At 67.1% G+C, this 47,852-nt stretch carries 45 protein-coding genes; 19 read left to right on the top strand and 26 right to left on the bottom strand.

Features of this window, described 5'->3' with window-relative positions; translation table 11 throughout:
- Nucleotides 1-564: 564 nt before the first annotated feature.
- Together QM693_RS34600 and QM693_RS34595 are read left to right on the top strand one after the other, a co-directional pair.
- Entirely contained in the window at nt 565-813 is a 249-nt protein-coding gene (locus tag QM693_RS34600) for an alpha/beta fold hydrolase (protein ID WP_283354567.1), read from the top strand.
- Nucleotides 814-1,377: 564 nt separating this feature from the next.
- On the top strand, nt 1,378-1,758 hold the full coding sequence (locus QM693_RS34595) for a hemophore-related protein (protein WP_283354566.1): 381 nt from the start codon (nt 1,378-1,380) through the stop codon (nt 1,756-1,758).
- A 6-nt stretch (nt 1,759-1,764) separates the two neighbouring features.
- Here QM693_RS34595 and QM693_RS34590 read toward each other — a convergent pair whose 3' ends face one another.
- From QM693_RS34590 to QM693_RS34555, 8 genes are all read right to left on the bottom strand, one after another.
- The gene (locus QM693_RS34590; RefSeq protein ID WP_283354565.1) at nt 1,765-2,745 is read right to left on the bottom strand and encodes a 2-hydroxyacid dehydrogenase; all 981 of its coding nucleotides are present in this window, start codon (nt 2,743-2,745) and stop codon (nt 1,765-1,767) included.
- Nucleotides 2,745-4,085 (bottom strand): glucarate dehydratase, encoded by a 1,341-nt coding sequence (gene gudD / locus QM693_RS34585; protein WP_016884543.1) that lies wholly within the window; start codon nt 4,083-4,085, stop codon nt 2,745-2,747. Before gudD ends, QM693_RS34590 begins: the two co-directional genes overlap by 1 nt.
- 121 nt (nt 4,086-4,206) lie before the next feature.
- Entirely contained in the window at nt 4,207-4,923 is a 717-nt protein-coding gene (locus tag QM693_RS34580; RefSeq protein WP_283354564.1) for a sulfite exporter TauE/SafE family protein, read from the bottom strand.
- Complete coding sequence (locus tag QM693_RS34575) at nt 4,920-5,930, bottom strand: ABC transporter ATP-binding protein (RefSeq protein ID WP_005256534.1); 1,011 nt, start codon at nt 5,928-5,930, stop codon at nt 4,920-4,922. Before QM693_RS34575 ends, QM693_RS34580 begins: the two co-directional genes overlap by 4 nt.
- Nucleotides 5,923-6,951, bottom strand: coding sequence for an ABC transporter ATP-binding protein (locus tag QM693_RS34570; RefSeq protein WP_283354563.1), 1,029 nt, complete (start codon nt 6,949-6,951; stop codon nt 5,923-5,925). The genes QM693_RS34575 and QM693_RS34570 overlap by 8 nt, the downstream gene beginning before the upstream one ends.
- On the bottom strand, nt 6,948-7,964 hold the full coding sequence (locus QM693_RS34565) for an ABC transporter permease (RefSeq protein WP_283354562.1): 1,017 nt from the start codon (nt 7,962-7,964) through the stop codon (nt 6,948-6,950). The genes QM693_RS34570 and QM693_RS34565 overlap by 4 nt, the downstream gene beginning before the upstream one ends.
- 12 nt (nt 7,965-7,976) lie before the next feature.
- Nucleotides 7,977-8,903, bottom strand: coding sequence for an ABC transporter permease (locus QM693_RS34560; protein WP_005256530.1), 927 nt, complete (start codon nt 8,901-8,903; stop codon nt 7,977-7,979).
- A gap of 67 nt (nt 8,904-8,970) precedes the next feature.
- Nucleotides 8,971-10,554 (bottom strand): ABC transporter substrate-binding protein, encoded by a 1,584-nt coding sequence (locus QM693_RS34555; RefSeq protein ID WP_283354561.1) that lies wholly within the window; start codon nt 10,552-10,554, stop codon nt 8,971-8,973.
- 353 nt (nt 10,555-10,907) lie between these two features.
- Here QM693_RS34555 and QM693_RS34550 point away from each other — a divergent pair, with 353 nt between their 5' ends.
- The 5 genes from QM693_RS34550 (at nt 10,908) to QM693_RS34530 (ending at nt 14,846) form a co-directional block, all read left to right on the top strand.
- On the top strand, nt 10,908-11,912 hold the full coding sequence (locus tag QM693_RS34550; protein WP_283354560.1) for a 2-hydroxyacid dehydrogenase: 1,005 nt from the start codon (nt 10,908-10,910) through the stop codon (nt 11,910-11,912).
- Nucleotides 11,909-12,304: a universal stress protein gene (locus QM693_RS34545; RefSeq protein ID WP_011596465.1), complete on the top strand. Its 396-nt coding sequence runs from the start codon at nt 11,909-11,911 to the stop codon at nt 12,302-12,304. Before QM693_RS34550 ends, QM693_RS34545 begins: the two co-directional genes overlap by 4 nt.
- Nucleotides 12,305-12,377: 73 nt before the next feature.
- Nucleotides 12,378-12,833, top strand: coding sequence for a hypothetical protein (locus QM693_RS34540; protein WP_283336499.1), 456 nt, complete (start codon nt 12,378-12,380; stop codon nt 12,831-12,833).
- Nucleotides 12,834-12,994: 161 nt separating this feature from the next.
- Nucleotides 12,995-14,068, top strand: coding sequence for an alkene reductase (locus QM693_RS34535; RefSeq protein ID WP_283354559.1), 1,074 nt, complete (start codon nt 12,995-12,997; stop codon nt 14,066-14,068).
- Nucleotides 14,069-14,456: 388 nt separating this feature from the next.
- Nucleotides 14,457-14,846, top strand: coding sequence for a hypothetical protein (locus QM693_RS34530; protein WP_280784792.1), 390 nt, complete (start codon nt 14,457-14,459; stop codon nt 14,844-14,846).
- A 28-nt stretch (nt 14,847-14,874) separates the two neighbouring features.
- On the opposite strand, the gene QM693_RS34525 is transcribed toward QM693_RS34530, so the two are convergent.
- Entirely contained in the window at nt 14,875-15,252 is a 378-nt protein-coding gene (locus QM693_RS34525) for a hypothetical protein (RefSeq protein ID WP_280784793.1), read from the bottom strand.
- A gap of 180 nt (nt 15,253-15,432) precedes the next feature.
- Nucleotides 15,433-16,410 carry an XdhC family protein gene (locus QM693_RS34520; RefSeq protein ID WP_283354558.1) on the bottom strand — a complete coding sequence of 326 codons (978 nt, stop codon included), beginning with the start codon at nt 16,408-16,410 and terminating at the stop codon, nt 15,433-15,435.
- 183 nt (nt 16,411-16,593) lie between these two features.
- On the opposite strand from QM693_RS34520, the gene QM693_RS34515 reads away from it, so the two are divergent.
- The 5 genes from QM693_RS34515 to QM693_RS34495 all read left to right on the top strand — a co-directional run bounded on the left by QM693_RS34515 (nt 16,594) and on the right by QM693_RS34495 (nt 21,647).
- Nucleotides 16,594-17,142, top strand: a complete 549-nt coding sequence (locus tag QM693_RS34515) for a MarR family winged helix-turn-helix transcriptional regulator (RefSeq protein ID WP_283336495.1) — start codon at nt 16,594-16,596, stop codon at nt 17,140-17,142.
- A gap of 311 nt (nt 17,143-17,453) precedes the next feature.
- Entirely contained in the window at nt 17,454-17,840 is a 387-nt protein-coding gene (locus tag QM693_RS34510; RefSeq protein WP_283336494.1) for a hypothetical protein, read from the top strand.
- Nucleotides 17,840-18,709, top strand: a complete 870-nt coding sequence (locus tag QM693_RS34505) for an FAD binding domain-containing protein (RefSeq protein WP_009477007.1) — start codon at nt 17,840-17,842, stop codon at nt 18,707-18,709. The genes QM693_RS34510 and QM693_RS34505 overlap by 1 nt, the downstream gene beginning before the upstream one ends.
- The gene (locus tag QM693_RS34500; protein ID WP_280784797.1) at nt 18,706-19,251 is read left to right on the top strand and encodes a (2Fe-2S)-binding protein; all 546 of its coding nucleotides are present in this window, start codon (nt 18,706-18,708) and stop codon (nt 19,249-19,251) included. The genes QM693_RS34505 and QM693_RS34500 overlap by 4 nt, the downstream gene beginning before the upstream one ends.
- The gene (locus QM693_RS34495; protein ID WP_009477005.1) at nt 19,248-21,647 is read left to right on the top strand and encodes a xanthine dehydrogenase family protein molybdopterin-binding subunit; all 2,400 of its coding nucleotides are present in this window, start codon (nt 19,248-19,250) and stop codon (nt 21,645-21,647) included. Before QM693_RS34500 ends, QM693_RS34495 begins: the two co-directional genes overlap by 4 nt.
- Here QM693_RS34495 and QM693_RS37980 read toward each other — a convergent pair.
- From QM693_RS37980 to QM693_RS34485, 3 genes are all read right to left on the bottom strand, one after another.
- A complete protein-coding gene (locus QM693_RS37980; protein WP_477953805.1) occupies nt 21,603-21,962 on the bottom strand; it encodes a transposase in 360 nt (119 codons plus the stop codon). The two genes, QM693_RS34495 and QM693_RS37980, sit on opposite strands and share 45 nt — an antisense overlap.
- Nucleotides 21,963-22,439: 477 nt before the next feature.
- A complete protein-coding gene (locus QM693_RS34490; protein WP_283354557.1) occupies nt 22,440-23,453 on the bottom strand; it encodes an Lrp/AsnC family transcriptional regulator in 1,014 nt (337 codons plus the stop codon).
- A 141-nt stretch (nt 23,454-23,594) separates the two neighbouring features.
- Nucleotides 23,595-24,125 (bottom strand): transposase, encoded by a 531-nt coding sequence (locus QM693_RS34485; RefSeq protein WP_283354556.1) that lies wholly within the window; start codon nt 24,123-24,125, stop codon nt 23,595-23,597.
- A gap of 447 nt (nt 24,126-24,572) precedes the next feature.
- Here QM693_RS34485 and QM693_RS34480 point away from each other — a divergent pair, with 447 nt between their 5' ends.
- Together QM693_RS34480 and QM693_RS34475 are read left to right on the top strand one after the other, a co-directional pair.
- Nucleotides 24,573-25,928, top strand: a complete 1,356-nt coding sequence (locus QM693_RS34480; protein WP_283336489.1) for an MFS transporter — start codon at nt 24,573-24,575, stop codon at nt 25,926-25,928.
- 203 nt (nt 25,929-26,131) lie between these two features.
- Nucleotides 26,132-26,986, top strand: coding sequence for a TauD/TfdA dioxygenase family protein (locus QM693_RS34475; protein ID WP_280784801.1), 855 nt, complete (start codon nt 26,132-26,134; stop codon nt 26,984-26,986).
- Between the two features lie 156 nt (nt 26,987-27,142).
- On the opposite strand, the gene QM693_RS34470 is transcribed toward QM693_RS34475, so the two are convergent.
- Complete coding sequence (locus tag QM693_RS34470) at nt 27,143-30,400, bottom strand: protein kinase domain-containing protein (RefSeq protein WP_283354555.1); 3,258 nt, start codon at nt 30,398-30,400, stop codon at nt 27,143-27,145.
- A gap of 238 nt (nt 30,401-30,638) precedes the next feature.
- Nucleotides 30,639-31,256 carry a TetR/AcrR family transcriptional regulator gene (locus QM693_RS34465; protein ID WP_283354554.1) on the bottom strand — a complete coding sequence of 206 codons (618 nt, stop codon included), beginning with the start codon at nt 31,254-31,256 and terminating at the stop codon, nt 30,639-30,641.
- A 126-nt stretch (nt 31,257-31,382) separates the two neighbouring features.
- On the opposite strand from QM693_RS34465, the gene QM693_RS34460 reads away from it, so the two are divergent.
- The 3 genes from QM693_RS34460 to QM693_RS34450 all read left to right on the top strand — a co-directional run bounded on the left by QM693_RS34460 (nt 31,383) and on the right by QM693_RS34450 (nt 34,909).
- Complete coding sequence (locus QM693_RS34460) at nt 31,383-32,888, top strand: APC family permease (RefSeq protein ID WP_283336486.1); 1,506 nt, start codon at nt 31,383-31,385, stop codon at nt 32,886-32,888.
- Between the two features lie 4 nt (nt 32,889-32,892).
- The gene (locus QM693_RS34455; protein ID WP_283354553.1) at nt 32,893-33,792 is read left to right on the top strand and encodes a carbon-nitrogen hydrolase family protein; all 900 of its coding nucleotides are present in this window, start codon (nt 32,893-32,895) and stop codon (nt 33,790-33,792) included.
- A 70-nt stretch (nt 33,793-33,862) separates the two neighbouring features.
- On the top strand, nt 33,863-34,909 hold the full coding sequence (locus QM693_RS34450) for a GGDEF domain-containing protein (protein ID WP_283354552.1): 1,047 nt from the start codon (nt 33,863-33,865) through the stop codon (nt 34,907-34,909).
- 28 nt (nt 34,910-34,937) lie between these two features.
- Here the strand turns inward: QM693_RS34450 and QM693_RS34445 are convergent, their stop codons facing one another.
- Complete coding sequence (locus QM693_RS34445; RefSeq protein WP_283354551.1) at nt 34,938-35,894, bottom strand: DMT family transporter; 957 nt, start codon at nt 35,892-35,894, stop codon at nt 34,938-34,940.
- Between the two features lie 74 nt (nt 35,895-35,968).
- Here QM693_RS34445 and QM693_RS34440 point away from each other — a divergent pair, with 74 nt between their 5' ends.
- Both QM693_RS34440 and QM693_RS34435 read left to right on the top strand, forming a co-directional pair.
- The gene (locus QM693_RS34440) at nt 35,969-36,871 is read left to right on the top strand and encodes a LysR family transcriptional regulator (RefSeq protein WP_105423218.1); all 903 of its coding nucleotides are present in this window, start codon (nt 35,969-35,971) and stop codon (nt 36,869-36,871) included.
- A 138-nt stretch (nt 36,872-37,009) separates the two neighbouring features.
- Nucleotides 37,010-37,615, top strand: coding sequence for an Rv1733c family protein (locus QM693_RS34435; RefSeq protein ID WP_283354550.1), 606 nt, complete (start codon nt 37,010-37,012; stop codon nt 37,613-37,615).
- A 26-nt stretch (nt 37,616-37,641) separates the two neighbouring features.
- Here QM693_RS34435 and QM693_RS34430 read toward each other — a convergent pair whose 3' ends face one another.
- The 10 genes from QM693_RS34430 to QM693_RS34385 all read right to left on the bottom strand — a co-directional run bounded on the left by QM693_RS34430 (nt 37,642) and on the right by QM693_RS34385 (nt 47,676).
- A complete protein-coding gene (locus QM693_RS34430; protein WP_283354549.1) occupies nt 37,642-38,580 on the bottom strand; it encodes a dioxygenase family protein in 939 nt (312 codons plus the stop codon).
- 142 nt (nt 38,581-38,722) lie between these two features.
- The gene (locus QM693_RS34425; protein ID WP_105423212.1) at nt 38,723-38,923 is read right to left on the bottom strand and encodes a hypothetical protein; all 201 of its coding nucleotides are present in this window, start codon (nt 38,921-38,923) and stop codon (nt 38,723-38,725) included.
- A 148-nt stretch (nt 38,924-39,071) separates the two neighbouring features.
- Nucleotides 39,072-39,656 (bottom strand): Rv1733c family protein, encoded by a 585-nt coding sequence (locus tag QM693_RS34420; RefSeq protein ID WP_349307532.1) that lies wholly within the window; start codon nt 39,654-39,656, stop codon nt 39,072-39,074.
- A 159-nt stretch (nt 39,657-39,815) separates the two neighbouring features.
- Nucleotides 39,816-40,949 carry a DUF3500 domain-containing protein gene (locus tag QM693_RS34415; RefSeq protein WP_283354547.1) on the bottom strand — a complete coding sequence of 378 codons (1,134 nt, stop codon included), beginning with the start codon at nt 40,947-40,949 and terminating at the stop codon, nt 39,816-39,818.
- 54 nt (nt 40,950-41,003) lie between these two features.
- Nucleotides 41,004-42,638: an FAD-dependent oxidoreductase gene (locus QM693_RS34410; protein ID WP_283354546.1), complete on the bottom strand. Its 1,635-nt coding sequence runs from the start codon at nt 42,636-42,638 to the stop codon at nt 41,004-41,006.
- On the bottom strand, nt 42,635-43,480 hold the full coding sequence (locus QM693_RS34405; RefSeq protein ID WP_283336478.1) for a fumarylacetoacetate hydrolase family protein: 846 nt from the start codon (nt 43,478-43,480) through the stop codon (nt 42,635-42,637). The genes QM693_RS34410 and QM693_RS34405 overlap by 4 nt, the downstream gene beginning before the upstream one ends.
- 41 nt (nt 43,481-43,521) lie before the next feature.
- A complete protein-coding gene (locus QM693_RS34400) occupies nt 43,522-44,799 on the bottom strand; it encodes an MFS transporter (RefSeq protein ID WP_283336477.1) in 1,278 nt (425 codons plus the stop codon).
- 136 nt (nt 44,800-44,935) lie between these two features.
- Nucleotides 44,936-45,613 (bottom strand): FadR/GntR family transcriptional regulator, encoded by a 678-nt coding sequence (locus QM693_RS34395; protein ID WP_005237792.1) that lies wholly within the window; start codon nt 45,611-45,613, stop codon nt 44,936-44,938.
- 51 nt (nt 45,614-45,664) lie between these two features.
- On the bottom strand, nt 45,665-46,735 hold the full coding sequence (locus QM693_RS34390; protein ID WP_283354545.1) for a quercetin 2,3-dioxygenase: 1,071 nt from the start codon (nt 46,733-46,735) through the stop codon (nt 45,665-45,667).
- Nucleotides 46,732-47,676: an alpha/beta hydrolase gene (locus tag QM693_RS34385; RefSeq protein ID WP_283354544.1), complete on the bottom strand. Its 945-nt coding sequence runs from the start codon at nt 47,674-47,676 to the stop codon at nt 46,732-46,734. Before QM693_RS34385 ends, QM693_RS34390 begins: the two co-directional genes overlap by 4 nt.
- Nucleotides 47,677-47,852 lie beyond the last annotated feature (176 nt).

Genomic DNA, 47,852 nt, shown 5'->3' with positions numbered 1-47,852 from the left:
CATTCATCGACACACTGTTGAGTTCTCAAAGAACACGCACACACCATCACTTCTGGCACACTCGCCAGCCGCTCCGGGGCAACTTTTCCAGCTTATCTCATCGGACTGACCGGCGCAAACCGGCACCCGCTGAAGACATTCCGGGGTTGAAGCACAACCATACACGATGGTGAACTTCGGATTGGTCAGGCACTTCGTACAACCTCGTTGCATCACCAGGTGGTGAATGTCGGTGTCCGTGTCGCTCTGACCTGGAATAAGTTACGCGCACCGCACGCGATATTCCAAATCGCCTGGTCGCGGGGATTCGCACGCTGAACTCCGCCGGATCTGCCATTCGTGCCGGCGTGCACCGTCAGACCAGAAGCGTGCACGCTGAGCCGGTTTAGCAGGTCCGAAAGCTCGACGGTGGGACCGTCGCTCCCACTACCACTCACTCTTCATCGGGGAGTCCTCATCGAGAAGTACGGCATACCGGCAGTCACCACTCTCGGCGGCACCGAGATCCCCTACAAGGACCGGGGTGCCGGCCGCCCGTAGTCCTGAGCCACGGGTGGCCGCTCAATGCGGACAGCTGGGAAGCGCAGGACCGACCTCGCGGCGCTACTCGAGCACCTCGACCTTCACGACACCACGCTGGTCGGTCTCTCGACCGGCGGTGGTGAGGTGAGTAGATCCGCCGGACGGCACGGGACCGGCCGGGTCGCCCAGATCGTGCTCGCCTCGGCGGTGCCGCCGTTCATGCTGCAGACCGCCGACAACCCCGACGGCATCCCGGTCGAAGCCTTCGATTCTTCGGCGCAACCGACCTGACAGTCACCCGTCCCAGGGTGTACGCGACTCGTTCTGGTCGCAGGCAAATCAGGGGGGTCACCACAACGCCTACGAAGGCATCGCCGCGTTCTCGGCGACGGACTTCCGAGCTGACCTCGACAAGGTCGACGTCCCCACCCTCGTCATTCACGTGACGACGACCAGACAGTGCCGTTCGATGTCGGCGGCAAGAAAGTCATCCGCGCGGATCGACGGCGCCGTGCTCGCGGTCTACCTACACCTCGTGGCATCCCCTTACCCGAGACAAAAGGATCACAGTCATGAAAGGTCACACCGCAGCGCCCGACACCCTCGACCTCGTCCACGGGCTGTGGATGACCCCACACGGCTGGAATGGCGCCTGACTGACCCGGAGTTCGATCTGCTCCACGAACCTGTCGAACGCCGAACGCCGATCGGTGGGCTGCTGACGTGCGGCCTTCGCGTTGCGCACCATCTTCGGAGTCCAGTTCGCCGCACCAATTCTCAGACGGTCCTCAGGAAAGTCACAATTCGGGCCCCTATCGTTTCCCCGGCAAACCAACCGACATGGGAGGACTCGTCATGAATGTTTCACGAGCACGTCTGCAATTCGGTATCGCCGCCGTCGGCGCGATCTCCGCCGCCCTCGTGATCCCGGGCATCGCCTCCGCGGATCCGGCCGACTCCGACTCTTCCCGCCTCGTGAACTCCACGTGCAGCTTCGCGCAGATCGATGCGGCGATGCACGACGTGACTCCGCAGCTCGCCGCACGCCTCGACCAGGCACCCGAGCGCAAGGCTCAGCTGGCGGACTTCTTCTCTAAGTCCCCGGCCGACCGCCAGGCCGTCCTCGACGCCCACCCGCAGCTGAAGAGCCGACTGGACACCGTGCCTACCGAGGGCCCGGCCGTCGAGTGGCGCGCGAAAGCGCTGGCGATCGCCGAGACCTGCGGTAACTACTGACGCACGCTAGCCGGGGCGGACGGTGCGCAGGACCGTCTGCCCCGTGTCCAGCCTGCGGATGTTGTCGGTGATGTCGCCGACCCGGCCGACGAACGTGTGGTCGGTGACGCCGGACGAGTGCGGGGTCATCAGGACGTTCGGCAGGTCGCGGAACGGCAGCGCGCTCGGGGCGCCGTGACCGCCGGCGTCGGGGTAGGAGTACCAGACGTCGATCGCCGCGGCCGCGATCCGGTGCGACGCCAGCGCGTCGTACAGCGGTTGTTCCTGGATGAGGGGGCCGCGCCCGACGTTGATCAGGATGCCGTCGGGGCCGAGCGCGTCGAGTTCCGCGTCGCCGATCATGTCGCGGGTGTGATCGTTCAGGGGCGCGGACACCACCACGACGTCGGACTTCGTCAGGAGCCGCAGCAGCGACGTGTTGCCCCCTGCCCAGGCCAGGCCTTCCTCGGCGGCGTCGAGATTGCCCCGCCCGGTCACGGCGCAGCCCTCGGACCCGAACGCGCGCAGCACGTTCCACGACCGCCGGCCGATGTGACCGAAGCCGACGAATCCGACCCGCGCGCCCCGCATCGACCGGGACTGCCCGATCGCGTCGTCGTACACCGAGGTGGCCCACACGTCGCCGCGGAGGGCGCGATCGTGCCGGAGGAATCCGCGTCGCAGCATCAGCGCCGCCGACACGATGTACTCGGCGATCGAGTCCTGGTGGTGGAAGGTGTTGGCCACCAGGGTGTCCGCGGGCAGCGCGGCGAACGCCACGTTGTCGGTGCCCGCGCCGGCGACGTGCAGCAGGCGCAACTTCGGCGCAGCGGCGGCCATCGCGGCGGTGAACCGGCCGCCCACATAGACGTCGGCGTCGGCGAGGTCGGCGACGATGGCCGACTCGTCGAATGCCCGATGCCACGACACCGTCGCACCGGACGGCAGCCCCGACTCGAACAGCTCGCGATGCGGCAGCAGGTTCCGGTCGCCGACGACGACCTTCATCAGGCGCGCACCAACGCCGGGCGCTTGCTGTCGAACGTCCAGCCGGGCACCAGGAACTGCATGCCGATCGAGTCGTCGCGCGCGCCGAGCCCCTTCTGCCGGTACAGCTCGTGGGCGGCTTCGACGCGGTCCATGTCGAGTTCGACACCGAGGCCGGGGGTCGACGGCACGGTGAGGTAGCCGTCTTCGATCTCGAACGGGTCCTTGGTGATCCGCTGACCGTCCTGCCAGATCCAGTGGGTGTCGATGGCGGTGATGTCGCCCGGAGCCGCGGCCGCGACGTGGGTGAACATCGCGAGCGACACGTCGAAGTGGTTGTTGGAATGCGAACCCCACGTGAGGCCCCACGCGTCGCAGAGCTGGGCGACGCGGACGGATCCGTTCATGGTCCAGAAGTGCGGGTCGGCGAGCGGGATGTCGACGGCGCCGGAGCGGATGGTGTGCCCCATCTCGCGCCAGTCGGTGGCGATCATGTTGGTGGCGGTCGGCAGTCCGGTGGCGCGCTTGAATTCGCTCATCACCTCGCGACCGGAGAAGCTGCCCTCGGGGCCGACCGGGTCCTCGGCATACGCGAGAACGTCTTTCAGCCCGCGGCACGTCTCGATCGCCTCCGACAGCAGCCAACCGCCGTTGGGGTCGAGGGTGATCCGGGCGTCGGGGAATCGCTCGGCCAGCGCCGTCACGGCCGCCGCCTCCTCGCGGGGTGCCAGGACGCCGCCCTTGAGCTTGAAGTCGGCGAAGCCGTATCGCGCCTGAGCCGCCTCGGCCAGTCGCACGACCGCGTCCGGTGTCAGCGCCTCCTCGTGCCGCAGGCGCAGCCAGTCGTCGGACTCCGCCGCACCCGACTGGTACTCGAGGTCGGTCTTGTTGCGGTCGCCGACGAAGAAGAGGTAGCCGAGCGCCTGCACCTTCTCGCGCTGCTGCCCCTCGCCGAGCAGGGCCGCGACGGGAACACCGAGGTGCTGCCCGAGCACGTCGAGGAGTGCCGACTCGACGGCGGTGACGGCGTGGATCGCAACTCGGAGGTCGAACGTCTGGTTGCCGCGGCCCGCCGCGTCCCGGTCGGCGAACGTGCGTCGCAGATCGGCGAGAACGCCGTTGTACTCGCCGATGCTGCGCCCGGTCACGATCGCGCGGGCGTCTTCGAGGGTACGGCGGATCGGTTCACCGCCGGGCACCTCGCCGACACCGGTGTTGCCGTCGGAATCGGTGAGGATCACCAGGTTCCGGGTGAAGTACGGGGCATGCGCGCCGGACAGGTTCAGGAGCATGCTGTCGTGTCCCGCGATCGGGACCACTCGCATGTCGGTGACGACCGGGGTGGTGCTCGTTGTACTCATCTCCGAAAACCTTCCTTCACAGCGCAGCGCCGCCCGTGAGGCGCCTCACAACCAAAACTCTAAGTGGCCCGATCGATACATGTCCAAGACTTGTTGAGCATCGAACGATGCAGACACTGCATCAGAGAAGCTGCTGTCCGATCAGCATCAACGCACCCACACAGGACACCGTGATCGACGCCCGGCGCAGGCGTGCAGCGTCCAGGTGGCGATTCACGAACCGCGACGCCACGTAGCCGAGCACCGTCGCCGGGATCAGCAGCAGGAACATCACCGCCGACTCGCGCTGCACCGACCCCGTCGCGGCGAGAACGGCCACCGACAGCGTGGAGCCCACCAGGAAGAACGCGCTCATGTTGCCACGCAGCTGCGCCCCCTTCGACCCCTGCATCACCAGTGCCATCGGCGGCCCGCCGATCGACGTGGCCGTGCCGAGCAGACCCGACGCGGCGCCGGCGACGGCGAGGTTCCGGCGTCGCGGCGGCGGTGCCCAGCCCAGCGTCGCGAAGACGACCCCGGCCAGCACCACGGCCGCGAGCAGCAGCGACAGCCCCCGTTCCGGCAGCACCACCAGCAGGACCGCGCCCGCGATCGTGCCCGGCACCCGGCCGGCCAGCGCCCACCCGGTGCCCGACAGATCGAGGGCGTCGCGTTCCCGCCACACCACCATCACCGTGACGACCGTCGCCGTCATGATCAGCGTCCCGGGCAGCAGGCCCGGGTCGACGAGCGCGACGACGGGTGCCGCGAGCATGCCCATCCCGAATCCGATCGACGCCTGCATGCACGAGGCGAGGAAGACTGCGAACGCGATGATCGCGAACCCTGCCCCGCTCACCCGACCGCGACGGGAACGCCGAGTTCGATCGGACGCCGGGGGTGGTGGCATTCGGCGACGTGGCCGCTCTCCCGCTCGTCGACGGCGGCGGGCGGCACGGTGCTCGCGCAGATGTCGGTGGCGTGGGCGCAGCGGGTGCGGAACCGGCAGCCCGACGGCGGGTTCAGCGGCGACGGCACTTCACCGTCGAGGATGATCCGCTTGCCCCGGGATTCGGCGTCCAGCTTCGGTGCCGCCGACATCAGGGCCTCGGTGTACGGATGGGCGGGACGGTCGAAGACGGCGTCCGTCGCACCCGTCTCCACGATCCGCCCGAGGTACATCACGGCGACGCGGTCGGCGACGTGCCGGACCACCGACAGGTCGTGCGAGATGAACACGTACGAGATGCCGAGCTGCTTCTGCAGGTCGTTCAGCAGGTTGAGCACCTGCGCCTGCACCGACAGGTCGAGAGCCGACACGGGTTCGTCGCAGATGACGACGCTCGGGTTCAACGCCAGGGCACGGGCGATCCCGAGTCGCTGCCGCTGACCGCCGGAGAACTCCTGCGGGTACCGGTGCTCGTCGCTCGGCCGCAGACCCACGAGGTGCAGCAGTTCCCGCACCCGTGCCGCCCGGTCGCGGCTCGTCTTGTACATCGTCTTGTGGGTGCGCCACGGCTCGGCGATGATGTCGGCCGCCGACATCCGGGAGTTCAGCGACGCGTACGGGTCCTGGAACACCATCTGCACCCGGCGGCGCAGCGCCAGCAGGTCCTTGCCCTTCAGCGAGAACGGGTCGACGCCGTCCCAGGTCACCGAACCGGAGTCGGGGCGCTCGAGCATCATCAGCGTGCGGGCGAGAGTGGACTTTCCACAACCCGATTCGCCGACGAGCCCGAGCGTTTCGCCGCGGGCGAGGTCGAGGTCGATGCCGTCGAGCGCGCGCAACTGATTCTTGCCCGCCGCGTTGGCAGGCACCTTGAACGTCTTGGTGAGGCCCCGCACCTTCAGAATCGACTCAGACATGTGAGATCTCCTCGGGGAAGTGGCACGCCGAGCGGCGACCAGGTGTGGCGACGTCGGCGAGCGGTGGGCGGGTGGTGCGGCACAGGTCGCGGGCCAGCGGGCAGCGCGCCTGGTAGACGCAGCCGGACGGAATGGAGTGCAGGTCGGGCGGGGTGCCGCCGATGGATTTCAGGTCCTCGCCGCGGACCGCGTGCACGGGAACCGAATCGAGCAGCCCCTTGGTGTACGGGTGCTGCGGCGACGAGAACACCTCGGCGACCGGGCCCGTCTCGACGACGTTGCCCGCGTACATGATCGCGACGCGGTCGGCCTCCTCGGCGACGAGCGCGAGGTCGTGGGTGATCAGGATGACGGCCATGTCGTGCTCGGTGCGCAGATCCCGCAGCAGCGACATGATCTGTGCCTGCACCGTGACGTCGAGCGCCGTCGTCGGTTCGTCGGCGAGCAGGACCGTCGGGCTCAATGCGACGGCCATCGCGATCAGCAGGCGCTGCCGCATGCCGCCGGAGAACTGGTGCGGGTAGGAGTCGACGCGCGATTCGGGCTCGGGAATCCCGACCCGCTGCATCAGCGAGATCGCCTCCTGCCGTGCCTCTTTCGCGGACAGCCCGCGATGGATCCGGAATGGTTCGGCCAACTGCTTGCCGACCGTGTACACCGGGTTGAGTGCGGTCAGCGCATCCTGGAACACGATGGCCAATTCGGTGGCGGCGAGGGTGCGGCGCGTCTTGGCCTTCGCCGTCACCAGATCGACGTCACCGAGACGGACGGAGCCGTCGGTGATGTCGGCGATCGGTTCGAGCAGGCCGACGAGCGCCTGCGCGGTCATCGACTTGCCGCACCCCGACTCACCGAGCAGCGCGAGCGTCTCGCCGCGTCGCGCGGTGAACGACACGTGGTCGACGGCCCGGACCGTGCCCGAGGGGGTACGAAGGTCGACGGTCAGATCCGCGACTTCGAGGGCGACGCGGTCGGTGTCTGCGACGTCGAGCGATTCGACAGCCGGTGCGGATGCACTCATGAGACGACCTTTCGGGTGGGGAACAGCCGGGAGCGACGCGACCGCGGGACGGTCAGACGCCAGCGCTGGGCGGGGTCGGTGGCGATCCGCGCCCATGCCGCGAGCACGGTCGCCGACACGGTGGTGATCACGATGGCGAGACCGGGGAAGAACGACAGCCACCACGCCGTCTGCAGATACGTCCGGCCCTGGGACACCATCAGGCCCCAGCTGATGTCCGGCGGCTGGATGCCGATGCCGAGGAAGCTCAGCGACGACTCGGCGAGCATCACGTAGCAGAAGTCGAGGGTGGCGACGGTGAGCAGCGTCGGCAGCAGGATGGGGAACACGTGCCGGCGGATGACGGCCCCGCTGCGGGCGCCGAACGTGCGCGCGGCGTCCACGAACAACCGGCTCTGCAGTTCCGCCGACTCCGCGCGGGCGGTGCGGAGGTAGATCGGGATGCGGGTGATGGCCAGGACCAGGACGATGTTCGCGGCGCTGGGCGAGAACACGTACAGGACGACGACGGCCATCAGCAGCGACGGGAAGCTCATGATGACGTCGGCGACGCGCATCGCCGTCGTCTCCCGCCAGCCGCGGTGGTAGCCCGCCCACATGCCGACGAGGGACCCGATGATGCAGGACAGCGCGACCGCGGGCAGCGCCACCAGGAGGGTGGTGCGGCACGCGACGATCAGCCGGGCCAGCATGCTGCGTCCGAGCGGGTCGGTGCCGAGGATGTTCATCCACCCGTTCGCCACGTGGAACGGTGCGAGGTTGGACTGGTCGAGGTTCTGATCCGTCGCGGCGTCGCCGACGAGCCACGGGCCGAAGACGGCGACGAGGAACACGAACACCAGGATCGCCGCCGCGACCGTGGCCATCCGGTCCCGCAGGAGCAGTCGCCACAACGGCGCCTTGCTCCGGGACGGTTTCGGTGCCGGAACGGTTTCTCCGACGGCAGGCGTCTCGTCGGGGCCCGGGTAGAGGTCGCCGGCGCCGTCCAGGCGGGGTGCGTTGTCTATGGACATCTCGGCGGCCTCCTAGACCTTGGACTTCTCACGGACACGCGCGTCGAGAAGTGCGTAGCCCGCGTCGATCAGGATGTTGAGGACGAAGATGCTGACCGCGGTCAGCAGCACCGCCGCCTGCAGTACTGCGAAATCGCGCTGCAGGATCGCGTCGATCATCAGCTTGCCGATGCCGGGCCATCCGAAGATCGCCTCGACGACGACGGCGCCGTTGACCAGGCCGACGGTGAGGTCGCCGGCCACCGTCAGCGCCGGAGCCGCGGCGTTGCGGAGCGCGTGATGGGTGACGACGCGCAGATCGCCCGCGCCCTTGCTCCGGGCAAGTCGTACGTATGGTGCGGACAGCGCCGACACCATCGCACCGCGGACCACCTGGGTGAGCACGCCGAGCGGCCGGATCAGCAGGGTGGCGATCGGCAGGATCCACGACAGCGCGCTTCCGGTACCCGACGTGGGCAGCACCCCCAGCACCACCGCGAAGATCCACACACCGGTGATGGCGAACCAGAAGTCGGGGATGCTGGCCGCGGTCATCGACAGCAGGCTCGAGATCCGGTCGGCGAGCGAATTCGGCCGGTACGCCGCCCAGCAGCCGATCACGATGGCGCCGATGATCGCGAGCAGCATCGTGAAGAACGCCAGCTGCAGCGTGGCCGGGAACGCCCGCAACGCCATGGTCGCGGCGGATTCACCGGTGCGCAGCGATTCGCCGAAGTCGAGGTGGGCAACCCCGGACAGGTAGTCGACCATCTGGCTCAGGACCGGCTTGTCGAGGCCGTTCTCGGCCGCGAACTCGGCGCGCTGATCCGGTGTCGCGGAGACCGGGAGGTACAGGTTGGTCGGGTCGCCGGTGAGGCGGGCGAGCAGGAACACACCGAAGAGGACGACGAGGAGGGGTACGAGGCTGGTGTAGACGCGTCGGCGCAGGAAGGCGAACATGACTCACCGCCTTCGGATCGGGTTCGGTTGGGACATCTCAGTTCCTCCGGGGGGCTGGGAAGAGGGGTTAGCCGTTCGCGGATGTGTCCGCGTGGGTCATCTCGCTCAGGCGCATCTCGTCGCCGGTCGCGGAGTTGGGCGCGTACTGCACGGTCGGGGACTTGGCGAGCACCGCGTTCATGTGGGCGATGTACGCGAACTGCCGGATCTCCTTCGGCTCGTTGGCCAGTACCGAGGCGAACGCGTCCTGCCGGGCGTCGCCGACGAGTTGCTCGGCGGCGTCGATCTGCGCGTCGTATCCGGGCGAGCCGAAGTAGCTCTGGTAGCCGTCGCTGCGCATGTACTGGTCGACGGTGAACTGCGCGTCACCCGCCTGGTTGCCGTGCTGGATCATCAGCAGAATCGGTCCGGTGCCCTGCGGGAACGGCCGGATCTGGTACTGCATCTGCCCGGCCGTGTCCATCATCTCGATCTTCACGTTCAGGCCGGCCTTGCTCAGCGAGTTCTGGATGACCTCGATGGTCTCGTTGATCTTCGGGAACTGGCCCGTGCGCCCGATCAGGCGGATCTGGTTGTCCACGGGAACGCCGTCGGCCTTCGCCTCCGCCACCAGTTGCGCGGCGCGATCGGAGTCGTAGGGGGTCGGCTGCAGGTCGGGGTCGAACCCGACGATGCTGCTGCCGACGAGTTGCCCGGCCGGCTCGCCGAGGCCCTGGAACAGTGCCTTGACGATCCCCTCCCGGTTGACGGAGAGGTCGATGGCCTCGCGGACGCGGTAATCGTCGAGCGGAGGTTCGGTGGCCATCATGCGCAGCGCCGTCGTCTCGTTGTTGGGGTAGGCGACACCGAGGTCGCCCGCGCCGTCCTCCGGACCGAGGTACGTGGCGAGTTCGGCCTCGTCGTTGGTGACCATCGCGGCCCGGACGCTGCCCTCGGTCCGCCACTGGTAGATCGCCCGCGTGTACTCGGGCGCCGGGCCCCAGTACGTGTCGTTGCGGACCAGCGCGAGTCGCTGCCCGTGATCCCAGTAGTCGATCTTGTAGGGGCCGGTGCCGATGGGATCGCGCACCTTGTCCTGGGCGTCGGTGGTGGAGGGCACCATCTCCACGAACGAGATCCGCAGCGGAAGGATCGGGTCGGCGACGGGAGTCTGCACCGTCACGGTCGACGGGTCGATCGCGTTCACCTCGAGTTCGTCGTCGCCGAAGACGTACCCGTCGACGTCGCAGCCGATGGTGGAGTTGACGGTGCGATCGATCGAGAAGGCGGCGTCCTCGGCGTCGAAGACGCTGCCGTCGCTGAACGTGACGCCCGGACGGATCCGGAACGTCCAGACCGTGTCCGACGTCTGCTCCCACGAGTCGGCGAGCTTCGGTTCGAGATCGCCGGTATCGGCGTTGCGTTCCACCAGCGGCTCGGTGATGTTGGAGCGGACGACGACTCCGGTTGAGGTCAGTGACGCGTCGCAGGGTTCGAGCGTGGGCGGCTCCTGGGGGAGCACGATCCGCAACGTGTCGGGGCTGGCGGCGTCGCTGTGGCTCGAATTGGCCACCGAGCAACCTGTGACCAGAGCCGGCACCGTCAGTGCGGCGGTGGCCACGACGACGGCGCGGTAACGGGTTCCCTGCTGCAGCGAACGTGCAGGGCTCATGGTGTCCTCCGTAGGGATGTGTCGCGTACTCGACGCGAGTGAAGAGGGCCCGCCTGTGACGGTAGACACACGCTATGAGCGGCGCGGAGGAGCCGTCAACAGGGGGAAACGGCGCGAAACGGCTCGTGAGGGCGGTCACACGCCTGATTGATGGAGACTGCGATCACCCCGGCAGGCCCCTGACCGGCGCATACAGGGGGTTACGGCATCTGCGCACGTCAACGCGCCGCCAACCAATGCCGTTTGAGTATCGATCCATGTTATTTACGTGTTGGACAGGTATTCCGGGCGCCGCTTAACGTACGGGTAACCGGTGACGCGGAGAGTCGCGTCACCACTCGTCAGGAGGCACGATGGTGACCGCTGAGTCGTCCGTGAAAGAAGCTGCTGTACAGACTGTTTCGGGAGGACGCGTCCTGAAGGTCGGGCCGCTGAAGCCGTCCCTCACCGCGACGCTCGCCGAGAAGTACGACGCACTCGACCTCCCGCTGGGCGACGACCGCACCAGCTTCCTCGCCGAACACGGCGAGTCCGTCACCGCGGTCGTGACGTCCGGCCGCACCGGAGTCGACGCCGCACTGATGACGGAACTGCCGAACCTCGGCGCGATCGTGCACTTCGGAGTCGGTTACGACACAACCGATGTCGTGCTCGCCGAGGAACTCGGAATCGGTGTGAGCAACACCCCCGACGTCCTCACCGACTGCGTCGCCGACACCGCCGTCGGATTGCTGATCGACACGCTCCGCGGCTTCTCCGCCGCCGACCGCTTCGTGCGTGACGGCCGCTGGCCCGCCGAGGGCAACTTCCCCCTCACCCGGCAGGTGAGCGGCACGCGGGTCGGCATCGTCGGGCTGGGACGTATCGGCTCCGCCATCGCCACCCGCCTCACCGGCTTCGGTTGCACGATCTCGTACCATAATCGGCGCGAGGTTCCCGGCTCCCCGTTCGCGTACGTCGGCTCGGCCGCCGCACTCGCCGCCGGGGTGGATGTGCTGATCGTCGCCGCAGCGGGCGGCAAGGGCACCGAAAAGCTCGTGGACCGCCAGGTTCTCGAGGCCCTCGGACCCGACGGCTACCTGATCAACGTGGCACGCGGAAGCGTCGTCGACGAGGACGCGCTCGTCGAACTGCTCACCGAACGCAAACTTGCCGGTGCCGGACTGGACGTATTCGCCCGCGAACCGCACGTTCCCGAAGCGCTCCTCGCGCTCGACACCGTCGTTCTCCTCCCCCACGTCGCGAGCGGCACGACCGAGACCCGGGCCGCGATGGAGGCTCTCACCCTGCAGAACCTCGACGAATACCTCGCCCAGGGCACCCTGACCACCCCCGTACTCGAGCCGAGGTCACGATGAGCGTCATTCTCAGCTACGTCCCGACAGTCGAAGGTCGAGGCGCCCTGGCGTTCGGATTCGCTGAAGCCCGCATGCGCGCAACCGATCTCGTGGTGATCGCCGACGGCGACAGCGCCTCGAATCCCGGCTTCGGGGCCGAACTGCACTCCGCAAGGGAGGAAGCGGACGCGGCCGGCGTCGACTACCGCATCGCGCGGAACGAACCCGACCGCTCCCACGCCGACAACCTCATCGACGCGTCCTACGACTCCGCCGCCGAACTCCTCGTCCTCGGCATGCGGCGACGCTCCCCCGTCGGCAAACTCCTCATGGGCAGCGTTGCCCAGCGTGTGCTCCTCGAAGCGCAGTGCCCCGTCGTCGGAGTCAAGCCGCCCGTCGCAGCAGAGGTCTGAGCGGCACGGACGAGGTTGATTCCCCGGCCCATCCATAACGCTCACGGCGCCGAATACCAGCCGTGGGACAGCCATGATCGATGGGCCTCAGCGCGCTGACGGCGCGGAACTGGGCGGTCGCCTCCTGACCTTGGTCGGCGACCGCGACTTCCAGGCGCTCGCACCCGAGATCTCCCAGATCGCGTGCGACCACGGCAGCGACCGGTCGGCGTTCACGGCGGTCGTGGCGTGGATCGTCACGACCATCGCCGACCTCATCGCGGATCCGGCCTCGAGCGTCACCGACGCCGTCGACAGCTTCATCAGCGTCGTACCCGTCGTGCACGACACCGCCGAGCTGAACGAGGAATTGCCCGCGCCCGCCGAGTGGCTGTTCACCGCCGTCGTGAGACACCTGCAGAGCAGGCATCGGGAGGGATCCGATCCCCCGCCGCCCGTGCCTGCCGACACCGCACTCATTCGCATGCAGGCCCTCGTCGAAGCCTTGCTGTGGCTCGACGCCCTGCTCGAATGCGACCACAGCCTGTAGGCGAGCACAATTCCCTGACTCGGGGACGGTGCCCTCACAGTGACGGCCGTCTCTAGTCGGAATAGCCCGGCCCGTAGGCCCGTTCCCCCAGTGGATCCCGATCCTGCGCGGCGGCACCGAGAACGGCGCTGCCGAACACGCCTACGGAAAGACCGATATCTGTGAATCTCTTCTCCCCCTTGACACTCGGCGAACTCGAACTGCCCAATCGGGTCGTGATGGCACCCCTGACCCGCGTCCGCTCCGGGCGTGACGGTGTGCCCGGACCGCTGGTGGTCGAGCACTACCGTCAGCGGGCCTCTCTCGGTCTGATCGTCGGCGAAGGCACCTACCCCAGCCACGCCGGCCAGGGCTTCCCCGGCCAGCCCGGGCTGGTGACACCCGAGCAGGTTGCGGGCTGGAAGAACGTCGCCGACGCCGTGCATGAGGCCGGTGGACGGATCGTCGCCCAGGTCATGCACGCCGGCCGCGTCACGCACGAGGGAACAACCGGCGGTCACGAGGTGGTCGGCCCGAGCGCCGTCGCCATCGACGGTGAGACCCGCACCTATGAGGGGAAGGCTCCGTACCCGGTGCCCCGCGCGCTGCGTACCGAGGAACTCCCCACCGTGATCGAGGATTTCGTCCAGGCGTCGCGGAACGCGGTGGCAGCCGGGATGGACGGCGTCGAAGTCCACGCCGCCAACGGCTACCTGCTGCACGAATTCCTCTCCCCGGCATCCAACCTGCGTGAGGACGCGTACGGCGGCTCCCCCGCGAACCGGGCACGCTTCGTCGTCGAGGTGGTCAAGGCCGTCGCAGACGCCATCGGCGCCGGGCGGGTGGGTATCCGCATCTCACCCGAACACAACATCCAGGACGCCCTGGAACTGGACGCCGACGACGTTCGGGCCACCTACGGCGCGCTGGTCGACGCCATTGCTCCGTTGAAGCCCGCCTACCTGAGCATTCTGCACAAGGACCCGTCCGGGCCCCTTGCCCAGGACCTGCGGACGCGCTTCGGCGGCCCGGTGCTGATCAACAGTGGTTTCGGGGCGGTCACCACCCGCGACGAAGCGCTGGCCATCCTCGACGACGGCCACGCCGATGCCGTCGTCGTCGGGCGTCCCGCGATCGCCAACCCGGATCTCGTGCGGCGCTGGCAGGAAGACCTGCCGCTCAACACCCCGGACCCCGAGACCTTCTACTCGGAGGGCGCGAGGGGCTACACCGACTACCCGGTGTTGCAGCACTGAGCCGACCCGCAGGCCGACACATTGTGGCCCATGACGCCAGGTCATGGGCCACAGCGCTATCCGACGGACGCCCCCGTGTCGCGTATCCGGGCCCGGCACCGTACGGTTAGTCGTAGTTGAGTACACAGCTACCGAGTTCACGGACCGCCCGGCGCGTCCGTGCTCCAATCGGGCGTACCAACTGTGCACGCTGTGCCAGGACGCCCACCTCGAAGGTGGCCGACAGTGAGAGCACCATTCCGCACGACGCTCTCGCAGCCGAAGCTCCCGACGAACAGCTTGACTTCTATCTTCTCGTGACCTGTCGGAGGAACTGCATTTTCGGACCACTGAACTCCGGGCCTGCTCTGCCGCGGCGACGCTCACAGAAGTTGAAAGGTGATCGTTCATGCCACTCACCGTGGAGCACACCACTCGTTACGCCGATGCCCTCATGACGCTGGCCCTGGCCGCCCACCGCCCGGCCACCGTCGTCAACACCGGCAGCGGATACGCCGTCCGGGTCGATTTCGAGCGCGGCATTTACCTGCTCGCCACCAACGCACCGGGGGATCTCAGTTCCGATCCGGACGCGCAGAACCCGTGGGTGGTGACTTTCTTTCAGAAGCAGCCGGCCGCCGAGGACACCCGGCTCGTGACGGTGACCGGGGAATGGCTCGTCGACGCGTTCGACCAGGCCCTCGCCATGATGCCGATTTCGGGGATCGCCGACGACCCGGACGCACAACCCGCCGAGCTGCGCCTCGCCGGCACGGAGGTCCACGACCTCGCTCACTGACACCGTGTGACGGGGCTCCATCCGCCCGTCACCGCCCGGCAGCAGACCGTCTACCCCCACCGGGTAGGCGGTCTGCGAGTCTTCCCAGCCGCTCGACCGCGGGCAGCGCCTGCGCGATCTTCTCCGCGTCGCGGGCAATGATCTCGGCGCTCTGGTCGATGCCCTTCGCGCTCACGGCGAGCCCCTCCGCGGTCTCCGCGATCTGCTTGGCGGCGTCGAGCAGTTCGGACAGGTCGTCGAGTGCGGGCCCCAGACGGTCGATCAGCACCCCGATCTGGCGTATGCGGAGCATCACCGTCGTGACGGCGCGTTCCCACTCGCGGATCTCGCTCGAGACGTTCTGCAGGATGTTGATGGGAGGCTCCTTGTCGGTGCTCGGCGGCCGGGCCTGGCGACGCGCACCCAACCTATCTGTTACTCACAGTTCCCCATACTCGGCCTGGCCGTTCAGATCGTGGCCGGTGGCCGCGCGCGCGTAGGAGTGGAGACTGGCGATCACCTCGGCGCGGCGCAGCGCATCGATCTGGTGGTTTTGGTCCTGGTCGGCGCTGGAGATTCGCGGGTTACCGGGATGGGGGTCATCTTTCTATGAGCACACTGGCGCGGACCGGCTGGCGATGATTTCGGCGGCGATGGAGATGGCGGTCTCGGCTGGCCCCCGGTTGCCGATGTCGAGGCCGATCGGGCTGGATAGCGTGGCAAGACTTTCTGGGCGGAGGCCGGCCGCGGCCAGGTCCCGCCGTCGGTTGGTGTCGGCGGTGAGTGACCCCATGGCCCCGACGTAGGCGAGGGGCTGTGTCCATTTGGCCTCGTCGAGGCATTCGAGGAGGACGGGAATGTCGATCTTGGGGTCGTGGGTGAGAACGACAATGACTGTGCGGGAATCGAATCGGCCTTTGTTGCGCTCACTTGTGATCCAGTCCGACGGCCACTCGCACACGACCTCTTCGACATCGGGAAATCGCTGCGGTGTCGTGAACACGGGGCGGGCATCGCAGATGGTGACCCGGTAGCCCATTCGGGTACCGACTAGCCCGGTCTCCATTGCGAAGTCGGTCGAACCCACGATCACCATCCGGGGCCGGGACGGGAAGCGGCGTATCAGCGTTCCGGAGGAGGTCAGGCCGGTGGGGGCGTCGAGTTCGTTTGCGATGCGGTGGGTACCTGCTTCCGGTCCGGTGAGGATCGTCTCGAGGATGACGGTTTCGTCGCGCAGCGTCCGTTCCATGAGGTCGGCGAGTTGCGGCATGGTCTCGCGGTCTACTCGTTCCACGAGCACGATCAGTGATCCGCCGCAGGTCAGTCCGGGTTCGAGGATGTCGCCGGTGGGGCCGTAGTGCTCGATTCGGGGGTGCCCGGTGGCGAGGACGTCGAGGGCGGTTTCGTAGAGGGCGCCTTCGACGCAGCCGCCCGAGATGCTGCCGACCACGGTTCCGTCCTGGCGGACTGCGAGCATCGCGCCGGGGTCTCGTGGGGATGACCCGTGGGTGGCTATGACGGTGGCGACCGCGATAGCGCGGTGTGCTTCCCATTCAGTGTGGATGTCGCGAAGGACGGTGTTCACGAGTGCCTCGCAATTCTGTTCGCGTCACGGTTCCGGCGACCGGGGCTGGGGAGCCGTCGCGGTGGTGGCGAGGATCGTACAATAGTTTTGCGCAAAGATAAGTCCTGAAATTGTCGGTGAGTCGGTCGCCGGTAGGCGAGACTGATTCGCGGCACCGTGCCCGTATCGAATCTGGAGTGTGAAGTGGCCGAATCGGATCGGGCGGATGGGGTCGGTGAGATCATCCGGCAGTGGGCTCGGACGCGTCCCGAGCTGGACGTGTCGGCTTTGGAGATTTTCGGACGGCTGCATCGGAGTTTTCTGCTGTACCGGGCTCAGATCAATGAGCTGTTCGAACGGTTCGGGACGAACGAGGCGGGGTTCGACGTTCTCGCCTGCCTTCGGCGTGCGGAACCAACGTTCCGGCGCACTGCCGGGGAGCTGGCGAAACAGACCTTGGTGACAACGGGTGGCCTGACAATGCGGGTGAACCGGCTCGAGGAGGCCGGCCTGGTGCTACGTGAGCGCGATGACATCGACTCCCGCGTGGTGTATGTGACGCTCACCGGGGCGGGCCGCAAACTTGTCGACGCTGTTTCGGATGCACACTTCGCGGAACTGGCCCGGATGCAGGGGGGACTCGGGGGTGGTCAGCGCGAGCAGCTCGCCGATCTTCTGTCCGTTCTGGAGGGGTCTTTACAGGCTGCTGCATCGGAGAACACCGCAAAGTCGGCCGGTGCAGCGCCTGCGTAGGGGGTCGAAACCACATGAGCGCTCCGGGGTGTGCTCGCCGAAGATCTGCCGTGATCCCCCGTGCGTTCCCGACGTTATTGCAACCCTGAGCGGTGAAGGCGCTTCAGGGGCTAACCAGGACTGTGACCTGCAACTCTTCGGGGAGGGGTGTGCTCCAGGTGCCGCAATCCTCGAAATGACCGGGCCGGACAACTTTGGCCGCGCTATTGACCTCGGGGAGCCAGGAACGTAGAACTATCTTATAGCAAAGATACTTTGCGCTGAGTCTTCTTGGACCGTCATCCGTTGTCCTTTCGAATGGAACGAGGCACATGAACAAGAGCGGCCTTGCCACGGTGGCTGCGGAGGGCGGCGGCACAGTGACTGCCCTGCCCTTGCGCGGCGATGCGACCCCCGAGCAGAATCCAGCTGACGGCAGGAACGCCTCGCGCGGCACCTTGGACACCGTGCTGTGCCACACCGACCCGGCCGACTCCTGCGACTGTGTTGGTGACGAAGATCCGATCGTCGTTCGCGAGCATCTTCAGGGCCGGAATCGGCGTAGGTTCGTCTACACCGGATTCTGTTCGGTAGCCGTCCGCGCCGCACTCGACGTCGTCTCCGCGGCCGTGGAAAGGCGCGCCCTACAAGGGGTGAATCACCACATGCATACCGGCTATGGCATACCGCGCCGCACACTCGTGCGGGGAGCCCGCTGATGCGCATCCAGGCCCTCGGCGCCGGGTTGGTGGCGCAGACCCAATTCGCGATGGCCCCTTTCCGGCTCCATCGCCCCACCACCATCGAGGACGCCCTCGCGATCGTGTCCGAACATCCGGATGCCGTCATCGCCGCGGGCTGCTCGGATCTGGTCGCCCAGATCCGTGAGGGGTGCGCCCCAAACACGTTGGTGTCGCTGCAGAAGGTCGATGCGCTCCGCGCCATCAGTCACGAGGCCGGCGTACTTCATATCGGCCCGATGGTGACCCACCACATGGGTGCGACGGACGAGACCGTCGGCACCGCGATCCCGGACCTCGCGGCGGCATGGGCGTCGATCGCCACGGTTCGGATCCGCTACACCGCGACCGTCGGCGGAAACCTGATGGCGCGGCGGTACCGCTACGAGATGCCGCTGCTTCTCGGGGCGCTCGGCGCGGACCTGGTCTTCGACGCCGGCGCGCTCTCCCGCCCGGTCGCGTCGTTGTGGGCGGACAGCGGAACCGATCAGCGAGGTCTGTTGACCGACATCACCGTACGAACGGACGACCTCGTCTGGTTCGGATATGAGCGTTCGATGCGTCCGACGGCGACAGTGGCCCTCGCGGTGCGCCGCAACCCCGACGGCACCCTGCAGGTGCGCGCGCAATCGGGCTCCGAATACCGCCACGGATTCGCTCTGACGGCCGACACCGGCGCCCGCGAACTCGATCCGCTCGAGGTGAGCGCGCAGCTTGCCCAGCAGCTACCGGACGATTGTGCCGATTACACCGGCTCGGCGGAGTACCGCCGGCACCTGGTGCGTGTGCTGACGCGCCGCCTGCTCACCGCGGCGTGTGCGCAGCTGAAGGGAACGACAACGAGATGACCGAGTACCCCGATCACGAGACCGACCGATCCGCTGCCCCCGACGGTGAACTCGACACCTGCATCGAGTTCGCCCTGAACGGCGTCAAGCAGACCGTGCGCGTCGCCGCCAACGCCATCCTGCTCGACGTCCTGCGCAACAACCACGGCTGCAACGGCGTTCGCGGTTCCTGCGAGCGCGGGGTCTGTGGAGCGTGCACCGTGCTCGTGGACGATCTGCCCGTCGCCTCCTGTTCGACCTTCGCGTTCAGCATCGACGGCGCCTCGGTCGAGACAGTGGAAGGGTTGGCCGCGCCCGACGGCGCGCTGTCCCCGCAGCAACGTGCATTCTCCGAGTGCGGGGGTTTCCAGTGCGGCTTCTGCACGTCCGGGATGTTGATGCTCACCACCGGGCTGCTGCGTCAGGACCCACAACCCGATCGCGGCACCATCCGCGAATGGATCAGTTCCAACACCTGTCGCTGTACCGGATACGAGATGATCCTCGAATCGGTCGAGCGCGCTGCCGAACTGACCGGTGAGACGAACGGGGAATCCGCGTGACGACGACAGCCGAGTCCTTCACTCACGACGTCCACCCCGACGCCGCGAGCACCGGATACACCGTGTATTCGCTGCCGACCGCCTCTCCGGACAAGCGGGTCACCGGGCGCGATCTGCCGCGCGCGGACGCCGCGGTCAAGGTGACCGGCAAAGCGGTCTACAACACCGACATCGTGCGACCGGGCATGTTGCACGCGAAGGTGCTGCGTAGTCCGCACGCGCACGCTCGTATCGTGTCCATCGACGCGAGCGCCGCCGAGGCACTGAACGGCGTCACCGCGGTACTGACGCGCAACGAAACCGACGGCCTGGCGTGTTACGGCACCATGGTCAAGGACCAGCCGGTCGTCGCGACCGACACCGTCCGCTATGTCGGCGACATCGTCGCCGCCGTCGCTGCGGTAGATGAGCGCACGGCCCTGGCTGCACTGGACCTCATTCAGGTCGAATACGAGATCCTGCCGGCGGTATTCGACGTCGACGAGGCCCTCGATCCGTCGTCGCCGACAATCCATCCGCTCGAGCCGCGCGGCGGGTTGCCCCCGTACCGGAACGGCGCGTCGGCGTCGCTGCGCAGCGACCACAATGTCAGCTACGAATTCCGTTACAGCACTGGATCACCGGACGTGTGGGAGGAGTGCGACCACATCTTCGAGGACACCTTCCTTTTCTCCCGGATGAACCACATGCATCTCGAACCGTTCGTCACGGTCGCGGAGGCAACCGACGAACAGATCGAGGTCTGGACGGCGACGCAGAGCCCGTTCAACCTCCGCCAGGAACTCGGGCACGTATTCAACCTCCCCGAAAACCGGATCCGGGTGCACGTCGCCCTGCTCGGCGGCGCGTTCGGCGCGAAGAACGGCCCGAAGGCCGACCCGGTCGCCATCCGCCTGTCCCAGCTCAGCGGCGGCCGGCCGGTGCGGTTCTGCATGAGCACGGAAGAGGGCTTCCTCACCGTGTCGCAGCACGCGGCGAAGCTGATCGTCAAGGCCGGCGTCAAGGCGGACGGCACCTTTGTCGCCCGCAAATCGACGGTGCTCCTCGACAGCGGGGCCTACGCCGAACACAGTCCGGCGGTGGCGGAGAAGGCCGGCTACCGGATGCCGGGCGCGTACCGCTGGCAGCACATCGACACCGTCTGCAAGGCGGTTACCACGAACACTGTGCCCGCCGGCGCCATGCGCGGCTTCGGGGCCACCCAGACCACGTGGGCCGGCGAACGTCAGATCGACCTCATCGCGCAGCGACTCGGCATCGATCCCTACGCACTGCGGCTGAAAAACCTCAAAAAGCTCGGCGAAGAATTCGTCCCCGGGGATGCGGGGATCGACTCCGACCTCGCCGAAGGAATGCGTCTGGTCGCGGACGCTATCGGCTACCACTCCAGGGATCGCAGCGGAAACCGCGGCATGGGGGTATGCGTCGGGCTCAAGGACAGTGGCGGCGGCAACAAGCCCGCGATGGCGCGGGTCAAGGTGACCGCCAACGGCGACGTCTTCCTCAATTGCGCGCTCACCGAAATGGGCCAGGGCGGGCACTCCGCGATGTCCCAGATCGTCGCCGACGTCCTGCGCACCAGCCGCGACCGCGTCGTGTACACGCGCATCGACACCGACCACACCCCCTTCGATCAGGGCACCAACGCCTCGTCCGGCGTGGTGGTGATGGGACAGGCCGTCCGGAACGCGGCGGAGAACCTGCGTAGACAAGTGCTCGAGTGGGCCGGTGAACAGTTCGCCATCGACCCGGCCACCTCAGTGCTCGACGACTGGACGGTGCGCACCCCCACAGGCGAGGTATATCCGCTTTTCGAGCGGATCATGGAGTTCTTCGGCCACACCGGGTTCGAGTTCTCGGCCGACGGCTATTACAAGGTGCGCAATGATGCCGATGCGCCATTGGCCGCCCGGTGTGTCTTCTACGAGATCGGGTGGGCGGCAGCCGAGGTCGAAGTCGACCCGGAGACCGGTAGGGTTACGGTCCTTCAGCTCGCGGTCAGTGGAGACGCGGGCAAGGTGATCAACAAGATCGGCTGCCGCGGTCAGGATGAAGGCGCCGCCATACTTGGACTCGCGCAGGCCCTGTTCGAGGAAATGCGCTACGAGAACGGTGAACTTCTCAACGCCGAGGCCCTGCTGTACCGCGTCCCACTCGCGGAGGACCTCCCCGAGCGGTTCGTCTCGATCACCCAGGAGCAGGGACACGGCGCCGGCCCCTTCGGCGCCAAAGGCATGGGGGAGGGCGGCATGCTCCCCATCGCCCCGGCAATTGCCCAGGCCATCGCCGACGCGGTCGGTGCCCAGCTTACCGAGTTGCCGATGACACCAGAACGCGTCTTTCGTGCACTCTCAACCGGCGGCGTACCCGGTCTCCCGCCGTTGTCGCACGCCTGAATTCAACCGGACCTCAGACCACCGGTCGTCGGCACAGACGCCGACGACCGGAACGTCGACAGGAGCAGGACCCGACGGCGGCATCCTCACGCGCAACGTCGCTGTTCCTGCGTCGCAGCGACACTTCGGCGCCGCACCCACACCCCCGCCCGCCGCCAACACCGGAACAAGTACACCGTGCCACGGCTCGTACCGGGCCGGCACATCCCGCCACGTCGTACCCGCCCGAATCCGCCACCGGATCCCGTCGATGAGCTGCCGTTTCGTGCACTTCGGCGAACGGCCCGCCCTCCTACCCAGAGGCAGCAGCGGCACCAACCGCGCCCATTGCACGTCGGTAACGTCCGCCCGCCCCGGCACCGCGACGCTGGGCGGCACCGACACACCCACTTGATCGAAAACTCACAGCCGAACCACCTTTGAAACACGACCTAAACCTCGGGGTACAGCCAAGGCCGATCGTCGCGGCCCTCGACATAGGTCCCGACGGGCGGACCGTCGAACAGCCCCAGCAGCAACTCACGCGCCGCCCGAGTGGCACCGGCGAGCTCAATCCGGGGTGAAAAACAGGTCCACCCCGATGACGAACCACGCCGCCGGCGCGGCGATCGGCGCAACGCCAGCACAAACGGAACGGCGAATTGGCGGGCAGCACGCCACGGAACCGTCACCAACCCGAACACCACAACCAACACCGCCGGCGCCGCCCAACTCAACTTCCGGAAGCGGATCGATGACCGGTCACCCCCAAGAGATCCGGGTGTCGGCTGGTTACGGGTTGTTCGGTTCCCGCTAGAAGATGGCCCGTGGGATCAATCCGCTGGTTCGTCCATCCTGATCAAGGACGTGTCCTGCCCTCTTGAATGTGTGGAGGCTGATGAACCGGTCCGAAATGGTGATGGACGGAAGTTCTCGCGTGAGTGCAGCCGCGAATGGCGCGATCTCGCTGATCGTCTGAAACCACATCGTGGCGACGATTGTCGAGGTTCCGGTAGTGGCGTTTGCAATTCGGCATTTTGGAATCCGGCTCAATAGGTTGCCGACCGTGTTCAACTCGCTCGGTGCGGTCGTGATCATGAAAGTCGTCTCGACGACTGGTCCGACAAGTGTGTTCGCTCCCTCGCAGCGCAGGGCCACGTGGCCCCCGTCGATCAGCCTTTCGACGCGGCGTCGCGCGGTCGGTCCGGTCACATCGCATTGCTCGCCGAGTGTGGTCCATGCTTGACGCCCATCTTTCGCCAGAGCTCCGAGCAGAGAACGATCGAGATCGTCCAGGAATGGAATCGTTTTCCTGCGTGTGGGCGCTGCCTGGGGCAATTGGAGAAGATTGGCCTGTTCCAGGTCTAACGCCTGGACGCGCCACCGCGCGCCTTCTGTGTAGTTGGTGAGCACGACCGTCGTTGCCACCGACCTGATTCCTTCGATCACCTCGATGCGGTCGGTGAGCAGACGGGTGAGGTCGGCAATGCTGGAGACGAACACGATCACATGGAAGTCCGACGTCCCGGATGTGCTCGATACCGTGTCGACTGCTGGTTCGGCAATCAGGGCTTCTGCAACGTCGTGCTTGCTCTGGGGTCTGCAGGTGATCGCAAGCCATGCGGCACATCCGAATTGCAGGAAGGTCGGGCCCGGAGCCACCGCGATCCATGCCGAGCCGCTCTCGGACAACAGCTTCCATCTTCGGGCGAGTGTCTTCGGCGAGTACTGAAGTGCCTCCGCCAAGTCCGCCCAGTCAGCGCGGGGGTTGAGCTGCAGCGCGCCGATAATTGCAAGGTCCAGTTCTGCTGCAGCCTGAGAGGTCATATTGGACATTATGGCCGTAAAAATTATGGAAATCGGCCAAAACCGAGTTCTCGTGAGGTGCGCCACTCAGAGTGGTTGAGCGCGAGTTGCGCAACCGGGACTCCCGGCCCACGAAGTCGAGGTCGATGCATGTGGACACAATCAGTCAGGGGTGAGGAAGGTGCCGTCCAACGGGCGGGTAGACAGCGGGCGGGCGTCGTGGCGCACGTAGTCGGGGCTGGCACCGGTCCCGTGCTCCTGCTGCGCGGAATCGGTGGTAGCGCCGACAGTTTCGCACCACAATTCGGTGAGCTCAACAGTTCCCTGAGGCTGCTCGCGTGGGACGCCCCGGGATCCGGGCGCAGCGGGGATCCCGGACGTCGGTTCGACCTGGACGACTACGCTGACGCCGCGGCCGAGGTGATCAGGGACCGCTGCGGCCAGGTAGGCCAGGTAGGCCAGATGCGTCCTGGTGGTCCACCCATCTCGGGAGCGCCGCAACGCGTGGTCGGCGGGCTCGATCTCGACCTCGCCGGGCGGCACGGACTGCGCCTCGGGAGCCCAGCGCACGCCCGCCGCATGCTGGTGAGCCTGCGCGATGGTCGAATCCACGCTGACGTCCCACACGATCGCACCCCGCGCGGCTCGGGTGAGTGCCGGCAACCCCGCCAGGATCCGCATCTCTGCGGACATTTCTGTTCGTGGTGTGCCAGCTTGCCGCTGACCATGTTTCGCACATTAATCCGACGTGGATTTCTCTTGCTTTCCGCCCACGAGTGGAAATCGTTAACTGTGCACACGGTCTATTTCTTCGTGCCGGCCACGCGTGGCTGATTCCACCGAGGTGCGTAGCGGCGTTTCGGGCCGGGGAATCCATTTTCCGCTCTATTTCATACGTCACTCAGTGTCTGAATCTTGCGGTCTCGCGGTTATGCATAACAGCAGGTTGAGGGCTCAAACTTTAAGAAATGAGAGCTTGCGCACAACTAGCCTCAGCATTAAGATATTGACCACTTAAGTAATTTGGTGGTTTCGATCTGTGCACGTTATTCAGAAACAGAGGCGCCCTAAAACGCTCTGATTCGCCACGGGTTCACGCGCCGCGTGACCCATGTTCGTCAAATAGCCGGGAGGCACAATATGGGTGGTGCAATCGCACGACCAGCGGGCGCAGGCTCGCCGAAGAAGGTCGCACTGGCGAGCCTGATCGGCACAACCATCGAGTGGTACGACTTCTTCATCTACAGCACCGCAGCCGTGCTCGTGTTCAACCATCACTTCTTCCCCAGCTTCGACCCGGCCATCGGAACCCTGCTGGCCTTCTCGACCTTCGCCGCCGGCTTCGTCGCCCGTCCGATCGGAGCCATCGTCTTCGGTCACTTCGGGGACAGGGTTGGCCGAAAATCGATGATGGTCGTCACCATCTTGATCATGGGCGTCGCCACCGTACTGATCGGCCTGTTGCCGACATATGCCACCATCGGCGCCTTCGCTCCGGTGCTGCTGGTGCTGCTGCGACTGACGCAAGGCTTCGCGCTCGGCGGCGAATGGGGTGGCGCTGCGCTCATGGCGACGGAGCATTCCCCCGATAGCCGACGTGGTTTCTTCGGCAGCTGGCCGCAGGCGGGGGTGGCGGTCGGACTGATCCTGGCGATGACCGTGTACCTACCCCTCGATGCAATGGCCGATGATCACTTCATGGCCTGGGGGTGGCGTGTTCCGTTCCTCCTCAGTGCGGTACTGGTGATCACCGGACTGATCATCCGGGTACAGGTCGCCGAGAGTCCGGAGTTCGACCGGGTCAAGGATGTGCACGCCGTCGTGCGCCTGCCGATCATCGAAGTTCTTCGCACACATCCGAAGCAGGTGCTCCTGGTCGCCGGCGCCAGCCTCTCGCCGGGCATCTTCTTCTACCTCCTGACCGTGTACAACTTCGTCTATACGCAAGAGGCAGGCGGCCTGAGCCAAAGTTCCATGCTGATTCTGGTGATCGTCACCTCCGCGGTCGGATTCGTGGTCACCCCGATCGCAGGTGCGCTCTCCGACAGATTCGGCCGGCAACGGCTCTTCCTGCTCGGCCTTGCCCTCATCGGTTCTCTCGCCTTCCCCCTCTACTGGGCGCTCGACTCGGGCTCGTACGGCTTCATCGCTGTCTGCTACGTCGCCGCGACCATCGCCGTATACATCCCGTGGGCGCTGCAGCCGGCATACTTCTCCGAGGCGTTCGACGCACGAGTCCGCTACAGCGGGCTGTCGCTGGCCACCACCCTCGGCAACCTCTTGGGCAGCGCCATCGCGCCGCTCATCGCCGGAACACTACTCAGCGCAACCCATGCGTCCATCTCCATTTCCCTGTATGTCTTCGTCACCGCAGCACTGTCGTTCGTCTGCGTACTGGTGCTCGGACGGACGAACCGGAAAAAAGATACGCAAGCCGACAGCGGAATCGGCACCGATAACGTGAGCGGGCTCCGCACTCCCACCTACTCGGAGTGATGCCCCTCATGGACGTCGCCTCTCGGGCACGGAAGCACTCACAATGACAGCGAACTCTGATCGGTCCCACAACTCCTGAAAGAACAACCTCTCGGAGAAGGGGTGCTCACCGTCCTGTGCTCTAGGGGTTCAGGCTCCGCCCGCCGCGGCACAGAATTCGCCCCCATCTAGTAACAGATAACACACTGACGGAAGGAAACCCTATGAGCAGCAATGAATCACGATACGAAACATTCACCCTGGAACGCGCAACACCAACCATCGGGGCGTTCATCCACGGCCTGGATCTTCGTGACGAGATCACACCGCAGTGCCAGACCGAACTGCGCACAGCCTTCCTGGAACACGAAGTCCTGTTTCTTCGCGATCAGCACCTCGAGCCAGAAGATCAGCTCCGATTCGCGAAGGTGTTCGGAGACCCCCAGGAAGTAAGTGCATTCTTTCCCTCCCTTCCGGGAAACCCGTTCATCGAGGTGCTCGAATCTCGCGGTCGCGCAGCCGGAACCGACGTCTGGCACTCCGATCTGACCTGGCAGGCGACTCCAAATTCCGCGACCTGCCTCCACGCCCAGGACATCCCGCCCTGCGGTGGTGACACACTGTGGTCGAGCATGACTGCCGCGTATGACGCGCTACCGGAGACGATGAAGAACCTCATCGACGGGCTCGAGGCCGTGCACGATTGGGAAAAGGAACTGACCGGCGTCGTCCGCCAAGGAGATGACGGGGAAGCACGGTACGAGGAAACACGCCGAAAGTATCCTCCGATGACCCATCCCGTCGTGCGCAAGCATCCAGAAACCGGTCGCAGACTTGTCTACGTCAACGAGTTGTTCACCTCACGCATCTCGGGGGTTCCTCCGCAGCTGAGTGACTCGCTACGAAACATGCTCACGGGCCTCGCCAAGACCCCGGAATATCAGGTCCGATTCCGTTGGGAACCGAACTCCCTCGTGATCTGGGACAACCGGTCGACGCAACACTACGCGGTCGGCGACTATCACCCGCACTACAGGCGCATGCACCGCGTCACCCTCAGAGGCGACCGCCCGGCCTGACACCCGGTGGCCTGCTGGGCGACCAGATTACCGGTCGCCCAGCAGCACTCATCCCTTCCTCGCTTTGGCGCGGATAGATAGATCCGCAACTGCAGAATATCTACCGGGGCAGGGGATCGAGGAAATCCCCGTCTCCGTCTTCATTCATTTCGTGTGTCATGGTTGCCGGTCCTGCTCGACGACCCACGCTGCGATCTGCGCGCGGGAGGTGAAACCGAGTTTGGTCAGTACATGCTCCACGTGACCTTGCGCAGTGCGGGGCGATATCACCAGTCGGGCGGCGATCGCCCTGTTGGTCAGGCCTTCGGCGGCGATCAGTTCGGCGACCTGCCGTTCACGTTTGGTCAGTTTCACTGAGGTATCCGACGTGGCGTCCGGGAGCCGTTCGCCGAGGGCATAGGCGATGGCGGCGTCAAAGCCCAAGCGCCGACCCTCTCGGCGCGCCGCCTCCATGGAGCTCTTGCCGAGCGCTCCATAGGCACTCTGTTCGGACTCCTCGCGGGAGACAAGTAATTGGGGGAACCCCACCGTGGGGCTGCCCACGGTGCGTCCGAGTTCGTCGGCGGCCGCCATCAGGATGACCGCGCGTCGCGCGTCATGCGCTTCGGCGGCGATCGAGCCCAGTGTCTCGAGGCACGCGATGGCGGTGCGCGGGGTATTCACCCGCCTGGTCAAGTGCAGTGACTGTTCGAGTAGCCGAACTGCCCGATCGGTATCACCGTGGCGCCACACCGCGTCACCCATGGCCCAGAGCGCGAACGACTGGTACATCGATTCACCGTGCGCCTGTGTGATCGCGACGATCTGTTCGTAACAGTCACTCGCCCGCTGGGATTCGCCGAGTTGTTCGTAGGCCATCCCCAGCCGGTGCAGCACCCCGACGTGTGAAACGTCCTCCTGTGTGCCGAAAACGGTGCCGGCGCTTTCCAGTCGCGCGCAGGCGCGAGTGGGATCACCCCTGAAAAGGGCGAGAAGGCCGTCCGCGTACTCGATGTATGCGTGGCTCACCGCGTCGGTTGTCTGTTCGGCCAGCCTGCGGCCCTCCTCCACCAGTGCGGCCCCCGCGGAGAGGTCGCCCTGCAATTCGGCCAGGACGCTGCCGGCGTACACCGCTTTGATTCGCTCCAGGGTCGGCTCCGCTGGAAAGTGTGCAAGGACGCGGCCCAGCCAGAATCGCCCCTCGCTGAGCAAGCTCCGGGAGAGCCAGAAGGGGAGCAAGCTCGCGGCGATGCGAAGTCCGATGTTGGGGCTGTCGGACACGCAGAACTCCATCGCCTCCCGCAGATTCGCTTGTTCTCGCTCGAATCGTGCGATCCAGTCCAGTTGCCGGGAGCTGATCCACTCGGCTTCAGCCTCGGCGGTCAGTTGCTCATACCAGTCGCGGTGCCGTCGACGCAGTTCGACATACTCCTCGGTGGCCTGGAGCTTCTCATGCCCGTACTCTCGCAGGGTCTCGAGCAGCCGAAAGCACACGGCCGAGCCGGATTCCACCCGGATCACGATCGATTTGTCCACCAGGGAGGTCACGGCGTCAAGCGGATCCGACGATGCCAGGCCATTCCTGCAGACCTGTTCCACCGCATCGAGTTCGAAGCTACCGGCGAACACGGACAACCGAGACCACAACTGTTGCTCCTGCGGGGTGCACAGATCGTAGCTCCAATCGATACACAGCCGAAGGGTCTGCTGACGAGAGGGTGCGCCTCGGCTGCCGCGGGTCAGCAGCGTGTAACGGTCGGTCAGCCGCGCAAGGATCTGCTCGGGCGACATCGCCCGCAACCGTGTCGCCGCCAGTTCGATCGGCAGCGGCAATCCGTCCAGGCGATGGCAGATCCCGGCGACCGCGACACCGTTGTCCTCGGTGAGCTCGAATCCGGGCACAGCTGCGGCTGCGCGATCGGCGAACAAGGTCACCGCATCGTAGCTGGGCAGCCCCTGCAGGGAGGGCCGTCGGTCGGGGTCGGGGACAGTGAGCGGGGGCACCCGGAGCAGTGATTCCCCGCCGATACCGAGTGGCTCGCGGCTGGTGGCGAGGATTCGCAATCCCGGACACGTCCGCAGCAGCGTCTCGGCCAACCCCGCGGCCCCGCCGAGGATGTGCTCGCAGTTGTCGAAGACCAGCAACAGCTCGCGCGGCACCAGAAACTCCACCAGCACCTCGATCAACGGCCTGGCCGAGTGATCACCCAATCCGAGAGATGCGGCGACCATGTCGACGAGCAACGACTCGTCACGCAGCTCGCCCAGCTCCACGAGCCACACTCCGTCGGCGTAATCGCGGTGCGTGATGGTCGCGACCCGCAACGCCAGACGCGTCTTCCCCACACCACCGATCCCGGTGAGCGACACCAAACGAGAATCCGACAACAGGTTCTTGAGTTCTGTCACCTCGTTCCGTCGGCCGACGAAACTGGTGAGTTCCAGGCAAATATTCGTCTTGACGTCCCCGACGGTGCGCGCCATCGTCAGGCGCTGCACGACAGAGTTCGGCAGTTTCCGCGGCGAGGACCCCGTAACGCCCTGCACGGCCATTCCGTCGACCGCAAATCCCCGGTGGAGCTGGATCTCGCGGAGTTCGTCGCCGAGCTGGACGGCGGACGGGCGGTCGTCCGGATTCGTTGACATCGCCCGCTCGATCACTTCCGCCACGTCGGCGGAGATTCCCTGCTCACGTAAATTCGGCACCGGATGTGTTGTGATCCTCAGGAACTGGGCAACCAGCTGTTCACCGCTGCGCCGTTCAAACGCGGCGTGGCCGGTGAGCGCGCAGAACAGCGTCGCCCCGAGACCGTAGATATCCGAACTGGAGGTCGGCGGATCGCCCGCGATCACTTCGGGCGCGGTGAATGCCGGCGAGCCGGTCACGGTGCCGGTGGTCGTCTCGAATCCTCCGGAGATGTGCGCGATACCGAAGTCGGTCAGCGCGGGTTCGCCGTAGTCGGTGAGCAGGATGTTCGCCGGTTTCACGTCGCGGTGCAGGATGCCGAGCCGGTGCGCCGTCTCCACCGCGCCAGCCAGCTTTACTCCGAGCCGCAGCGCGTCGCCCAATGGCAGGGGACCGTGGTCTCGGATCCGCACCTGCAAGGAGTCCTGCGGGTGATAGGGCATGACGATGTAGGGGCGGCCGGTGGCGGTGGCACCGGCTTGCAGGACAGGGACGATGTTCGGGTGGCCGGTCAACCTGCCCATCGCCTGCTGTTCCCGGAAGAATCGTGCCCGGTTCTCCGCTTCCATGTCGGCGGTGAGGACCTTCACCGCGACCGTTCGGTCCAGCTCAGTCTGGACACACCGGTAGACAACGCCGAAGCCACCGCGGCCGATTTCCTGGGCGTCTTCGAGCCCGGCGGCTGCTAGCTCCGCTGTGACTGAAGCATCCACCGCGCGCTGTGTCCGGTACGGATCGGCATCAACCATCGGCTACGCCGATTCACCCGATCCGAGACACCCTTGACGATGCAGCACGGCGCTCACCTCACGAAAACGTCCTACCAGGATATCGCTGCAACGCTCGAGCCGGGACGCCACCGCCCTCTCCGAAATCCACTGGCAGTCGTTAGGCCGGAGAAGAGACGTTCTGCAGGATCTTGATGGGAGGCTCCTTGTCGGTGCTCGGCGGCCGGGCCTGGCGACGCGCACCCAACCTATCTGTTACTCACAGTTCCCCATACTCGGCCTGGCCGTTCAGATCGTGGCCGGTGGCCGCGCGCGCGTAGGAGTGGAGGCTGGCGATCACCTCGCCACGGCTGCGACGTCCGGCCAGCACCTCCATCTGGTAGCCGTCCTCCATGGCCACGAAGTTCGCTGCGAGCAGGCGCGGGGGGTCGGTGAGCGTGAAGTGACCCTGAGTCTGACCGATGACGAGAATGCCGTAGTAGACGGCGATTTGGCGCTCGGTCAGCGAACTGTCCAGGGCCGCCGCCTTGGCGTCGCGCAGCGATCTCGGCCAGCATTCGAACAGCAGTCGGACCAGTTCGTCGTCCGGTCCGCTCGCGACGCCGTGGTCGATGCAGGCCCGGAGGCGGTCGCGCGCGTCGGGGAACTGGTCGGCGACGCGCTCGCGCTCCTGACTGAACCGCTCGATGGCCCGCTGATACGTCTCGTAGATCAACGCGTCCAGATCGCCGTAGTAGAGCACCGCCGCAGGGGTGACCCCGGCCTGCTCCGCGATGTCACGCAGACGCACCCCCTCCAGTCCGCGCGCGAGCACCGCCCGCTGGACGGCCTCACCGAGTTCGGCCCGGCGGGCCCCCTGATCCTTCTTCCGTGCCACGCCCTCGCTCCATCCTTACCGGTTTCTATATGGAGATTTAGACAATACCTGCCCAGCTATTGACAGGTAGATCACACTGTTCTTAAATTTCTATTTAAAGAATCCAACCCGATCTCAGGAGTCACCGTGTCGACCAATCCCACCGACGCCGAGACGAGTCTCGACCCACCACCAGCACCCACCGGAAAGGGACTGCGGGGCGGCTCCGTGGGTCTGCTCGCCGCAGTCGCGCTCGGCCTGTCCTCGGTCGCGCCGGCCTACAGCATCGCGGTCACGCTCGGTTTCGTGACGATGGTCGTCGGAAACCTCGCCCCCGCCGCCCTGCTCCTCGGTTTCGTGCCGATCCTTCTGACCGCGTTCGCTTTTCGCGAGCTGAACCGGGAGATGCCGGACTGCGGCACCACGTTCGTCTGGACCACCCGCGCGTTCGGTCCGCACACGGGATGGCTCTCCGGCGGCTGGGTGGTGCAGATCGCGACCCTCATCGCGATGACGGCACTCGCCCGAGTCGGAGCCGGGTACCTCCTGACCCTGCTCGGCCTGGATTCGCTGGCGTCCGACAACGTCGCCGTGATCGTCACCGCGGTCCTGATCGTCGCCGCGGTCACCACCATCGCCTACCGCGGGCTGCAACTGGCCGCGTCCGTGCAGTACGTGCTGCTGGGGCTGCAACTGGTCGCCCTGTTCGGGTTCGGAGCGGCCGCGTTCGCCCGCACCGGCGCCTCCGCACCGAGCCTGTCCTGGCTGAACCCGTTCGCGTTCGGCGGCTTCGGCCCCTTCGCGGAGGCGGTGCTGCTGTGCCTGTTCATCTACTGGGGATGGGACGCGCTGATCACCGTCAACGAGGAAACCCGTGACAGCGACCGCATCCCCGGTCAGGCCGCCGTGATCTCCACCCTCGTCCTGCTCGGCACGTACCTCTTCACCGGATTCGCCGCGATCAGCTTCGCCGGCATCGGCACCGACGGGCTGGGCCTGGGCAATCCCGACAACGCGGGGGACGTACTCGCCACGCTCGGGCCGCCGGTACTCGGCGCGGGCCTGTCGAAGGTGGTCGAACTCGCCATCTGCGTGTCGGCGATCTCGGCGCTGCTCACGTGTGTCATCGGCAGCTCACGCGCCACCCTCTCCATGGGCGCCCACGGCGCACTGCCCCGCGCCTTCACCCGAATCCACCCCACCTACCGCACGCCCGCGTTCGCCACCGTGTTCTTCGGTGCGACCGCCGCGGTCCTGCTGACCGTCCTCACGCTCGTCTCCGGCAACTTCCTCGGCGACGCGATCCTTTCGATCGGACTGCTCATCGCGTTCTACTACGGCGTCACCGGTCTCGCCTGTGTCTGGTACTTCCGCCACCGCCTGACCGACTCGCCGCGCGACCTGTTCCTCCGGGGAATCCTGCCCGCACTGGGCGGGACGATCATGCTCGCCGCCTTCGCGCGCAGCGCCCACGACATGCTCGACCCGGGCTACGGGGCGACCTCGTTCCACGGCATCGGCGGGGTGTTCCTGCTCGGTGTGGGCTCGATCGCCGTCGGCGCCGTGGTGATGCTGCTCGTCCGCACCCGTTTCCGCCGCTTCTTCCGAGACGGCCGCACCGCCGTCACCGAACTGACCGTCACAGAGGACTGAACCCATGCGCACACTGACCATCGCCGCCATCCAGACCGCCCCGGTCCCGTTCGACGTGGAGGCCACCTGGCAGCGGTTCGCCGACCAGGTCCGCGCCGTGCGCGACACCTTCCCGCACGTCGAACTCGTCGTGGTCCCCGAACTCGTGCTGGCCGCGGAGGCGCCTCTCCTGCAGGCCCGCGCCGACTGGATGGACCAGGTGGCGCTGCCACTCGCCGGCCCCCACATCGACCGGATCTGCGCACTCGCGGAGGAAACCGGCCTGTGGCTGGTGCCCGGAAGCCTCTACGAGCGCGGCGACGACGACAGGATCTACAACACCGCCATCGCCGTGTCGCCGCTCGGCGAGGTGGTGGCCCGCTACCGCAAGGTCTTCCCCTGGCAGCCGTACGAGCAGACCGCACCCGGCAGCGAGTTCGTCGTCTTCGACATCCCCGGCACCGGCCGGATCGGCCTGGCGATCTGCTACGACGGCTCCTTCCCGGAGACCGCACGCCAACTGGCCTGGCTCGGGGCGGAAGTGATCATCCAACCCACCCTCACCACCACCCGTGACCGCGAGATGGAACTCGTCTGCTCCCGCGCCAACGCGTGGACCAACCAGGTCTACGTCGTCAACGTGAACGGCGCCGACCCGGCCGGGGTCGGCGCCAGCGTCGTCGTCGACCCCGAGGGCATCGTCCGCCAGCAGGCCGGGTCGGGCGAAGAAGTGCTCGTCGACACCCTCGACCTCGACGCCGTGACCCGGGTCCGCACGTACGGCACGTTCGGCCTCAACCGCCCCTGGGACCAGATCGCCCGGCACGGCGACGGGATCCGGCTCCCGATGTACGGCGGCGGGGGCATCCAGACACCGCCGTGGCACGACGACGCCGTGCCGGTCCCCGCGTCCATACCCAGCTGACCCGCCCTCCCGGAAGGGGCGGTCACGAGAGACCCGCCCCATCCGGGACCGGTCCTGGATAATTGCGAGGGTGAGGCCCCTCGCTGCTTCGTCCGTCGACACGGTCCTGCAGGACTATCAGCCGCGCATCCTGCGCCGCTACCTGTGGATCACGACTGCGCTGCACCTCGCGGGGTTCGTCCTCCCGCCCATGGTCGGGTTGTCGATTCGGCCGGAGACCGTCGCCGCTCGCACGGCCGGCGTTCTGCTCGGAGTGTTCGCACTCGTCGTGCTGCACCGGGGCGGACGCAGGCCGAGCCGACGCGCCTACCAGGTCTGCACCGCGGCGGCACTGCTCGCCACACCGATCGTCATGTCCGGTCTCGTTCTCGCCGTCGCCCAACTGCTCTGCGCGATCGCGGCGATGTTCCTGGCGATGTACTTCGTCGTGTTCTACCCGAAACGGCAGTCGAGGCTCCTCGTCGGATGCCTCACCGCGTTGATGGTGGTCGGAGTCGTCGTCGCACCCACCGCCTTCACGCTGGTGCCGGTCGAGGTGGACACGGTGACCGTGAAGGCCGCCGTTCTCGTCGTGGCCGTCACCTGCGTGGTCGGCGCGGCCGAGATGTTCGGATCCCTCACCCGGACCCTGATCGAATCGGCCAGCACCGACGGACTGACGGCCCTGCTCAACCGCGCCGGTTTCGAGCTCGCGTTCCGGCACGCCCTCGAAAGCGCGGGCACCGGACAGGTCTCCGTGACGTTGGTCCTCATCGACGTCGACCAGTTCAAGTCCACCAACGATCACTACGGCCACGCCGCGGGCGACGCGGTTCTCGTCGACCTCGCCAACTACCTCGCCGAGCACATGCCCCGCGGCGCTCTTCTCGCCCGGGTCGGCGGCGACGAGTTCGTCACCTGCGCGGTCGGCGAGCACCACTCCGAGCTGCCCGGCGTGATGGCGCAACTCGCCCGGGAAAGCCCGACCCCATTCAGCTTCGGCTCCGCGTCGTGCACCGGCGAGGCCGACCCACTCACCGCGCTCTACCGGCACGCCGACCGCGAGCTGTACACGGCGAAGCAGCGACAGCACCCACCCGAACCGCCCGCCGACGAACCCACACTGCGGACGGGGTGAAACACCTGGGCAGACGCCGCACCCTGCGTCATTCGGCGATTCGCGCGGTCACCGGACGCCGGTCCGCCGCCTTCACGTGGGTGACCACCCACACCGCTGCGACGACGAGTGCGCAGCCGGCGAACTGCCCGATGCTGGGACGCTCGTGCACGATCGCGATGGAGAACAGCATCGCCAGCACCGGCTGGAGCAGCAGCAACGTGGCGCCCACCTCGGCGGCGAGCCGCGGCAGGGCGAATCCGATGAGAACCCAGCCGAGCACCTGACTGCTCAGCGACAGCGCCGCCAGCCATCCCAGCGCGGGCCATCCCGGCGTGAGGTCCACCGTTCCCCACAGCGATCCCACTGCGGTCCCGACGACGCCCGCGGCGATCGTCGACACGAACACCTGCGACGACGCCCGGTGTGCGGATCCGGCGCGGCCGATGACGAAGATGTAGATCCCGTAGGCCACGCCCGCCGCCAGCGACAGCAGAGTTCCGAGGAACAGCTGATCGCCGTCGCCGCTGCCGCCGAGGATTCCGCCGGCGAGAGCCACACCGGCGAACAGGAAGGGAACCGCCACGACGAACCGGACCGGCACCCGCGCACGGAAGAAGACCCACGCGAGCAGTGGCACGACGACGACTTGCACGTTGACGACGACGGTGGAGATTCCGGCGCCGATCAGGTGGATCGATCGCGCCCACAGCGCGAAGTCGACGCCGAGCATCATGCCGCCGAGCACCTGGGCGCCGATCACCCGACGCGGAATCCCGCCGTACCGCCGAAACTCCTGCAGCGCAAGAAGACCGAGGATGGGCAGCGCCAGCACACACCGGAAGAACGTCGACGTGGCCGGCTCCACCCCGGACAGCTTGATGAGACTGCCGGTCAGCGAAGTCGCCACCGCACCCGCGAGCACCAGCAGTCGCGGATCCACGGACGCGACGCTGAAGGAGGGGCTGACGAGGGCACGGGGACGCAAACGGAGGGCGGTAGTCACACCGAGAATTCTCCGAGGCCCCAACCATTACAACAAGTGAATAGTCGTGTCATGAAAGCAGTAGCATTACTACTATGTTGAGCGTCGATCGCCTTCGCGCGCTGTGCGCTGTCGCCGAACACGGATCGATCGGCGCCGCAGCCCGCGCCCTGCACGTGACGCCGTCCGGGGTGTCGCAGCAACTCGGCAAGTTCGAACGGGAGGTCGGCGTCCGGCTCCTGGTGCCCGCGGGCCGCGGCGTCCAGCTCACCGATGCGGGCCGGCTCCTGGCCCGTCGCGGGCAGGAAGTGATATCGCTTCTGGCGCAGGCCGAATCCGAAGTCGTCTCCCTCGACCGCGACGTGGTGGGAGAACTGCGAATCGGGTCCTTCTCCTCCGCAGGCAGAGTCGTCGTGCCGACTGCCGTGGCGACGCTGCGCAGGCGTCACCCGCAGCTCGCGGTCAGCTTCTTCGCCGGCGAGACCGAGGACCTCATACCCGCGATCGTGCGCCGGGAACTCGACCTCGCCGTCGTCGACAGCTGGGTCACGATGCCGCTGCACCTGCCCGAGGACGCAGTGCACACCCTGGTGCACCGCGACTCCGCCGACGTCGCACTGTCCCGGGACCATCCGCTGGCGTCCCGCGATCACGTCGATCTCGACGAGATCGCGGACATGCCGTGGACGACGTGGAAGAAGGGCGCGGTGTACCACACCTGGCTGGTGCAGACGTTGCGCAACCGCGGCGTCGAACCGGATATCAGGTACGAAGTGCCCGAATTCGCGGCGCAACTCGAATTCGTCGCGCACGGTCTCGCCGCCGCACTCGTGCCGCGTCTGGCCCGCGTCTGGGTGCCGGACAACGTGGCGATCGTCCCCGTGCGTCCCACACTCGAACGCGAGATCTACGCCCTCCGCCGCGCCGACAACGACCGCCCCACGGTCAGGGCCGGGATCGAGGCACTGACCGAAGCCTTCGCCGGAATCGGCGCGTGACAGCTCCCCCGTCGCCCGACCTTTCGCGACGGGTCTGACGCACCCACACCGGCCGCGCACGAACACCTGCCAGAAGGCCCTACACGTGCAGGCGTTTCGGTTGCACAATGGTGGTGGGCAACCACCCGGAGGTGCGCGATGAGCGAAACGTGTGCAGCGCCGACACGGCTGTGGCGTCTGGGTCCATGGAGCCGCAACCCGCTCATGCGGGGGTGCGACCGGCTCCGCTCCGCGATGGTCCTCATCGGGGTGTTCTTCGTGCTCATGATGATTCCACTGGCCGCGGCCTACGGAACCGAGACGTACTCACGGCTCGACCAGCAGACGCAGGCCGAACTCGCCACCCAGCACCCGACACCCGCCAGGCTCGTCGAGGATTCCCGCACCGGGACCACGGGAGAACCCCTGCCGGCCGCACCCCAGTATCAAGCCCACGCACAGGTGCAGTGGTCGGCGAACGGGCAGACACACACCGCCGACGTTCCCACCGAATCGGCCGCGAAGGCCGGCCAGACCGTCACCGTCTGGCTCGACCCGAACGGCGATCTCGTCCCGGCGCCGGAGACCGGTTCGCAGAACGCCGCCACGGCGGTGAGCGTCGCGTGCGGGATCTGGGTGACCGCGACCGGCGGGTACTGCCTCCTCTTCCTCGTCGTCCACTGGGTCGCGTCCCGCCGGCAGCAGGCTCAGCTCACCCGCGAATGGAACGAACTCGACCGACCACCCGGGTGGCACGTCAGCTGACGGACGACGGAACCGAGCCGCGACGGCTACCGGCCGGGTGCCCCATTCGGCGGCTGCCCGCCACCCTCACCGGGACCGCTCGGCGCGGACTGCGTGTTCGCCGACTTCTCGGCGACACCGATCGTGATCGAGATCGTCATACCGGTGGCGGGTTCTCCCGACACGGTGGCCAGCTCGGCATCCCAGCCGTCCCCGAACACGTTGTCCGAGTCCAGGGAGACCTTCGACAGGTTGCCGACACTGTTCGCGTACCCGCTGTCGTAGGCGAAGACGGTGGTGCACGCGTCCTGCGGCACTGCGATCTGCGACGTCAACCGGGCGCCCTCGCCCGCCACCGCAGATTCCAGTGAGTCGAACACCTCGAAGTGAATGTGCGGCCAGCGTCCCGAGTAGCAGGCCGGGAAGATCGACGTGAACGACACCGTGCCGGCGGAGTCGGCCACCTGAACGCCGCGCAGGTAGTTCTGCTCGGTGATGCCCTGACCGTAGAGCGAGTACTCGCCGTCCCGGTCGCAGTGCCACAGGTAGACGGCCATTCCCGCGCCGGCCGCGCAGTCCTTCGTCAGATCCTGCAGGTTCAGTTCGATGGTCGTCGCGACACCCTCCGCCGTCCCGGAGTACGCGCCGAAGCTGCTGCGAATGTCCTGCCGGACGATCCCCGACTCGACCAGCACGTTCGGGCCGTTGGACCCGTCACCGGGATACGGTCCGGCCGTTTCCTGCGGCGCCGCCGCCACGCACGTGCCGTCGCTCACCGTCTCCGCCGTGGTCGCGGCCGCCCCTGTCGACGACGAGGACGACGTCGCCGTCGATCCCGCCGACGAGCACGCCGCGAGCGCGGTCGCACCCGCCGCGCCGAACACGAACAGTGCGCGGCGACGCGACAACATCGATTTCAGGTCGTGGCTGAGGCCGCGATCGTGCTCGTGCACTTCGTCGGCGTGGTGACGCGGGCTGTTCGTCATGAGGACCTCTCCATGGGCTGTTCCGGTTACATCCCATACAAGCGGTCGCCGGTGCGGGCCCCCTCGAGCTTCGCTGTGGAGTCGCTGTGAACGCCTGTCGCCCAGCAGCGGTCGCCTGGGGCCGTCTCGTGAGACGCGTCGGTCAGAGAGATTCGGCGCCGGCCGTGCCGGAGAATGATTCGTTCTCGAGGTCACGCACGAGGGGGATGCCGAGCGCAGCGAGGAGCATCCGGCAGTCGTCGGCATCGATCGAATGGTGGGCGACCGTCCGCTGTGCCTTACGGACGGACTCTTCGTCGAGCTCGCGTTCGCTTTCGAATATAGAAGCATCCCGGTCGGACATGGCTCCCACCTTTCCTCGGCATCACCTGAATAGCCCGGAGTGAGGCCACCGAAACCGACACGGGACAGCGCGACCGGGTGACGTCCGAAGCGGATTCAGATCCGTCCGAGGTGAGGTACGAGGCCTGTCGAACCGGCCCGCGGGAGGATCAGCGACTGTAGGTCGCGAACAGCCTGCGGATGCTCTCGTCCCAGTACTGCTGGCGGCGGCGTTCGACCGCGCGGGAGAACATCGCCCACACCGCACCCAGGAGCAGCGCGCTCGCGCCGAGGGTGATGAGCACTGCCGCGACCGCGGCGCTGACGACGTCGGAGGTCGTGATCCGCGGGCCGGCCCAGCTTCCGTCGTCGCCGACGGCGATGGTCTTCGAGGTGCCCGCCGGAGTCCCCGAGGGGACCTCGATGCTGTCGGTGCGAGACTCGGAGCCCCAGGCCCACGTCGCCTTCACCATCGGGGTGGTCCGGACCGAGCCGCGCGGCGACAGGGTGATGGGGGCGTCGGCGTTGGTGACGGCCTCGACGAGGGTCGTGGTGGCGCGTTGTTGCGCGGCCCGCGCACTCTCCTGGTGGTACTCCCAGGTGCCGATCACGGCGGCGAGCACGATCGCGACACCCGCGAGGGTGACGATGACGGATTTCAGGGTGGCCGCGAACCGATCGACCGGTCGCGCGAACGGGTTGGACGGTCGACCCGACACCGAGTACACCACGGTTGCCTTCGAGCGCCCCAACACAATCCACCTCATTGTTTCGTCCACGTTAAATGTCAGCTTCACCAGTGTCGCCACTGATCAGGCAACAGGGAAACCGAAATGGACAAACTTGACGAGTCTCACACTCCGCGGGCAGACCGGAGTCGGCCCCGCTCAGCGCTGTGCGGGGCCGAGCGGCACTCAGGGTTCGAGGTGCGGATCGGACTGTTCGCTGGACACCGTCCGGCTGCTCAGGTGCCCGCCGCCCCACTTCGAGTCGGTCCCGGCGTGGAGTGCGAGCAGGTCGTGTCCGAAGTCGTTGTCGAAGTCCCGCAGCACGGTGTGCAGGTGATTTCCACCGCCGACGGCGTTGACCGCCTCGATGAGGTACCGGTCGGTGTGGACGCGGAAGTAGTGCGGTGCGCCGCGCTTCTGCGCACCGGCCCACGCGAAGAACACCCGGTCGATGCCGCCCTCCCGCAGCGCCTGCCGGTGGCGATCGCCGGCCTCCTCGGGCAGTCGCTCGAGATAGCAGTCCACGATCCCGAGCAGCGTGTGCTGCTGGTCACCGGACAACTTCGCGCCGCTGATCCCGGATGGCCGATCGCGCACGAACTTCAGGGCGACCCGGTCGGCGTCGGTGATGGTGTAGCCGGGCATGCCGAGGTCGTAGTGGTCGGGGTATTCGTAGGCCCCGATCCGCGGCACCTGCCGGGTCACGAAGTCGGCCGGTGCGACGTCGTGGATGACGGCGAGGCCGCGCTGCTCGTCGTCCAGGGAGGCCAGCAGGTCGAAGGCCAGGCCCTCGTCGTCGGCGAGCGGTTTGAGCACCCCGTCGTACTCGGTGGGCTGCGCGCCCAACGCGACCGGGGTGGCGGAGATCCACCGCTCGTCGACGATCGTCAGGTTGAGGCAGACGTGGTGACCGAGGAAACGCAGCGTCCAGGTGTCCTCGAAGCCGGGGCGGCCGAAGAAGGTCAGGAAGTACGAATCCGAGGTGCGCCACGTCTGCAGTGCCGGTCCGAGGAAATCCTGCTCGTAGTCCCGGAGGACGTGCTCGAGTTGGGGGATCGAGAGCACCTTCGTGAAGGTGCGCAGCGGCACGGCCAACCGGATCAGATCCCACACCAGCACCTTCTGGTGACGGTCCAGTTGGTGCAGCGGGATGCCGGTGCGGTCCGGTTTGGGGATGATGTCCCAGTTCAACCGCCGCGGGTCGTCGAAATCGTCGATGATCGCGGTCGCCCGTTGCCGGGGGTCGAACGTATCGATCAAACCCATGGCGGTCACGAGCAGCTTGGTCGCCGTCTGAGGCGCCTCATGGAGAGCAGACACGTGAATCTTCCTTCTCGAGTGTGGAGGTGGAGCGTCCGGCGAGGGGAGGTGTTCTCACCATCCCGCCGCGATGTCGATCGCCTTCTCGGCGCTCGCGAGGTCGCCGCCCCGCCACGCCACGTGCTGGTCGGGTCGGACGAGGACGAAGGGGGCGCCGAGGACACTGCCCAGAGATCCCCCGGTGTCGGACAATCGCAGCACCGTCAGAGGGACGCCGAGTTCCGCGGCCTTCGCCGTCAGCGGTTCGAGTTCGGCGGTGTGCCGCGAGGATCCCACGTCGTCCAGCACGACGAGGGTGTACTCCGGGCCGAGAACGTCGTAGAGCGAACGGCCGTCTCCCAACCACGCGTGCGGCAGTAGCGCTCCGGGGCACGCGGTGGGCACGTACTCGACGGGATCTTCCGCCGGCGGCGCCGATCCGTCGGGCACGATGACGGGCGAGTCGGTGTAGGCGTAGCCGAGAACGAGTCCGAGTGAATGGAATTCGCTCTTCTTCACGGCGAGCGCCTCTGCCGTGCGGCGGCGCGCCTCCTCCGCTGCCGGACCGTCCTGACCGATCTCGACGGTGGAGAAATGATGCGCGAGAGCCTTTTCCTGCGCTCCGGCTTCGGCGATGGTGCGGGCGGCGACGGGCCGGCGTTCGGCTTCGTAACTGTCGAGCAGTTGCGGCCCGGCCCAGCCGCGCAGCGTCGCCGCGAGCTTCCACGCGACGTTGACGGCGTCACCGATGCACGTGTTGTACCCGTGCCCGCCCCACGGCGGATTGAGATGCGCGGCGTCGCCGACGAGGAACACCCGGCCCTTGCGGTAGCTGTCGGACAGCAACATTCGTGCCACCCACGGGTCGGTGGCGATGATCTCGACCGGGACCGGCTCGCCGATGAGGCGGTGCACGAGCGCGGTGGCGTCGACCTCCTCGTCCCGGACGTCGACGCCCTGCACGATCGCCCACCAGGTGTCCGACAGGTCGAGCCGGCCCACGATGCCCGCTGCCCCGGGCGCCATCACCCAGTGGTGGACGGCACCGTCGAACGGCACCCGCTCGGCCAGGCCCGGCGCACGGAACAGGATGCTGAGATTGGGGCGCTCGCCGGACGTGCCCTCGAACCGGGCGCCGATGGACTCGCGCACGATGCTCGCGCCGCCGTCGCACCCGAGGACGTAGTCCGCCACGACCGTTCGGGTCTGCCCCGGACCCTCCACCGTGGCACGGACGGTGCCGTCGGGGAGTTCCTCGAGCGACGTGACCCGCGCCCCGAGCTGCAGGGTGGCGAATTCGCTGCGCTGCACCGCCTCCCGAAGCACGGTCTCCACAACAGGTTGTGGTGCCTGCTGGCCGCGTTCGGGCGCCAGCGTCGGGGTGGCGACGTCGAGCTGGAAGCCGTTCTCGAACCGGGTGATCTCGTGGCCCAGCAGAGTCGAGCAGAACACGATGTCCTGCGCCCACTCGACGGGAAGGGGCGACGCGGCACGCACCTCGTCGGCCAGTCCCCACCGCCGCAGGTGCGTCATGGTGCGGGCGTTGGTGGTCTTGGCGCGCGGGCGTTCGGCGTCGACGTCGACCCTCGGTTCGACGACCAGGCTTGCCACCCCGTGGTGGGCCAGTTCGAGCGCGGCCGCGAGCCCGGACGGCCCGCCGCCGGCGATCAGTACCGGTGTCCGGTCGACACCGGACGCGACGTCGGTCATGCGCCCTTCCTTCCGCTGGCATCGACGATCGGGGTCCGCAGGACGCCGAGCTTGTCGATCTCCACCTCGACGATATCGCCGGGCCCGAGCAGCCACGGTGGGTTGCGCACGTAGCCGACGCCCTCCGGGGTGCCGGTGGCGATGATGTCGCCGGGGTGCAGGGTGAACGTCTCGCTGATGAGGGCGATGATCTCGCCGACCGAGAAGATCAGGTCCCGGGTGTTGCCGTCCTGCACGACCGTTCCGTTGACGCGGGTCTGCACCCGCAGACCGTCGGACAGATCCCCGACCTCACCGGCGGGAACCAGCGGGCCGAGGGGGCCGGACCGGTCGCCGTTCTTGCCGAGCGTCCATTGCGCGGTCAGCTTCTGCGCCTTGCGGGCGGTGAGGTCGTTGAAGCAGGCGTAGCCGAGCACCCCGGCCTGGCCGGTGGCCGCGTCGACGCTTTCGAGCCGGGTGCCGATGAACGCGGCAACCTCACCCTCCCAGTCCAGGCCCGCCTCGTTGGCCGGCACCGGCGTCGGGGCTCCGTCGACGCTCAGCGACGGGGTCCACCGCCCGAACAACGTCGGGTAGGGCGGCGGGGTGAAGCCGCCCTCGGCGGCGTGGGCCTTGTAGTTGAGGCCGACGCAGATGACGCGGGCGGAGTCGGGCACCGGCGGCACCACGCTGACGAGCGTGACGTCGATCTCGGGCGATTCGAGGTGTTCCGCTCGTGCCACCCAGCCGGCGGCGTCGCTCCAGAATTCCTCGAGTGAGGCGAGCGGTCGAACGAAGCCGTCACGGAGGACACCCACGGTCACGGCGTCCTGATCCTTCTTGCGGTAGCCGACAATCTTCATCTATTTCATCCTTTTCGTCCGCCACCGTTCGGTGGCGAGTCCTAGCGGGAAACTTCGGTGCTGCGCGCGGTGGCCGCTTCGAGGTGGTTGTCCGCGGCGGCGGGGGTGGCGCGGGGGCGTCGAGGGAGGGTGGCCATCACGACGCCGCCGATCAGCGCGGGCACGGCGAATGCCAGTGAGCTGACGATGACGGCACCGCCACCGGCGACGAAGAACGCGCCGTACGTGGGGCCCGCGATCGCGCCCGCCCGGCCGATTCCGAGCGCCCATCCGAGCCCGGTTGCCCTGAATCGGGCCGGGTAGAACGTCGCGATGTGATCGTTGAGCATGTTCTGGGTGCCGAGGCCGCCGAATCCGGCCAACGCCACCAGCAGCATCAGGACGGCGGTCGGCGGGTGCGTGCCCAGCAGCGCGAGAGAGACTGCGGCCGTGGAGAACCCGGCCAGGACCAGCGGCTTCGGACCGAACCGTTCGGCCAGCACGGAGGCGAGCAGCGTTCCGACGATGGCGCCGGCGCTGTAGACGAGCAGGAACGTCACCGCCGAACCGATCGGGTAACCGGCATTGCGCATGATCTGCGGCAGCCAGGTGGTCACCCCGAACATGGTGAGCATGCTGCAGATCGCGACGAACCAGATACCGACCGTGGCCCGCCCCATCCCGTCACCGAAGAGTTTGGCGACCGGCGACTTCGACGCCCGGTCCTCGGAGGATCGTTCGGCGACGAACGCCCGCGACTCCGGCAGAAACGCGAACGCCAACGGCAGCAACGTGATCAGCGGAACCGCACCGAGTGCGTAGACCGGACGGAACCCGAACTCCTCGAGCAGCAGCAGGGACGCCGCCGATGCGAGGACGCCGCCGAACGCCGGTCCGGTGAGCACCATGCCGAGGATCCGGGACCGGTAGGCCGGGGACGCGAACTCCGCCGCCATCGCGATGGCGGTGGGCATCAACCCGCCGATTCCCAGGCCGGCGACCAGCCGGGTGGCGGCGAAGATCTCGAAGGTGGGGGCGATAGCGGTGGCCAGGGTTGCCGTCGAGAAGAGCGTCAGGCACGCGAGGAACAGGCGGCGGCGGCCCAGGATGTCGGTGAGCGTGCCGGCGGTCAGCGAGCCGATGAGGACTCCGACCAGGGCGGCGCTGCCCACGGTGCCTGCCGCCCCGGCGGTGATGAACCAGGGGGCGTGGCCGATCAGGGCGGGCAGGGTGGCGCCGTAGACGAACAGGTCGTATCCGTCGCTGAGGAGGGCAGCCCAGCAGAGGACGGGCACGAGCACTCTGCCGCGGCCGCCGGGCGAGGACGTGGAGAAATTCATGCGGAACACTCCTGGTCAGTGGGGGGAGGATCAACTCCTCCGATAAACGGTTATAACCGTTATGTGTGATGGTAGCCACAGACCACTGCCCGCTGTCAAGCACGGGAACCGAGAACGGGCTGCGAGAAGCGATTGCTCAGTGAGCGTGCGCCTGAGCGGCCGCGCGGGCTCGGGCCGGGTCGCCGGACTCGATGGCATCGACCAGCGCGCGGTGCACGTCGATCCGTCGCGCGAAGTACTCGCTGTTGGTGGCGCTTCGTTCGCGGCTCGCGCGCGTCGCGTGCTGCTCGACGTAGGTTTCGAGGCTCAGATAAGTTTCGCGCAACACCTGGTTGGGGCCGATCGCCACGATCCGGCGATGCAGATCCCACACGGCACGGATGAACGCCTCGGGGTCGCCGGCCGAATCCTCGAGAACGGTCATCACCTGCCGCAGGTCGGCGACGTCGGCATCGGTGCGGTGACGGGCGGCCAGTTCCGTCACGAGGGGTTCCAGTTCTTCCCGGACGGCGATGGCGTCGGCGACTCCCGCCGCGTCGCCCTCGACGGTCAGCAGGGTGCGGCCGAGCCGGACCACCGAGGACGGTTCGGCGACGAACAGGCCACCGCCGGGCCCGGGCCGGACGGTGATGACTCCCCGATCCTGCAGGAGCCGGACGGCCTCGATGACCGTTCCGCGGGCCATCCCCGACTCCGCCTGGAGTTCCTTGCGGGTACCCACCCGATCACCGGGCGCGAGTTCACCCGCGGCGATCCGGTCCTGGATGTGGGCGACCAGGGACTCTGCCCGGGTGACGGTGCTCTGGATCGCCATGGCACGAGTGTAGAGCTCGGCCGCTCCGGACGTGTGCGCGCCGGACGGGTCTCAGCGACCGTCGCCTCGTGCCGGCGGCGGGCCGACGACCTCGAGGTCCAGCTCCGCACGCGCCCGCGCGAACCCTTCGGCCGGGAACTGCATGTCGCCGCCCTCGGTGTGGACGTGCGCGTCCGTCGGGACGTTCATGTACTCGAAGAACTTCTCGAACACGCCAGTGGTCAGCAGGCCGAGCATCTGCGTGTTATGGCTGTCGAACGCGAAACTGTGGATCGTCCCGGCCGGCGCATGGAGAAAATCACCCTTGGTCAGCATGATCTCCCGGCCGTTGGCGTGCAGGAGAATTCGACCCTCGATGCAGAAGAAGTTCTCTGTGTGCTCGCGATGGAAGTGACGGGGAATGTACGCACTCTTGCCGCCCATGGTGTGCATCGCGAAATACGTTCCGCCGGTGTTCCGCGGTCGTGCGAGGTAGGTGTTCAGCTGGTCGAGACTCGCCCAGCGGTCGCCTTCGCCCGCCTGCAGCACGTAGGGGGACTCCGCGGCGGGCAACGCCGTGCCGGTCACCGCAGGCAGGTCCGTCTTCTCGAGATCGTGGACCCGGACACCGAACCGGTCCGCGAGTTCGGATTGCCGCGCGTCCGACATCGGCGCCGCCTCGGCGTCGAAGACGTGCGATGAGGTGGCCTGACCGGTGGCTTGCGACCACCGGTGCCCGTCGCCGACGGTGAGCCAGCTCAGGAACCGCGTCCGGTGCGCGAGCATGCGGTAGGCGTACGGCGTCCCGGCCGGGACGGTGACCGAGTCACCGGGCACGAGCAGGTGCGATTCGCCCGGCAACCAGATCTGCAGCCGCCCGTCGGTGACGTACAGGAAGCGGTGCTCGCGATCGTGGGCGAGGAACGGCGTCTCGGTTCCCTTGCCGCCGTAGACATATGCGGCACCGAATTGCCCGCCGGTGTCCTCCGGCCGGGCGATGACGGTGATCAGTTGCCCGCCGAGTTCGTGGCGCTCGCCTTCCCCGGCGGCCATGGCGTAGGGCACGCAGCGGCCGGGGAGGGTGTCGAGTTGCGGAGCGGCAGCGTGGACCTCGTCGAGGACGGGAATGTCGAAAGTAGTCATGGGGTGGGTGTTCCTGGTTTCAGTGTGTGCGAGAAGAAGGCTTCGACCGCGGCGAACGAGGCGGAGGGGTACCTCTCGGTCAGTGCACGACCGAAGGCGCTCACCGCGCGAGTCGAGGCGGGCGCCTGCGGATCTCGTTCGAGATGGCCTTGGTCGAGGGTCTGGTCGGGGCCGAGTTCGAGGACGTGGCCCGGGTTGAAGAACCCGTGCCCGAATCCCTCGATCAGATAGAGAACGGCCTCGTTGCCGTGCGCGACGAGCGCGTCGTACAACTCCACACTCTGCGTGAACGGCACCAGGTTGTCGCCGAGACCGTGCATGACCAGAAACGGCGGCGCTCCGGGCGCCACCTGCAGTGCGGGGCTCGCGGATCTCGCGGCGTCCAGTCGGTCGCGGATCGCGCCGCCGAGCAACGATGCCTCCGGGGAATCGTCCTCCCCCGGTGCCCGTTCCGCGGAGAGGTCGACGAGGCCGGGCAGGTCGGCGGGCCCGTAACCGTCGACGACGGCCTGCACCGAGCTGTCGACTGACGCGGGTTCTTCCCCGGGCAATCGTGTTGTGCCCGAATGCACTCCGGTCAACGCGGCGAGGTGCCCACCGGCGGACGAGCCCCACACACCGATCCGGTCGGGGTCGATGCCGTGGTCCACGGCGTTGGCACGCAGCCAGCGCACCGCCCGCCGGACATCGAAGAGCTGGCCGGGGTGGCAAGTCCCGGGCGCGAGCCGGTAGTCGATGCTGACCATGACATAGCCGTGCCGTGCGAAGTGCTGCACCAGATCTGGGCATGCAGTGCGGTCTTGAAGCCGCCAACCACCTCCGTGCACCCACACGATCGCAGGCAAGGGGTGCTCTGCTTCGGCGGGACGGACGAGATCGAGTAGCAGATCGGGCGCGTACTCGACGGTGGATCGGCGGACGACGGTCGAAGCCGTGTCCAAGGGACTGAACTCCTTCGGATGCAGGACCCGGGCCTGGGTCGCCGCTTGCGCGGTTGTAAGGCCCTTCCTTAGGTCACTGTCTGTCGGGCACAGTAGCAGCTTCGGCAACCCGAACGGAAGACCCCGCGTTGACTCATCCGAAATGCCCGCGTGAGCCCCTTCGTTGCCTCACGTGA

Origin of the sequence: Rhodococcus sp. IEGM 1305 (assembly GCF_030058635.1) — a bacterium.
GTDB classification, from domain to species: domain Bacteria; phylum Actinomycetota; class Actinomycetes; order Mycobacteriales; family Mycobacteriaceae; genus Rhodococcus_F; species Rhodococcus_F opacus_D.
Note: the sequence above shows the minus strand (reverse complement) of the source record. Positions and strands in the feature narration are given on the sequence as shown.

Coding starts and splice junctions, on each gene's coding strand:
- QM693_RS34405 (WP_283336478.1), bottom strand. CDS start 43,480: ATGAAGATTGTCGGCTACCGCAAGAAGGATCAGGACGCCGTGACCGTG.
- QM693_RS34480 (WP_283336489.1), top strand. CDS start 24,573: ATGGGTGGTGCAATCGCACGACCAGCGGGCGCAGGCTCGCCGAAGAAG.
- QM693_RS34470 (WP_283354555.1), bottom strand. CDS start 30,400: ATGGTTGATGCCGATCCGTACCGGACACAGCGCGCGGTGGATGCTTCA.
- QM693_RS34555 (WP_283354561.1), bottom strand. CDS start 10,554: ATGAGCCCTGCACGTTCGCTGCAGCAGGGAACCCGTTACCGCGCCGTC.
- QM693_RS34505 (WP_009477007.1), top strand. CDS start 17,840: ATGCGCATCCAGGCCCTCGGCGCCGGGTTGGTGGCGCAGACCCAATTC.
- QM693_RS34570 (WP_283354563.1), bottom strand. CDS start 6,951: ATGAGTGCATCCGCACCGGCTGTCGAATCGCTCGACGTCGCAGACACC.
- QM693_RS34430 (WP_283354549.1), bottom strand. CDS start 38,580: ATGACGAACAGCCCGCGTCACCACGCCGACGAAGTGCACGAGCACGAT.
- QM693_RS34390 (WP_283354545.1), bottom strand. CDS start 46,735: ATGACTACTTTCGACATTCCCGTCCTCGACGAGGTCCACGCTGCCGCT.
- QM693_RS34400 (WP_283336477.1), bottom strand. CDS start 44,799: ATGAATTTCTCCACGTCCTCGCCCGGCGGCCGCGGCAGAGTGCTCGTG.
- QM693_RS34600 (WP_283354567.1), top strand. CDS start 565: ATGCGGACAGCTGGGAAGCGCAGGACCGACCTCGCGGCGCTACTCGAG.
- QM693_RS34500 (WP_280784797.1), top strand. CDS start 18,706: ATGACCGAGTACCCCGATCACGAGACCGACCGATCCGCTGCCCCCGAC.
- QM693_RS34540 (WP_283336499.1), top strand. CDS start 12,378: ATGATCGATGGGCCTCAGCGCGCTGACGGCGCGGAACTGGGCGGTCGC.
- QM693_RS34455 (WP_283354553.1), top strand. CDS start 32,893: ATGCGCACACTGACCATCGCCGCCATCCAGACCGCCCCGGTCCCGTTC.
- gudD (WP_016884543.1), bottom strand. CDS start 4,085: ATGAGTACAACGAGCACCACCCCGGTCGTCACCGACATGCGAGTGGTC.
- QM693_RS34510 (WP_283336494.1), top strand. CDS start 17,454: ATGAACAAGAGCGGCCTTGCCACGGTGGCTGCGGAGGGCGGCGGCACA.
- QM693_RS34475 (WP_280784801.1), top strand. CDS start 26,132: ATGAGCAGCAATGAATCACGATACGAAACATTCACCCTGGAACGCGCA.
- QM693_RS34590 (WP_283354565.1), bottom strand. CDS start 2,745: ATGAAGGTCGTCGTCGGCGACCGGAACCTGCTGCCGCATCGCGAGCTG.
- QM693_RS34595 (WP_283354566.1), top strand. CDS start 1,378: ATGAATGTTTCACGAGCACGTCTGCAATTCGGTATCGCCGCCGTCGGC.
- QM693_RS34395 (WP_005237792.1), bottom strand. CDS start 45,613: ATGGCGATCCAGAGCACCGTCACCCGGGCAGAGTCCCTGGTCGCCCAC.
- QM693_RS34440 (WP_105423218.1), top strand. CDS start 35,969: ATGTTGAGCGTCGATCGCCTTCGCGCGCTGTGCGCTGTCGCCGAACAC.
- QM693_RS34575 (WP_005256534.1), bottom strand. CDS start 5,930: ATGTCTGAGTCGATTCTGAAGGTGCGGGGCCTCACCAAGACGTTCAAG.
- QM693_RS34565 (WP_283354562.1), bottom strand. CDS start 7,964: ATGTCCATAGACAACGCACCCCGCCTGGACGGCGCCGGCGACCTCTAC.
- QM693_RS34550 (WP_283354560.1), top strand. CDS start 10,908: ATGGTGACCGCTGAGTCGTCCGTGAAAGAAGCTGCTGTACAGACTGTT.
- QM693_RS34485 (WP_283354556.1), bottom strand. CDS start 24,125: ATGTCCGCAGAGATGCGGATCCTGGCGGGGTTGCCGGCACTCACCCGA.
- QM693_RS34490 (WP_283354557.1), bottom strand. CDS start 23,453: ATGACCTCTCAGGCTGCAGCAGAACTGGACCTTGCAATTATCGGCGCG.
- QM693_RS34425 (WP_105423212.1), bottom strand. CDS start 38,923: ATGTCCGACCGGGATGCTTCTATATTCGAAAGCGAACGCGAGCTCGAC.
- QM693_RS34545 (WP_011596465.1), top strand. CDS start 11,909: ATGAGCGTCATTCTCAGCTACGTCCCGACAGTCGAAGGTCGAGGCGCC.
- QM693_RS34435 (WP_283354550.1), top strand. CDS start 37,010: ATGAGCGAAACGTGTGCAGCGCCGACACGGCTGTGGCGTCTGGGTCCA.
- QM693_RS34410 (WP_283354546.1), bottom strand. CDS start 42,638: ATGACCGACGTCGCGTCCGGTGTCGACCGGACACCGGTACTGATCGCC.
- QM693_RS34530 (WP_280784792.1), top strand. CDS start 14,457: ATGCCACTCACCGTGGAGCACACCACTCGTTACGCCGATGCCCTCATG.
- QM693_RS34560 (WP_005256530.1), bottom strand. CDS start 8,903: ATGTTCGCCTTCCTGCGCCGACGCGTCTACACCAGCCTCGTACCCCTC.